Consider the following 53211-nt stretch of genomic DNA (forward strand, 5'->3'; position numbering starts at 1 on the left):
CGACCGGGCGCTGGCCCGGGTGCCCACGGCGACGCTGACCGTGGTCCCGTTGCACGATGGCGAGCTGGTCGAGGCGTTGCCCGTCGAGCCGCACGACCGCCCGGTCCGCGCGGTCGTCACCCCGGCCGAGGGCATGCGTACGCTTGACGCCGGCCCGGGTACGGCGCATGGTGTCGCGCCCCACACGTCCGCTGGACGAACCCGGGCCGAATGACGCACCATTGGCACTCGAATAGGTCGAGTGCCAACTGGCCGAGTCCAGATCCGGAGGAGAACGTGCCCACGTACCAGTACGCCTGCACCGCGTGCGGTAACCAGCTCGAGGCGGTGCAGTCCTTCTCTGACGAGCCGCTGACCGAGTGCCCGGCGTGTCAGGGGCGGCTGCGCAAGGTCTTCAACTCGGTCGGCATCGTCTTCAAGGGCTCCGGCTTCTACCGCACCGACTCGCGGGCGTCCGGCTCCGAGACGACGGCCGCCGGCACGGCGGGCAAGCCGGCTAAGTCCGAGTCGTCCTCGTCGTCCTCGGGTGGGGACTCCGGGTCATCCTCCAGTTCCTCGTCCGGTTCCTCCTCGTCGTCCGGGTCGTCCTCGTCGTCCAACTCCTCCTCGTCGTCGTCCGGCGGGTCGAGCAGCGGCAAAGCCCCGGCGGCCAGCACCACGTCCTGACCGCCACCCATTGAGCCGGGTCGGGTCTGATCCACCCGGGTCGATCGGGTGGTCCTCCCGCGCGCCATAGCAGGTCGGATCGGTCGGTAGGTGGTTGTCCACAGGCCGGCTGGTTGTCCACAGGCGCCGGGGGACGGCCGTCTGAGCGAGCCCCGACCGTCCTAACCTGCCGCCCACGGGTGTCGCTGCGGCACCCGGGACGGGAGGCGGCAGATGGCGACCGGCGATCCAGACTCCGCGCGGGCGTTGCGCCCGCTGCGCCGGCTCGCCCTGCCCGGCGGGCGCACCCTGCTCCGGGCCGGTCTGGTCGCCGCGCTGCTGGGCCTGGCCGCCGCCGTCCTGCACACCCCGACCGGCTGCCCGCCGACCACGGCCGCGCGGTCGCCTGGAGCAGCGGGCGCGGATGGCACGGTCGACAGCGCGGGAAAGGCCGACGGGAGTGGGCCGGCCGACCCGAATGGCCCGGTCGACGGGCTGGTGCCGACCGGGAGTAGCGCGGCGGCCGACGGGACGCAGGCGACGTCCAGGCCGCTACCGCTGCCCAGTGGCGCGGTCGGGGTGCCGGTCCGGCTGGCCGAGCCGGCCGCACTGGCGGTCGTCCGCCCCGGGGCGCGGGTCGATCTGCTGGCGGCGCCACCGGGCGGGACGGGCACCGAGGCGGCGCTGCTCGCTCCCCGAGCGCTGGTGCTGGACGTGCTGGGTGCCGGGGCGACAGACGGGTCCGCGGCGCTCTATCTGGCGCTCCGCCCCGACCAGGCGCAACGCGCGGTCGGGCTGCCCGAGGGAAGCCGGTTCGCCATCGTCGTCCGCGGTTGACCGCAGCCCGCCGCCGGGGTCAGTCCCAGTGCGGGGGGCGTTCGGCGAGCAGCCAGTCGTCGTTGCCGCCGGTCCGCTCGCCCCAGCCGCGGTCGGTGTCGTCGGTGGTCTGCTCGGGCAGCACCACGAAGTCATCGCTCAGGTCGACGGTGCGCTCATCGTCGCCACGCGCGCCCTGCGTGCCGGGGTCCTCGGTGCTCACGAACGGCAAGACTAACGCAGCCGACGGCAGCGGACCGATCGCGGACGGTGGCGCGCCGGCCAGAAGCGACCGGGCCGCCGGCCGCGTTGGTAGCGTCGGACGGCGTGACGACCCCCAGCGGTGGCAACACCCCGGACGACTACTGGCGACGGCCCGGGAGCGGTGGTGACGCGGCGGCGGACCAACCCGCACCCGCACCCGGAACCGCACCGGCGAGCGCGTACGCCGGACCGCCGCCGAGCGTGCCGCCACCAGCGGGCTGGCGTCCACCCGTACACCTGGAAGCGGCTCCGCCCCGGCGGCTGCCGCCGCAGGACATGGCCGGCCTGGACGCAGCCGAGCAGCGCTCGCAGCGGCTCACCTACGGCTTCGGCGCGGCGGCCGGCGTGGTGCTGGTGGTGCTGGTCTGTCTGCTCTGCTCGCGGATCATCTTCTGACTCGCGTCCCGGCCGACGGTCAGAGGGTGGTGCTCCAGACGGCCTGGGCGCCGGAGTGGCCGGTCAGGTAGACGTAGACCAGGGCGGCGATGGACAGCGCGACGACCGCCACCGCCAGCACCGGGGTCACCAATGCCGGCAGCCGCGGCACCCGGGGATGCCCGCTGGTCGCCACCAGCAACAGGATCGCCACGATCCCGAGCGGCAGCACGATCCGGAACAAAATGTCGCCGTAGCGGGAGTGCTCGAAGATCTGGTCGAGGATCGGGCCCTGAAAACCCTTGGCGACCAGCGCGTCGGTGAACGCCTCACCCGACTGGACGGCCACGAAGGTGGTCAGCGGCGCGGCCACGGCGAGGAGGCCCAGTGCCCAGTCCAGCCGGTGCCGCCAGCGCGGCAGCCCCACGTACGCGATGGCCAGCACGGCCAGCAGCGGCACGAACACGACCACCGCGTGGACCACCAGGACGTGTACCGGTAGACCCAGGATCTCCTCGAACATCGACACCCTCCAGGTGGATCACGGGTTCGCCAGCCTACGGGTCCGTAGGTTGTCCTCAAGCTCTCGACCGGACACACGCGCGGCGTCCCGATCGGGTTCATCGCGAGGCGATCCAGCCTCCGCCTTCCGGCTGTGTCCGTGACCACCCCGCCCGGACGTCGGTTGTCGGCGCTGGTCACACGTGCTGTCATTGGCGTATGTCCGCTGCCGAGGAGCTGCTGCGATCGAGAGGCCTGCGCGTCACCCGACCGCGCCTCGCGGTGCTGGACGTGCTGGCCGGCGGTGGTCACCTGGAGGTCGACGAGATCACCCGGCAGGTCCGCGAACGCCTCGACTCGGTCTCCACCCAGGCGGTCTACGACGTGCTGGGGGCGCTGTCCCGGGCCGGGCTGTCCCGCCGGATCGAGCCGGCCGGCAGCCCCGCCCGCTACGAGGCGCGTACCGGCGACAACCACCACCACGTGGTCTGCCGGGGCTGCGGCGAGATCGCCGACATCGACTGCACGGTGGGCAGCGCTCCCTGCCTGGAGGCGAACGTCGCGCACGGCTTCGAGGTGGACGAGGCGGAAGTGACCTTCTGGGGTCTCTGCCCGGGCTGCCAGGCCCGCCGCTCCGCCGACAGCTGACCCGGCCCGAGCCGCCGGGAGGTGACCGGCGAGGTCGGCCCGCCCGTGGCACTCTTGGGCGGTGGACTCCGATGACCTCGGTCTCTTCGGTCCGGGTTCGGTCACGTGGAAGGTGCACGAGGAGCCGATCCTGATCGTCGCCGGCCTGCGCTCGCTCTACCTCCAGGCGTTGCACCCGCTGGCGATGGCCGGGGTCGCGCAGAACAGCAACTACCGCACCGACGCCTGGGGCCGCCTGGTCCGCACCGCCACCTACGTGGCGACCACCGTCTACGGCACCACCGCCGAGGCGGAGGCAGCCGGAGCGCGGCTGCGCCGGCTGCACGGCCGGATGCGGGCCACCGACCCGCTCACCGGCGACGAGTTCCGGATCGACGATCCGGACCTGCTGCGCTGGGTGCACGTCACCGAGGTCGAGTCGTTCCTCAGCACGGCCCGCCGGGCCGGCCTGCCGCTCACCGACGATGAGGTCGACGGCTACTACACCGAGCAACGCCGCTCCGCCGCGCTGGTCGGCCTGGACCCGACCAGCGTCCCGGGCACCGCCGCCGAGGTGGCGGCGTACTACCGCGCCGTGCGGCCGGAGCTGCGGATGACCCGGGAGGCCGCGGAGACCGCGCTCTTCCTCACCGCCCCGCCGCTGCCGTGGAAGCTCAGCCTGCCGGCCCGGCTGGGGCTCACCCTCGGGCCACCACGCTGGGCGTACCTGGGGATCGCCGGGACCGCGCTCGCGCTGCTGCCGGCCTGGGCCCACCGGATGTACGGCGGGCTCGGACTGCCCACCACCGCCCTGACGGCGGACCTGACCGTGCGCGCCCTGCGGCTGGCGCTCGGCGCGGTGCCCCGCCGCTACATCGAGGGACCGTTGTTACAGGCCGCGAAGCAGCGGGCGGAACGGCTCACCGCCACCCCGCTGGCCGGCTGACCCAACCGACCCCCGCCGGCCGGGGGTCAGCCGTCGGCGGACCGGTCCATGGCCGCCCACGGCTCCTTGCCCGGCGTCTGCGCCCCCGTCGGGCAGTGACGCCGGAAGTCGCACCAGCCACAACGGGAGCCGGGCGCCACCGGGAACGCCTCATCCGGGTCGCCGCCGTCGGCGACCGTCCGCTCGGCCACCATGATGTCGCGCGCCGTCTCCTCGGCCCGCGTCAACTGCCGGGCCAGCGACTCGACGGTGTGGTCATGGGCGGCGACGGCGCCGGTCGGCAGGTGGTGCAACTCCACCCGACGGCACGGCCGGCGGAACACCCGCTCGGCCGCGTACGCGTAGAGCGCCAGCGCCTGCGAGCCCCGGGCGTCGTCCGTGTCGAGCCCGGTCCGGCCGGTCTTGTAGTCGACGATGACCAGCTCCTGGCCGTCCGGCCCGGGGCGGGAGTCGATGCGGTCGGCTCGACCGTTGAAGGCCAGCACCGCGGTCTTGACCGCCACCACCCGCTCCACGCCGAGCGGGTCGGCCTCCGGCTCCAGCGTCTCGACGTACGCCTCCAGCCAGCCCAACGCCCGCCGGTAGGCGGCCCGCTCCTGCTCGTCGTCGCGGTAGCCCTCGCGGACCCAGGTGCCCTTGAGCAGGGCGGCCAGCGCCTCGGGGCGGCGCCGGTCGGCGGGCAGCGCATACCAGTTTTTCAGGGCGGTGTGCACGCTGGCGCCGAGCGAGTTGTGCGCCCACGGCGGGCCCTTGGGCGGGGCCGGCCGGTCGACGTAGGAGTAGCGGTAGCGGCGCGGGCAGTCCGCGTACGCGCCGAGCTTGCTCGGAGTGCAGACGAAGAGCCGCTCCGGCATGCCCTCGAAGCCGAGCTGCTCGGCGCCGCCGGCGCGCTGCTGAGGGGCCCGGCCGCCAGCGGCGGGTCGTCCGGCTGAAGAGGCTCTTCGCACGCCTGCGATCCTGCCATCCACCCCCGACATCGCGAGTGTCCCGGGTCAGGTCATGTTCATGTACTGCGTGACGAAGGCGGCCACCGCGTCGGCGATGAGCTGCACGGCGATCGCGGCCAGCAACAGGCCGGCGATCCGGGTCAGCACTTCGATCCCGCCGGGGCGCAGGATCTTCACGATGCCACCGGAGAAGCGCAGCACGATCCACACCGCGACCATCACGGCGAGGATCGCCGCGGCGATGGCGGTGAAGTCGCCCAGCCCGTCGGCCTGCTGGACGAAGAGCATGGTCGCGACGATGGCGCCGGGGCCGGCCAGCAGCGGGGTGCCCAGCGGCACCAGCGCGATGTTCGAGGTGGCCTGCTGACTGGGGTCGTCGGTCTTGCCGGTCAACAGTTCCAGGGCGACCAGAATGAGCAGCAGCCCACCTGCCGCCTGCAGGGCAGGCAGGTCCACGTGCAGGTAGTCGAGCAGGGTCTGCCCGGCCACCGCGAAGACCACGATCACGCCGAGCGCCAGCGCGACCGCCTGCCAGGCTGCCCGGTTGCGGTCCCGGGCCGTCAGCGGGCCGGTCAGCGCAAGGAAGATCGGCATCATGCCCGGCGGGTCGGTGATCACCAGCAGGGTCACGAAAACCTCGCCGAACAGCTTCAGATCCACGTGATCAACCTAGCCGCGCCACTGTCGGCCCAAACCGGGATCAGCCCGAAGCGACCTCGGTCACCCCGGCGGCGACGATCCGCTCGTACGCCTCGACGCTGGTGGTGAACGCGCCGAGCTGGACGGTCTTGTGGGTGCCGTGGAAGTCCGAGGAGCCGGTGACCAGCAGGCCCAGCTCGGCGGCGAGCCCCCGTACGTGCGCCTGCTCGGCCGGGCTGTGGTCCTCGTGGTCGGCCTCCAGGCCGGCCAGCCCGGCGGCGGCCAGCTCGGCGATCAGCTCGTCGGGCACCACCCGGCCGCGTCGGGTGGCCCGCGGATGGGCGAAGACCGGCACGCCGCCGGCCTCCCGGACCAGCCGAATCGCCCGGAACACGTCGATGTCCTCCTTGGGCAGCCGGTACCGCTCGCCCAGCCAGTCCGGGCCGAACGCCTCGCGGGTGTTGCCGACCAGGCCGGCCCGGATCAGCGCCTGCGCGATGTGCGGCCGACCCACCGTGCCGCCGCCCGCGCCGGCCAGGATGTCCGCCCAGCTCACGTCGATGCCGTCGGCGCGCAGCAGCGTGACGATCCGTTCGCCCCGCTCCTCGCGGGCGACCCGCACCCGGGCCAGCTCGGCGACCAACTCCGGGTGGTCCGGGTCGAACAGGTACGCCAGCAGGTGCAACGGCACCGCCGGCTGCACGCCGGACCAGCGACAGGACAGCTCCGCACCCCGGATCAGGCGCAGCCCGGGTGGCAGCGCCCGCACGGCCGGAGCCCAGCCGGCGGTGGTGTCGTGGTCGGTGATCGCCAGCACGTCCAGCCCGGCGTGCGCGGCCGCACGGACCAGTTCGGCCGGGCTCAGCGTGCCATCGCTGGCCGTCGAGTGGGCGTGCAGGTCGATCCGCGGGGACGGGCCGGTACGCGAGGTCACCGCTCGACGCTATCGAGGACCGCCGAGCCGGGCGCGCCGAGGTCCACCCGAGCGCGACCGGTGGAGGTCAGGAGCCGGTCACCAGGACCGGCCGATCCCCCGGCTGCACGCCGGGCACCGGGGTCGGGTCGGCCAGCTTGCCGGACCGCACCCGGTCAACGTTGACCCGGACCACGTTGCCGGCGCCGTCGACGTAGGTGGCGTCCGAGGCGGTCGTCCAGGCGATCTCGCCGGTAACCGGCGGGCCTGCTGGTACGGCGGTCACGTCCGGCCCGAGCCGTTGCAGGTCGACCAGCAGGGACCCGCTGGCCTTGCCGACCGACCCGTTCACCAACAGCCATCGACCGTCGGCCGAGATTCCACCAGCTCCGTCCGGGCTCAGCTCCGGGCCACAGCCGGTGAGCACCGGCTTCAGGCCACGCTTCGGGTCGAGCATCGCCAGGCAGGTCCTGGCCGGGTCGCCCGTGGACACCTGACCGACCAGCCGTCCGTCGGGCAGCGCGCCGTAGACGTTCAGCGTGCTCCGGTCGGTGCCCGCGGTGAGCTGTCCGACGCCCGGCCGCCACAGGATGTGACCCGCATCGTCCGGGTTGAGCCGCACCAGCACGCTGTCGCCGACGAATCGGACCGGCTCCGCGTTGGTCGGCATGGGCGTGCGCACCGGCCCGATGAGCTGGGTGCCCACCACCCCCGCCACCAGCAGGCCGGTGCCGTCGCGCCAGGCGACCTGGCGACCGTCGGGTGCCACGACGATCGAGCCCGCGCCGGCCAGCAGCACCTGCACCAACCCGTCGCGCTGCGCCACCCAGAGGGAGCGGCCGGCGGTGGTCGGCGCGCCGACCACCAACCAACCACCGCCGCTGGGCAGCAGGTGGGCGCGCTCCGCCGGGCCGACGCCGGGCAGTTCCAGGCGCCCGCCGCTCACGCTGATCAGCGTCGCGCCGGCGAGCACGTCGACGGACGTCCCGGGTGCGGGCGCGGCGACGGAAGCCGTGGCCGAGGGAATCGGCCGGCCCGACGGGTTCGGGTCACCGATCACGACGATGGGTGTGCCTTGTCGGCCAGGGTCGTCGACGAGTTGCGCCATGCCGGTGCTGACCAGCACGGTGGCGACTGCCGCGAGGGCGAGGCCGGCACCGGTACGCCGGCGCCGGATCCGCTTCGCTCGGCGGATGGCCTGACCGGCCGGGTCGGCGCTCAGTGGGCGGGCGACGGCGACCTGGTGCGAGAGGGTCTCCCGCACCGCCCCTTCCAGCTCGTCACGTCGCACGTGGTAAGGACGCGGCGGGTGGCCCGTCAGGTTGTCGGACCGGCCCGGGATTGCGTTCACCGCTGCTCACCGGAGCCCGTGCCGACGGGCACGGCCGCCGGGGCTGCGGGCATCTCGACCGGCACTTCGGCTTGGCGGGGCACGGCCGGACGGGGCACGGCCGCGCGGGGCGTGGCCGGACGAGGCGCGGCTCGGCCGGACGCCGTCCGGGGCTGCCTGGCCGCGGCGGCTCCGGTGGCGGGGGCTGGCCCGGTCGGGGCGCCCGCGCCGCCGGCCCGGTCGGTGCCGGCGGCCGTCCGGCGCTCGGTGGCGGACCCGCCGACCAGGTCCGGCGCGTCGGCTCCCATTCGCCGGCGCAGCGTGGACAGCGCCCGGGAGGCCTGGCTCTTCACCGTGCCCGGGGAGATGTCCAGCATCGCGGCGGTCTGCGCCTCCGACATGTCCTCGTAGTAGCGCAGCACCAGCACCGCCCGCTGCCGGTTGGGCAGCTCTCTGAGGTGCCGCCAGAGAAGGTCACGATCCAGTTGCTGTTCGATCTCGTCGACGCCGGCCCGCTCGGGCAGCACCTCGGTGGGGCGCTCACCGTGCCAGCGCCGCCGCCACCAACTCGTCGATGTATTGACCATCACGCGGCGCGCGTACGGCTCGACGGCCTCGATCCCGCCGAGCCGCTTCCACGCCAGGTAGGTCTTGGTCAGTGCCGTCTGGAGCAGGTCTTCGGCCGTGGCCCAGTCGCCGGTGAGCAGATACGCGGTGCGCAGCAGGGCGGCAGAGCGAGCCGCGACGAAGTCGCGAAACTCCTCCTCCAACGGGTCCCTGCTCGCCACCATCGCACCTCCGCGCCCCAGCCGTCCTGGCAGAGTGCCACGTCAGAGGCGCTCCGGTCCATGACGAAAGGTGCGCACTTGCTCCGATGTTCGGACGAAAACCTTCACGCCCCGTCGTCGGCCTTGGCCTCGTCGGCCTCCTTGCCCAGCCGGGCCTCGACCGCCTGCGGCTCGTACATCTCCTCGACCACTCGCAGGTAGAGCTCGTTCGGGTTGGGCAGGTTCTTGATCTCGCGCAGCGCCTGCTCCTGGCCGGCGGACTCCAGCACGAAGGTGCCGTAGTTGAGTGCCCGGCCGCTCGGCGTCTGCTCGTACTTCATGTCGGTGACCCGGACCAGCGGCATCATGGCGACCCGGCGGGTGATGATGCCGTTGACCACCATGACCCGCTTGTTGGTCAGAATGAACCGGTCATACCACCAGTCGGCGACCTTCCAGGCCACCCAACCCATCACCGCGAACCAGAGCAGCACGGCGATGGTGGTCAGCGCGCCCACGTTCTGCCCGGCGAGGAAGCCGGAGAGGTAACCGAGCACGAAGGTCGCCGCGATGCCGATCAACAGCGGGGTGGTGAGGTGGATCCAGTGCCGCTTCCACTCACCCCGGTAGCGCTCGGTGGGGAAGAGGTAGCGGGCGACCAGGGAGCTGGGCTCGTCCTCCAGTGGCAGCACTCGCCGGGGAGTCGAGCCGGTCGCGTCGGCGCGCAACCCGGCCAGCTCGTCCTCGGAGATCTGCGGCGGCTGGTAGCCGGCCTCTGGATCACGGATCCAGGCGCGACCGGAACGACCCTCGCCGGCATAGCCGGGCCCATCGCCGTAGCCGACGTCGTCCGATAGGGACGGACCGTCGGACAGGCCGGGCCCGGCACCGTAGCCCGGGCCGTCATCTGGCCCGATCCGCGGAATCGGCTCGGTGTCGCGCTCCCGGCGGGCCCGATCGGGGTCGTCCGGGTCGAAGGGTGGACCGGAGGGGCTGCCCATCGACGGTTAGGCGACGAGGCTGGTGAAGAAGTCGCCGAACCCCTGGGCGATGTCGACGATCCCGCCGCCGAGCGACTTGAACACATCCGCCGCCGAGTTTGGCCGGTAGGCGACGAAGAAGATCAAGAATGCGATTCCGGCCCAGGTGAGGACCTTCTTGACCATGGCGGGCCATCCTCTCGCGCGGCGCCGGGTCCCATTACCGCAGCGGCACCCAGAGTATCAGTGTGGTGTCGTACAGTGAATATCTGCGACCGTTCTCCGTCAATCCGGAAGGATGTCAGGCCTCCCGGGCAGGTACGGGGACGGTGCGCCGTACACGAGTTCGGGCGGAGTCCACTCGGTCAGGTCGTGCAGCACGACATCTTCCGCGAGTAGGTGACCCGCACTCGCCGGCCAGGCTATCGCATGCAGCCACATTCCCCGAGCCTCGCCGGCGTACGCGCTTCGATCCGTCGGCGAATTCACCAGCCACAGTGGAGTTGGATGCCCGCCGACCCGGATCCGCGCCTGCCCGACGTGCTCGGGGTGACCTGGCCCGGGGTCGGCCAGCGCGTCGACCAACTCCGGCCCGGGGTCCGGACCGGCCAGGCCGGCCAGCCTGGTGCCCAGGCCCACGCCCGGCTCCTCGGCCACGAAAACCAGGTCCGCCGGGCCACCACCGAGCGGCGCCGGGCCGGCGCAGGCCACCGCAGTCGCCCGCACTCCCGTCCGGTCGTCCCCGGCGTACGCCACACCGGTCAGGGTCCAGCCGAGCGGTAGTGGCCACGGGCACCACAGCGGGGTACCGGGTGGACCCGCGGTCGCGGTGATCCGGTCCACCACGCTCGCCACGATCTCCGCTCCGATGTGCTCGGGCACGTGCAGCGGCGGCACCGGGCCGCAGCGCAGGCACCTCGATTCGGTGTGCATCAGATCCGGCGCCCGCACTGGGCCCCCGCATCTCGGACAACTCACCGCGACACTCACATCCCCACCGTCACCCCGGACCACCGGCACGTCAAGCCGGACCGTCCGATTCGGCACCGAGCGGGGGTCAGTCCGGCGGCGGGCCGGCGTGGGTACGGATCCAGGCGTGCATGGCGATGCCGCTGGCCACGCCCGCGTTGATCGACCGCGTGGAGCCGTACTGGGCGATGGAGTAAAGCTGGGCGCAGGCGGCGCGCGCCGGTTCGGAGAGACCGGGCCCCTCCTGGCCGAACAGCAGCACGCAGTCCCGCGGCAGGGTGCCGGTCTCCAGCGGGCGCGAGCCGGGCAGGTTGTCGATACCGAACACCGGCAGCCCTCGCTCGGCCGCCCAGCCGACGAACTCCTCGATCGTCTCGTGGTGCCGGACGTGCTGGTAGCGATCGGTCACCATGGCGCCGCGCCGGTTCCACCGACGCCGTCCGACGATGTGCACCTCGGCGGCGAGGAACGCGTTCGCGTTGCGGACCACCGTGCCGATGTTGAAATCGTGCTGCCAGTTCTCGATGGCGACGTGAAAGCCGTGCCGGTGCAGGTCGAGGTCCGCGACGATCGCCTCGTGCCGCCAGTAGCGGTAGCGGTCGACCACGTTGCGCCGGTCCCCCTCGGCCAGCAACTGCGGGTCGTAGCGCGGGTCGTCCGGCGGGTCCCCCGGCCAGGGGCCCACGCCCACCTCGAACTGGTCGTCGGTCACGGTCATCAGAGGGTACGGACACGGTCGGCGCGCGCCACGCCGGGCTGCCGGTTCAGCCCAGCCCCAGCGCGCCACCGAGCCGGTCCAGGAAGCGCCGGTCGGCCGGGCTGGCCGGCTGGCCCGCCGGATGCTCGCGGGGGCCGGGCACCACCCGGCAGACCCGGGCCGCGACCGACTGCACCCACTGGCGGTACGCGGCGGAGTCGGCGGGGTCGGCGCGCCGGTGCAGGACCCGGACCGCCGCCCGACAGGCCGCCAGCAGGTCCACGAGGTCGGTGAGCCGCTCGACAGGCGCCGGGGTGCCGTCGTGGCGGGCGTAGATGGCGGCGACCACCGCGCGGACCAGGTCGCTGTCGAACGCCCGGCCGGCGGCCACGGCATCCAGGCCGGCCAGGCCCGCCATGACCCCCCGTTCCGGACGGCCGGGACCGGGCGCGGCGGCGGCCACGAGGACCTGACCGGGCAGGCTGGTGAGCAGTTCCCACTCGGCGGCGGAGTAGACAGCGGTCGTCAAGGGTGCGGCTCGGCGGCCGGCAGAGGGCGGCTCTCCGGCGACGGAGTGGCTCATCGGAACCTCCGGCGTCAGCATATGCCCCGAAACGGGAAAAGGGCCCCTTCCCCGGCAGAACCTGATGCGGGGAAGGAGCCCGGGTCGGCGGAAGTCGATCCGCCGCGGTGCTCAGCGCGGTTCGGGGAAGCTGGGTCGCTCCGGGTCCACTCCGTCGGGGACGGCGCTGGCCGCGTACTCCCGCTTGGGGACCATGACCTTGCGGCGGAAGACGCAGACCATGGTGCCGTCCTGGTTGTAGCCGCGGGTCTCCACCGACACCACGCCCCGGTCGGGCTTGGAGCCGGACTCGCGCTTGTCCAGCACGGTGGTCTCGCCGTAGATGGTGTCGCCGTGGAAGGTGGGCGCCACGTGTCGCAGCGACTCGACCTCCAGGTTGGCGATCGCCTTGCCGCTGACATCCGGCACCGACATGCCGAGCAGCAGCGAGTAGATGTAGTTGCCGACCACGACGTTGCGCTTGAACTGGCTGGCCGTCTCGGCGTAGTGCGCGTCCATGTGCAGCGGGTGGTGGTTCATGGTGAGCAGGCAGAAGAGGTGGTCGTCGTACTCGGTGACGGTCTTGCCCGGCCAGTGCCGGTAGACCGCTCCGACCTCGAACTCCTCGTAGTAACGGCCGAACTGCATCCTGTTCCCCTTCGACGGGCGGCGATGGAGTTCGGCACAGCATGCCTTACCGGTGGTTAAGGCGACCCGTGGGGCGCGACCCCGGCGGAAATGTCACACCGGTCACTCGAACGGGGGGAGACGCAATGAGCGGCGGGGCCCTCCCCGGCACCCGCCGCCCACGCTCTGATGCGGAGAATTCTGCCCTACGGCACCGTAGGTTCGACAGAGACGGGAGTCACATTTACCCTTTTGTAACACTACTCTCCGTGGTCGAGGATGGGTTGATCAGCGATCTCTGCAGGCCGGATACCTCCTTGTCAAGGGGCAAGTTACCGATTCGTAGCGCTCGATCTAGTGGATCTCTTTGGAAACGCTCCCATCACGGCAGGTCACGCAAGTGCGTCGTGCACTTGCGTTCCGCACGTCGGGACGGACAGACGTCAGTCGATAACCCTCGGTGCCCCCAGGCAGCCCGGAGCACGTTTCGTGCCCGACCGCCCGGGAATTCGATACGGTCAGCCCTGGTTCTACGGGACGTAGATAAACCGCGGTGATCGGAGAGTGCAATGGCAACCGTTGAGCTGACCTCGACGAACTTCGACGAGGTGACCGGCAACGACGGCATCGTCCTGGTCGACTTCTGGGCCGACTGGTGTGGTCCGTGCAAGCGGTTCGCCCCGGTCTACGAGCGCTCCTCGGAGAAGCACCAGAACATCGTCTTCGGCAAGGTCGACACCGAGGCGCAGCAGGAGCTGGGCGCCAAGTTCGACATCCGCTCGATCCCGACGATCATGGCGATCCGCGACGGCGTCATCGTCTTCGCCCAGCCGGGAGCTCTCCCCGAGTCCGCGCTGGAGAACCTGATCGAGCAGGTCGAGGCGCTGGACATGGACGACGTCCGCAAGCAGCTGGCCGAGCACAAGCACTGAGCCGTCCCCGCGACGGCACGCGAGGCCGGGCCCCGTACGGGCCCGGCCTTCGTCGTACCCGGACGCGCGCCCGGCTGGTCGCCGACCCGGGCAGCGGGAACTGACCGACGGAGGGAATCAACGCGGCCGGTAGATCCCGTATCGTCACGACCTGATGGAGAACTTGACCACCCGCGGGCGCGTGACCCGGCTGGGCGCGACCGCACTCGGTGCCGTCCTGCTGCTCGTCGGCACCCTGTGGGGCAGCGATGACGACTTCCCGTTCGGCCCGTTCCGGATGTACTCCACCTCCAACCCGCCGAACGCACCCGCCCCGGACACCCGGGTGGAGGGGGTGAGCAGCACCGGCGCCGTGATCGACCTCGGCCAGGAGGCGACCGGCATCCGCCGAGCCGAGATCGAGGGTCAGCAGGACCGGTACGCCGCCGAGCCGGCGCTGCTCGCCGAGGTCGCCGACGCGTACGCCGAACGCCACCCGGACGCCGCCACCCTGGTCGAGGTCCGCATCGTCATCCGCTGGCACGGCATCCGCGCCGGCCGCCCGACCGGCAAGCACACCGACGAGACCATCGTCCGTTGGCAGGCGCCCCGATGACCCGCTGGCTGACCGAGGCGGTGCCGCGAGGCCGGGTGGCCGCCTTCCGCACCCTGATCTACCTCTTCGTCGCCGCCGACCTGGTGATCTTCACTCCCTGGGTGCGCACCCGGGTCAGCGTGCCCGGCGAGCTGTACCAGCCACTGCTGGTCGGCCGGATGCTCCCGCTGCCCACGCCGACCCCGGCACTGGTGGCGGTGATCTTCTGGGCGCTGCTGCTGCTCGCCCTGCTCGCCGCGACCGGACGGGCGCCCCGGCTGCTCGGCTGGTCGGTCTGCGCGCTGTATCTGGAGTGGATGATCATCGCGATGAGCTACGGAAAGGTCGACCACGACCGGTTCGGGCTGCTCGTCGCGCTGGCCGTGCTGCCCACCGCCGGCCGGGCCCGGCACGGCGACACCACCCGCACCGAGGCCGGCGGCTGGGCGCTGCGGGTCACCCAGATCGCGGTGATCTGCACGTACTTCCTGGCCGCCTGGGCCAAGCTGCGCTTCGGCGGGCTGGACTGGCTGACCGGCTCAGTGCTGGCCCGGGCCATCATTCGGCGCGGCACCGACCTGGCGGACCTGATCGCCCAGGTGCCGTACCTGCTGATCGTCGCCCAGTTCGGCATCGTGGCCTTCGAGCTGTTCAGCCCAGTGATCTTCCTGCTGTCGGCCCGCTGGCGAGTGGCCATGGTCGGCTTCTTCTACTCGTTCCATGCGGTCACCATCGCGACCATCACCATCTCGTTCGCCCCGCACCTGGCCGCGATGACCAGCTTCCTGCCCCTGGAACGGGTCCGCCCGCTGGTCTGGGCTCGCCGGCTCGCCGGCCGCCCCGCGCCGGCGAGCGGCGCGGTCGACGACCCACCGGAGCCCGGCGCGGAACCGGACCCGGTGGGCGCCGGCACGGAGTCGGTGCCGCTCGGCGGTCAGCCCCCGGTGGTCGGGCGACCAGCAGGGCCGTAGAGCCGCTCCCGCGCCTCCTGCGGCAGGGCGCAGGCCGCCGTGCCGCCGGGCAGCCGGTGCCGGTTGCGCGCCACCCAGCGGTACACCGGCCAGGCCACGGCACGCGCCGGTGGGAACCGCAGGCCGGCCCCGGCGACCCGCCACACCGGACCACTCGCGGCGAGCAGCTTTCCGATGGCGTCCGGGCCGGCGGCGCGTGAGCCGTCCGCGCCGACCCACTGCACGGCCTCCTCGCACTCGGCGGCGGTGAGACCGAGCGCGTCCAGGTCGGCGAACTGCCACGGCACCACCCGCGCGTCGGTGGGGATCCGGCGTTCGATGAACTCCGCGCACCGGGTGCAGAACGCGCAGTCCCCGTCGTAGGCGAAGGTCGACGTCTTCATGGTGTCCATCCTCCCCTCCTCGACCGCCCGACCGGGCATCGGTGTCTGGCGGGTCACTTGCGCTTCACTCGTACACGTGTTCGAATAGTGGCCATGCGCTGGGACAACCTCACCGCTCCCCCGGTTGAGGGAGACCCCGAGCGGGCAGCGCCAGCGACGCCACCCCTGCCGCTGGCGCTGCCCGGCGCCGTCGCCCGCACCTTCGACACCCCGGAGTTCGCCGGGATGACCTTCTACGAGGTGCGGGCCAAATCCATCATCAACCGGGTGCCCGGGCAGTCCCGCGTCCCGTTCGAGTGGACAATCAACCCGTACCGGGGCTGCTCCCATGCATGTGTGTACTGCTTCGCGAGAAATACGCACACCTACCTCGACCTGGACGCCGGAGCGGACTTCGACCGGAAGGTGATCGTCAAGGTCAACGCCGGTGAGCTGGTCCGGCGGGAGCTGGCCGCGCCGAAATGGCGGGGCGCGCACGTGGCGATGGGCACCAACGTGGACTGCTACCAGCGGGCCGAGGGGCGCTACCGGCTGATGCCGCAGATCATCGCGGCTCTGCGGGACTTCGCCAACCCGTTCTCGATCCTGACCAAGGGCACGCTGATCCTGCGGGACCTGCCCCTGCTGCGCGAGGCCGCCGAGGTGACCACGGTCGGCATCTCCTACTCGGTGGGCTTCGTCGACGAGCAACTCTGGCGCTCCGTCGAGCCGGGCACGCCGCACCCGCGTCGGCGGCTGGACGCGGTCCGGGCGCTCGCCGATGCCGGCTTCTCCGTCGGGGTGCTGATGGCCCCGATCCTGCCGGGGCTGAGCGACAGCGACGAGTCGATCGACGCCACCGTGTTGGCGATCGCCGCCGCCGGGGCGACCAGCGTGACCCCCCTGGCCCTGCACCTGCGTCCTGGCGCACGGGAGTGGTATGCGCACTGGCTGGCCCGGGAGTACCCACACCTCGTGCCCCGCTACCGCGAGCTCTACCGGGCCGGCTCCTACGCCCCGCAGGCGTACCAGCGGGAGCTGACCGCTCGGGTGCGGATCGCGGCCCGCCGGCACGGGCTGCACCGTGGTGAGCAGGGCGACAACCGCCACCTGCCCGAGCCACCCCCACCGCCGGCCGCCGCCGAGCAACTGACCCTGCTCTAGCCCGAGGACGGCGCTACAGTCGGCGGGTGCGTACCGCTCAGCAGATCCTCGCCGACTCCGCCGTGATCGCCGTCGTGGGCGCGTCCCGCGACCCGTTGAAGGCCGCGCACGGCGTGCCGTTGCAGATGCAGCAGTACGGGTGGCGGATCATCCCGGTCAACCCGACGGTCGACGAACTCTTCGGGGAGCGGGCGTACCCGACCCTCGCCGACATCCCGCACCCGGTCGACCTGGTGGACGTGTTCCGGCCAGCGGCCGACGCCGTGCAGGTGGTTCGGGACGCGGCGGCGATCGGCGCTCCGGCGGTCTGGTTGCAGCTGGGCATCGTCTCGGCCGAGGCGCGGCGGATCGCCGAGGAGGCCGGAATGGACTACGTCGAGGACCGCTGCCTCATCGTCGAACGCGCCGCCGCCGGTCTGACCCGCCTCCCCTGACGGCTCCCGGACGGCGGACGTACTCTGCGGCCATGTCTCTGCCGCGGTCGGGTCGCCTGCCATCGCTGCGGGACGGAGTCTGGCCACGCCGGCTGCTGGCCCTGACCGTCGCGGTGTTGGTGGCGGCGGTGGTCGCCGCCGGCCTGTTCCGGGTGCCCCCACTCTCCGGCGTGAGCTGGGTCGTCTGGCTGGCCTTCGGCGCCCGGCTGCTCGCGCAACGGTGGTGGCCACGGCGAAACGGCCAGTTGCACTGGCGGGAGCGGGTCACAGGCCTGGACACGGTCGAACCCGGCCTGGTGGCACACCGGTCGCTCGCCGGCTGGGTCGACCTGGCGTCGGAGACGGTCCTGCTGATCGTGATCGGGGCGGGCCTGCTCGCCACACTGCCCCAGCACGGCTGGTGGGTCGAGGTCGCCCGACCGGTGCTCGCCGTCGGGGTCGCGGGGTGGCTCGGTCGGACGGCCTACGAGCAGGTGTGGTTCACCGGTCGGCTGGCGCTGACCGCCAGCGCGATCCGGCACGGCCGCCAGGTCCTGGACTGGGCGAACATCGACCGGGTCACCCCGCACCGGCGCGACGGACGGCTGAACGGCGTACGGCTGCGGCTGACGGTCCGGCGATCACTGCAGCCCGCCCCGGTCGTTGGTGGCCGGGACACGGCGGTGCCGGAGGACCGGTTGATCGCCGCGATCGAGGAGTACCGGTTCCGGCCGCAGGAGTTGGCCAGGGAGCCGGCTGGCGCTAGGTGTTGCGGGGCACCGGGTTGACGACAGGCGCCTCGGGCGGAACTCGGTTGCGTAATGACCGGTGGGTCTGAGTAATGTTCGCGCCATGTCGAGCCCTGAGGCATCCAAGGTGGGGGCTTTCGGTCACGCCGTCAGCCCCCTGAACCACTGAGTTCATAGCTCGCTTCCCAGCAACCTTCGCTGCATGGGCTCTTTCGCGCACCCTTGGGCGCTGGCCGCGGTGACGAGACGTCTCCTCGTTCTCTCTCACCTCGGAGCTCTTGATGCCTCTACCGCTCTACCTGCTTGCCGTGGCGGTCTTCGCCATGGGCACCTCGGAGTTCATGCTCGCCGGCCTGGTGCCGGACATCGCCACAAGCCTCGACGTGTCGGTCGGGGCCGCCGGGCTTCTGACCTCGGCGTTCGCCGTCGGGATGATCGTCGGCGCACCCCTGATGGCGGCGCTCGCGCGCCGGTGGCCCGCCCGGGCCAGCCTGCTGGGCTTCGTGCTGGTCTTCGCCATGGCCCACGTCGTCGGCGCCCTCACGACGAGCTTTGCGGTTCTGCTTGTCACCCGGGTCGTCGCCGCCGGGGCCAACGCGGGCTTCCTGGCCGTGGCACTGAGCACGGCGGCCACGCTCGTCGCAGCTGATCAGAAAGGGCGCGCGCTGGCGGTGCTGCTCTCGGGTACGACGGTGGCCACCATCGCTGGAGTTCCCGGCGGTGCGGTGCTCGGCACGGTGCTTGGCTGGCGGGCAACCTTCTGGGCGATCGCATTGCTCTGCCTTCCCGCTGCCTTCGGCGTCGTGAAGGGCATCCCGGCGCGTGTCGGAAAGACCCCTCGGGACACTCCGGCCGACTCGTCTCTTCGGGACGAGATCGCCCAGCTCGCGATGCCCCGGCTGGTCCTGGTCATGCTGCTCGGTGCCCTAGCCAACGCTGCCACCTTCGCCACGTTCACCTTCCTGGCACCGATCGTGACCGACACCGCCGGCCTGGGCGAGCTGTGGGTCTCGGTCGTGCTGGTGCTCTTTGGTGCTGGGTCCTTCGTCGGCGTCACCCTCGCGGGACGGCTCTCCGATCAGCGTCCAGGCATCGTGATCGCAGTTGGCGGCCCCTTGCTGTTGCTCGGCTGGGTCGCGTTGGCGACGCTGGCTGCCCAACCGGTGGCGCTTCTGCTCCTCGTGTTCGTGCAGGGCACGCTTTCGTTCGCGTTGGGCAGCACCCTGATCGCCAGAGTGCTCTACGAGGCAGCGGGCGCTCCCACCATGGGAGGGTCGTATGCGACCGCGGCGCTTAACATCGGTGCTGCTAGCGGCCCCGCCGTTGCAGCAGCGACCCTCGGGACCAATGCCGGCGACCTCGGCCCGGTGTGGGTCAGCGGCCTCCTGGTTACGGTCGCACTGCTCGTCGCCCTGCCCCTCCGGCGATTCATCGCACCCCGCGTCGGCCAGGTGATTCGATGACCCACGCGGACGCCCCGTTGAGTGTCGAGGGACGGCGTCGACTCATCGAGCGCTGCCGAACTCGCCCAATCGCTCATGTTGCCGCCGAGCTGGGATCTCGCGGGCCCGTGCCAGCAAGTGGGTCAAGGCTGCCCCCCGAGCGAAGTCTGCGGGCGCCAAGGCGTCGCATCCGCGGCGGTCGCGGGCGACGGTGCGCCGAGCGTGATACCTCAGAGTCATATTGATACCTCAGAGTCATCACGCTCGAGACCGACAGGGCGGGCGCGGATCAGAGCTTGTACTCCTTGAGCAGGCCGCGGGAGATGATGGTCTTCTGGATCTCCGAGGTGCCCTCGCCGATGAGCAGGAACGGGGCCTCCCGCATCAGCCGCTCGATCTCGTACTCCTTGGAGTAGCCGTAGCCGCCGTGAATGCGGAACGCCTCCTGGACCACCTCGGCGCAGTACTCGGAGGCGAGCAGCTTGGCCATTCCGGCCTCGACGTCGTTGCGCTGGCCGGCGTCCTTGAGCCGGGCGGCGTTGACCATGAGGGCGTGCGCGGCCTCGATCTTCGTGCCCATTTCGGCGAGCTTGAAGGCGATGGCCTGGTGCTTGGCGAGCGGCTGGCCGAAGGTCTTGCGCTGCTGGGCGTAGCCGACTGCCAGCTCGAAGGCGCGGATGGAGATGCCGCAGGCGCGGGCGGCGACGTTGACGCGGCCCACCTCGATGCCGTCCATCATCTGGTAGAAGCCTCGGCCCACCTTGTCGGCGCCGCCGAGGATCGCCGAGTCGGGCACGGTCACGCCGTCGAGCACCATCTCGGTGGTCTCGACACCCTTGTAGCCCATCTTTTCGATCCTGCCGGGGATGGTCAGCCCGGGTGCCGTCTCGCCGAAGCCCGGCTCCTTCTCCAGCAGGAAGGTGCTCATGTTGCCGTACACCGACTCGGCACCGGTGTCGGTCTTGACCAGAGTGGCCACCACGGAGGAGTACGCGCCGTTGGTCAGCCACATCTTCTGTCCGTTGAGCACGTAGCGGTCGCCGTCGCGGACCGCGCGGGACTTGATCGCCGAGACGTCGGAACCGGTCTCCGGCTCGGACATCGAGAAGGCGCCGCGCACCTCGCCGGTGGCCATCTTCGGCAGCAGTCGGTCCTTCTGCTCGGCCGAGCCGTGCTGGGAGATCAGGTACGCCACGATGAAGTGGGTGTTGACGATGCCGGAGATTGACATCCAGCCCCGGGACAGCTGCTCCACCACCAGCGCGTAGGTGAGCAGCGACTCGCCCAGCCCGCCGTACTCCTCGTCGATGGTGAGGCCGAACAACCCCATCTCGCGCATCCCGTCGAGGATGTCGGTGGGGTACTCGTCGGCGTGCTCCAGCCGCTGGGCGTGCGGGATGATCTCCTTGTCGGCGAACTCCCGGACGGTCTCCAGGATCGACCGTTGCACATCGGTGAGGCCGGGCGTCTGGGCGAGTCGGGCCATCTCAGCCTCCGGGGATCAGCGCACTACTCATGGGTAACTGAACGCTGGGTCAGTATCGGCCTCCGGGGCCGGCGAGGCCAAGGTGACCAGTCCACACAACCGCTGTGAAAAGGTTCACCGCTGCGGGTAGCGTCCGGCAAGAGGGACTTTTCCGGCACCGGCAGGAGGAGGACAGCCGTGAGCTACCCGCCGCCGTCGGGACCGCCCGGGGACGAGCAGCCGCCGTCACCCTACGAGCCACCCCGGGACCAGTCGCCCTACGCGCCGCCGCCGGCAGGCCAGTCGCCGTACCCTCCGCCGCCGGACCAGTCGTCGTTCGGGCCGCCGGAGCGCTCACCGTACGGCCCACCCGCGGACGACCCGTCGCCGTACGGGCAGCAGGGGCCACACCAGCCGGCGCAGCCGCCGTACCCCCCGCAGGGCCCCTACGGTCAGTACGGCCCCCCGTCGTCCGGACCAGGTCGGGGCACCAACGTGCTGGCGATCCTGTCGCTGGTGTTCGCCTTCGTGTTCCCCCCGGCCGGCGCCGTCCTCGGCCATGTGGCCAAGCGGCAGATCCGGACCAGCGGCGAGGAGGGCGACCAGCTCGCCACCTGGGGGCTGATCCTCGGCTACGTCTTCACCGGGCTCACCCTGCTGGCCTGCTGTGGCTGGCTGGCCCTGGTCCTCATCGGCAACACCGGCGACAGCGGCGGCTACTGAACGGCGACGAACGCCGTCCGCGTGAACCGGACCGATCAGCGGAACCGGGCCTCGCGGACGCTGTTGCCGCCGTCCACCACCAGCATCTGGCCGGTGATGTACGAGGCGGCCGGCGAGCAGAGGAAGCTGATGGCGGCGGCGACCTCGTCCGGGGTGCCCGGTCGACCGACCGGCGTGCCCAGCCCCTGCTTGATCTCGGCCATCGTGGACGCCGCGGTGTAGATGGTGCCGGGCGCCACCGCGTTCACGGTCACCCCATCGGCGATCATCTCCATGGCCAGTGCCCGGGTCAGCCCGACCACCCCGGCCTTCGCCGCCGCGTACGCGGCCTCGGTGGGCAGGGCGTTGACCGGGCCGGCGGTGGCCGACAGGTTGACGATCCGCCCCCAGCCCCGCTCGGCCATCCCGCCGATGAAGGCGCGGCTGCACAGGAAGGCGGTGGTCAGGTTGCGGTCGATCTCGCCGCGCCACTCGTCGTAGCTGAGCTGCGCGACCGGTCGCAGCACCTCCGGACTGGCCCGGCTGGCGAGGCCGGCGTTGTTGACCAGCACCTCGACGTCGCCCAACTGCTCGGCGACCGCGTCGGCCAGCGCGCCGACCTCGGACTCGTCGGTCAGGTCCGCGACGAAACCGGTCACCCCCAGCTCGGTGGCCCGCTCGTGGATGCGCCGGGTGGTGGAGACGATGGCCACCCGGGCGCCCAGGTCCGCGAGTCGGCGGGCCGTGGCGTACCCGATGCCGTCCGGGCTGCCCGCCCCGGTCACCAGGGCAACCCGCCCGTCGAGCCGCATGGTCACCGGGTCGGTGAGCGGTACCGGCTCGTCGGGGCCGGGGGAGCCGGCCGGTGTAGCCGCGCGGCCACGCCGGGCCACACCCGGGCGGCTGACGTCCCGCCTCGGTCGACTGCCGGAACGATCCGCGGCTCGCGCGTCGATTGCCATGCCAGGATCCTGCCCGTTGCGACCGGCCCGGGCAACGCGGCACCCGGTAGCAGGGGCATCGGGTTTCGCCGCCGCTGGCTACCCTGACGGGCGCACCCGACCTGACGGAGAGTTCGCATGACCAATCCCCCACCGCCCGGCGGCTGGACCGATCCCACGTGGTCGGGTCCGCAGTCGAGCCCACCGGTCGACCCGACCCTCGTGGCCGGGCAGCCGGTGCCCACCCAAGCCGGCCCCGCGGACCCGTACGCGCCGGTCGACCCGTACGCCGGTGGGCAGCTGCCGCCGGGGCAGCCCATGCCCGGCTACGCCCAGCCCGGATACGCCCAGCCCGGATACGTCCAGCCCGGATACGCCCAGCCCGGCTATCCGCCGCAGTACCCCGGCTACGGCTACCCGCCTCCGCCGAAGACCAACGGGATGGCCCTCGCGGCGTTCGTGCTGGCCCTGCTGGGCTTCACGTCCTGCATCACCGCGCCGGTCGGCGCGATCCTCGGTCACGTGGCGCGCAAGCAGATCCAGGCCAGTGGCGAGGGCGGTGAAGGGATGGCGAAGGCAGCCATCATCATCGGCTGGATCCTCACCGGGCTGTTGGTGGTGGTGATCGCCTTCTACATCGCCGCGATCGTCTTTGCGGTCACGACGAGTGCCGGCAGCGACAGCAGCTACTGATCGATGGGCCGGCCGGCGTACCGGGGCCGGGACGACAGCCGCTGGCGGTCGTCCCGGCCCAGCGCACTCACTCCGCCGGCGGGGTGAACGACGAGGTCCGGCTCATGCCGGCGGCCCGGCCCTTGGCGGAGACCACCAGCGCCATCTTGCGGGACGCCTCGTCGATCATCTCGTCGCCGAGCATCACCGCGCCGAGCCGGCCACCGGCCTCCGAGGTGTAGTGCTCGTAGGCGTCCAGGATGAGCTCGGCGTGGTCGTAGTCGGACTGCGCTGGCTGGTAGACCTCGTTGGCGGCGTCGATCTGGCCCGGGTGCAGCACCCACTTGCCGTCGAAGCCCAGCGCCGCCGAGCGCTTGGCTACCTCGCGGAAGGCGTCCACGTCCCGGATCTGCAGGAACGGGCCGTCGATGGCCTGCTTGTCGTGCATCCGGGCGGCCATCAGGATCCGCATCAGGATGTAGTGGTACGGGTCGCCCGGGTAGTCCGGGATCAGCGCGCCGACCACCAGCGACTTCATGTTGATCGAGGCCATGAAGTCGGCCGGGCCGAAGATGATGGTCTCCACCCGGGGCGAGGCGGCGGCGATGGCGTCCACATTGACCAGACCGGCGGCGTTCTCGATCTGCGCCTCGATACCGATCCGGCCGACCTCCAGGCCGAGCGTCTTCTCGATCTGGGTGAGCGTCAGGTCCAGCCACTGCACCTGAGCGGCGGTCTGCACCTTCGGCAGCATGATGCAGTCCAGGTTCGCGCCGGCGCCCTCGACCACCTCGATGACGTCCCGGTAGGTCCACGGGGTGGTCAGGTCGTTGACCCGGACGACCCGGGTCTTGCCGGCCCAGTCACCCTCGTTGAGCGCGGCCACGATGTTCTTGCGCGCATCCGGCTTGGCCAGCGGGGCGACGGCGTCCTCCAGGTCGAGGAAGACCTGGTCGGCCGGGAGTCCCTGCGCCTTGCCGAGCATCTTGACGCTGGAACCCGGTACGGCGAGGCAGGACCGACGGGGACGACCGACTGCGGCCATGGATGGACTCCTTCCAGCGTCCGGCGGGCACGCCGACGCCACCTGATGACAGATCCGAGAAACTTAACGATCCCAAAGGGCGTGGTGACGCCACGGTAACCTCGCGCCATGACCGGGGTGAATGGACCTGTGGAAGATCTCACTGAGCGTCGACTGGTGGTGGTGACCGGGGCCAGCTCCGGCATTGGGCTGGCCGCCGCCGTCAACCTGGCGTGCCGTGGTGACCGGGTGGTGCTGGTCGGGCGGGACCCGGCCCGCTTGCAGGCCGCGGCGGAACGGGTACGGGAGAACTCGGGCGAGCGTCCGGAGCTGTTCCGGGCCGACTTCGCCGTGCTGGATGACGTGCGCCGCCTCGCCGAGCGGCTGCGGGAGGCGTACGACCGGATCGACGTGCTGGCCAACAACGCGGGTGCGATCGCACTCCAACCGCTCACCACCGTCGACGGCTTCGAGCTGTCGATCCAGGCCAATCACCTGGCCCCGTTCCTGCTGACCAACCTGCTCGCCGACCGGATCGGCCGGATGGTGGTCACCGCCTCCGGCGCGCACCGCAGCGGCGTGTTGGACCCGGACGACCTGAACAAGCCGCTGCGTCGCTACCGGCCGCTGGTCGCGTACGGCACCAGCAAGCAGGCGAACATCCTGTTCACCGCCGAGGCTGCCCGCCGTTGGCCGGACATCCCGGCACACAGCTTCCACCCGGGAGTGGTGCGGACCCGGTTCGCGAACGACAGTCGGGTGGTCGCCCTCGGCATGCGGATCCTGCCGTTCCGCAGCCCCGAGAAGGGCGCCGAGACCCTCGTCTGGCTCGCCAACCAGGCCCCGGCTCGACTGGTCGACGGTGGCTACTACGCCGACCGTCGGCTGCGCCAGCCGTACCGCAAAGCCGCCGATCCGCAGCTCGCGGCCCGACTCTGGGCGGCCAGCGCCAAGGCCGTCGGCATCGCCGAATAGGGTGCCGTCATGCTGAATCTGGTCGCGCTGGTCGAGTTCTCCGCCGGAGCCGAGGCTGCCGGGCAGCGTTACGAGGACATGGTGCTGGCCCTGCTCGGGCGGCACGGCGGCCGGCTGGAACGGCGGCTGCGCGGCACCGACGGGCGGACCGAGGTCCACCTGATCGGGTTCGACGCCCGAGCCGGGTACGAGGCGTTCCTCGCCGACCCGGAGCGGGCGGCGCTGCGCGCCGGCCTCGGCGAAGCCGCGCCGACCACCCGGGTAGTCGAGGTGCACGAGGGCTAGCCGTTGTCGGGATGCGGCTGCGGGGGTACGGCCTCGACGCGCCGGTGGAGCCGTCGACCACGCCAGCGCCGCAACAGCGACAGCACGGGCAGGGCGACCACGAGCGCCACGACGAACCCCACGGCGAGCAGCCAGAACGGCAACGGTCCGTAGTCGGGGCGGCCAGCCTCGCGTATCGCGCCGTCGACCGCGAGGTCGGCGGCGACCGTCAGGTCGGTGATGCCTTCCGGAGTGTGGAAGAGCACCTCCGGCGCGGGTGCGCCCCGGCGCAGCACCACGAGTTCCACCGAGCTCGTGCCGGGCTCGTGATAGGGACCCCAGGAGATGTCGTGGTCCTCCGGCCGGTCGACCGCCTCCGGGCCGGGCACGCCGACCAGCGCGACCGCTTCGTCCGCCGAACGCCAGCCGAGCAGTTGCACGAACGTACGGGAGCGCAGCGGCGGAAAGGCCTGGCCGGCCTGCGGTGTGTCGTCGACGATGGACCGCAGGGCCAGCGTCCAGGTACGCCGGTAGGACGGCACCGGACAGTCGGTGCAGGTGGACCGGCTCAGGACGGCCACCGACCGCCCGTCCGGCAGCCAGGACCCGGCCCCGGCGAGCCGGCCGCCGGCCAGCGGCAGCTTCCGGTATGGCTCGGCGGCACGGTCGGCGCCGGCGTCGGCGACCCGGGTGAGCCAGACCTCGTCGCGAACCTGGAGGGCCAGCTCGCCGCCGTCCGGGGAGAGCGCCGCCGTGCGTCCCGGCGGAATCCAGGCGGTACCCACCGGCACCCGCAGCACGTCCGTCCGAAGCTCCCGGTCGTAGACCCCGACGTACGGGGTGGTGTACGTGTTCGGCGGGGTGAACGTGGCCTCATCGTCGGCGTACACGAGCCGCTCACCATCCGGCGCGAAGGCGAGCGGGTACCCGTCCGTACGGTCCGGGGTGAACCGTCCGGACGTCAGGTCCAGCAGTGACGCGCCGATCCAGGCGTACCGGCCGTCCGGGGAGAGCAGCGCGTCGAAGCCCGGGACGAGCGGACCGGCGTCCAGCACCCGGTACCGGTCGGCGTCGGCGGCCACCACACCCATTCGGGTCTCGAACCAGTCGGTGCGCACGGCCGGACCGCCGAAGAGCATGGCCGCCGCCCCGGGTGCCGAGTCCCGCACCGTGGCGGTACGCAGCGGCGGGTCGACGAGTCGGGTCGGCAGGCCGGGTGCGTCTGAATACGGGCCAGCAGGCGCCGGCAGGGACACCGGGTGCAACGCGTACCCGGTGCCAAGAAGCAGGACCAGGACGGCGAACGCGCCGGCCACGGCCGCCCGCCGGCGGCGGTGCCGGGTGCGTGCCGCGTCGAAGAGCCCTTCCGGTACGGCGGCCGGCGGCACGTCGTCGGCGAGGTGGCGCAGCGCCTCGGAGAGCCGGGCGGTCATCGGGCCACCTCCTGCGGGCTACGGCCGACCAGCTCGGCCAACTCGGGGGCGAGGACACGCAGCCGCCCGAGGGCGTGGCGGGTCTGGCTCTTCACGGTGCCGACCCGACAGCCGAGCAGCACGGCGGTCTCGGTCTCGGTGCGATCCTCGTAGTAGCGCAGGACCAGGACCGCGCGCTGGCGTACGGTCAGCCGGTCCAGCGCCGCCCGCAGCACCAGCCGCAGGTCGGTGTCGTCGCCCGGACCCGTCCGCTCCGGTAGCGCGGCGCCCAGTCGCTCCGGCGGCCGGGCCCGCCGCCACCGCCACCAGCTGGCCGCCTGTGTGCAGAGCACCCGACGCAGGTATGCGGCCGGATCGTCGATCCGTTCCCACCGCACCGCCACCCGCGCCAGCGCCACCTGGACCAGATCCTCGGCGTGGTGCCGATCACCGGTCAGCAGGTACGCGAACCGGGTCAGCCCGGCGGTCTCCGCCCGGACGAAGTCGGCGAAGCCGTCCCGGGTGCGGTCCTCAGTCGTCAACGGATCGCCCTCCTCACCCGGACAGACGCTGGGCGGGCCCGCCGCGGAGGGAGCCGGTGCCCACATTTCTCGATCGTCCTGGATCCGCCAGGCGCCGGGCGGTCAGTCGCCCAGCGGAGCGGCGTCGGCGGGGAGCGGGGTTGGCGGCGGCGTGGCGCGGCGACCGGCCCGGGCGCCGCCGAGCACCACCACCGCGACACCGACCAGCAGCAGCGCCATCCCCAGCAGCGCGTACGGGCGGGGCAGCTGATCCAGCCAGACCCAGGCGAGCAGGGCGGCGCCGGGCACCTCCAGCAGGATCAGCACGCTGACCGTGGTCGCCGGGATCCGGTGCAGGGCGTAGTTGAACATCGAGTGGCCGAGCAGTTGGGCGCCGGCCACCAGCGCCAGGATGGCCAGCCAGGTGCGCCCGTCGAAGCCGGTCATCCGCACGCCGCCGAGCAGGCAGACCACCAGCAGGATCAGCGCGCAGATCCCGTAGCAGATGGTGGTGTACGTGGTGGTGCTGATGCTGGCCCGGGCCCGTTCGCCGAACGCCGTGTAGACGGCCGCGAAGATGCCGCCGGTCACGGCCAGCAGGTCACCGAGGACGGCCCGCCCGGAGATGCCGACGTCCGCGCCGGTGGCGATCACCGCGCCGCCCACCGCCACCGCGATGCCGATCCAGACCACCCGGGGCAGCCGGCGGCCCTGGGCGCGTGCGATCAGCCCCTGCCAGACCGGCTGGGTGGCGACCAGGGCGGTGGCCGTGGCGACCGAGGTGAGCTGCGCGCTCGGCATCCAGGTGGCGAAGTGCGCGGCCAGCGCGACCCCGGAGAGTACGCAGAACAGCCCCTCCCGCCGGCCCACACCCACGGTCAGCCTGCGGAACTCGGCGCGGCGTCGGGCCAGCGAGAAGGGGCTCAGCACGGCCACCGCGAGCAGGTTGCGCCAGAACGCGATGGCCAGCGCTGGAGCGGCGGCGTAGGCGATCAACGGCGCGGACGACGACACGGCGACCACGGCCAGGCCGACGGCGCCGGTGGTCAGCGGATCCAGGGGCGGGCGAGGCGAAGGAGAGGGCACGAGTAGGAATCCTCACACGACCGCGGACACCACGGAACGTCAGCACTCCGTTACGATCACGCAGGTCCGCGCCGGCGACCCCCCGACCGCCCGGAGGCGCTCCCCCATGCCCAGCTACCAGGCTGTGCTGTTCGATTTCTTCGGCACACTGACCCGTTCGGTGCAGCGCGGCGTCGCACATCTCGGCACCGCCGAGCTGCTCGGCTGCCCCACCGACACGCTGACCGAGGTGCTGAACCGCACGTACTACGAGCGGGCCACCGGCCGGCTCGGCAACGCGGAGGCGACCCTGCGTTGGGTGTGCGCCCAGGCCGGCGTACACCCCAGCGACCATGCGGTGCGCGCGGCGGTGGCGTCCCGGCACCGGGCGGTGCGGGCGGACACCCGGCTGCGGGCCGACGCGGTGCCCGTGTTGGCGGCGCTGCGCCAGCGCGGCCTGCACACCGGCGTGATCAGCGACTGTACGCACGAACTGCCGGCCTTCCTGCCGCAGCTCGCGGTCGCCCCGCTGCTCGACGTGCGGGTCTTCTCCGTGCAGGTCGGACAGTGCAAGCCGGACCCGGCGCTGTACCTGACGGCGTGCCAGCGGCTCAGGCTGGCGCCGCAGGACTGCCTGTACGTCGGCGACGGTGGCAGCCAGGAACTGACCGGCGCCGAGCGGGCCGGGATGACCGCGGTCCGGCTCGCCGCGCCCGACCTCGGCGAGCACATGGTGTTCAACGCCGACCGGGAGTGGCGTGGACCGACGCTCGGCACGCTGCGCGAGGTGCTCGACCTCGTCGACGCCCAGGTCGTCCGTGCCGGGGCCGGCTGAGGCGCTGGGTCAGCGGCGGCGGACCCGGTGCAGGCGGAACGGCTTGCGGGTGGCCCGTACCGCCGGGCTGTCCCGGGGCGGCTCGGCCTGCGCGTCGGCCGGCAGGTCGGCGCCGGCCAGCGGCTCGCCGGCAGGGGCGAGCCGGTTCACCGCACAGCCGTCCGCGGCCCACCGGGCCACCAGGTCGGCGGTAGGGCCCGACGCGTTGAGCCGCTTCCCCGCCACCAGCGGCGCGGTGGTGTCCCACGCCTCGGTGCCCGGCTGCACCCGGGTCACCCGGGCCGGCCAGGTGACGATCCGGCCGCCGTGGTCGCCGCGCAGCGTGACCTGCGCCTCGGTCGCGTCGGCCAGCCCGGGCGCGGCCTGCTCGCCCGGCCCGCTGACCACGAACAACGCGCCCTCCAGCGGCGCGCACCAGAGCGCGAGCGCCGGACCGCCGGGCACGCTGACCCAGGCCACGGCGGCCTTCTTCATCGCCTCGTCGACCAGCGGCGTGCCACCGGGGGCATCCTCGTTCGTCACACCCGCATTCTCCCGCATGGACACCTCCGCACCGGTCAGCCCACGAAGGGTGGCACGGCGATCTCGCCGCGCGCCACCGGCATCACCTGGCCGGCGACGGTCGCGCCGACCGCCACGCCGTTCGCCGCGGTGACCGTGCAGGACAACGCGGACGGACGGTTCATCTCCACACCCTGGCGCACCGCGTAGCGGGACAGCCCGTCGCCGGGCAGCAGGCCGCTGGCCACCAGCCAGACACCGAGACCGAGCGCCGCCGAGCCGGTCGCCGGGTCCTCCGGTACGCCGAGCCCCGGCACGAAGACCCGGGCGTGCGCGGTTTGCGCGGTGGGGTCCCAGGAGAAGACGCTGACATGCGCCACCCCGTACCGCTCCGCCGCCGCCGGGTTCACCCGCGCCCGGGCCACCGACTCCGGCCGCACCGGCAGGTACGGGAACTCCAGCCCGCAGCCGGCGACCCGTGGCGCGGGCCCGGCGTGGTCGTCCGCCACCAGCCCGGCGATCTCCAGCAGCGGCTCCGGGTCCAACTCGGGGCCGAGCGTGGCGCTGCCACCGGTCAGCGTCGCCCCGGACGCGGTCACCTCGATCGGCAGCACGCCGGCGCCGCACTCCTGGGTGACCTGCCCCACACCGAACATTCCGCGCCGGCTCGCGGTGACCGCCGCGCCGACGCTGGGGTGCCCGGCGAACGGCAACTCCTCGACCGGCGTGAAGATCCGTGCCCGGTAGGTGGCACCGAACTGGGTCGGGGGCAGCACGAACACGGTCTCGGAGAGATTGAACTCCAGCGCGAGCGCCTGCATCTGCTCGGTGGCCAACGCCTCCGCGCCAAACACCACGGCCAGCGGGTTGCCGGCGAAGGGGCGGTCGGTGAAGACGTCCACGATCTCGTAGGCCAAGGTCGACATGTTGATAAACACTAGGCGCTTAGGCTGGTGCCTGTGAGCACGCCGACCCGGGTCTACATCGCCCGTCTCGCCGGAGTCGCCGTCTTCGACCCGAACGGTGACCAGGTGGGCCGGGTCCGCGACGCCGTTGCCCGGCTGCGGGCGACCTCGCGTCCCCCGGAGGTCGTAGGCCTGGTCGCCGAGATGCCGATGCGTCGGCGGATCTTCCTGTCCATCAACCGGATCACGTCCATCGACGCGGACGCCGTCGTGCTCGGCTCCGGCACCCTCAACCTGCGGCGCTTCGAGAAGCGCCCGAACGAGCTGTTGGTGCTCCAGGAGCTGCTGGACCGGCGGGTGCAGCTCGAACCGGGCGGCCAGCCCGGCGCGGTGGTGGACGTCGCCATGGAATGTGCCCGGGGCGGCGAGTGGTCGCTCACCCGGGTCGCGGTCCGCGAGCAGACCGGCCGGCTCAGCCGCCGCGGCCACCTGCACCAGGTGGAGTGGGACCGGGTGCGCGGGTTGAGCGGCATCGCCGACAACCGGGGGACGGCGAACCTGCTCGCCGTACTGGAGGACATGCGCCCGGCAGACCTCGCCAACGCCTTGCAGGACCTGCCCGACGCGCGACGCAACGAGGTCGCGGCGGCCCTGGACGACGAGCGGCTCGCCGACGTGCTCAGCGAGCTGCCGGAGCACGACCAGGTGGAGATCCTCGCCGCGCTGGACCGGGAACGGGCCGCCGACGTGCTGGAGGAGATGGACCCGGACGACGCCGCGGACCTGCTCAACGAGCTGCCCCCACCGGAGCAGGACGTGCTGCTGGACCTGATGGAGCCGGACGAGGCCGACCCGGTGCGCCAACTGCTCAAGTACACCCCCGGCACGGCGGGCAGCGTGATGACCTCGGAGCCGGTCATCCTGCCGCCGGACGCCACCGTCGCCGAGGCACTCGCCCGGATCCGGGAGCCGCAGCTCTCCCCCGCCGTCGCCGCCCAGGTCTTCGTGACCCGGGCCCCGCAGAACACCCCGACCGGCCGCTACCTGGGCATGGTGCACTTCCAGGCCTTGCTGCGCGAACCGCCGGCCGACCTGCTGGGCAAGGTGGTGGTCAACGACATCGATCCGTTGCGCCCGACCACCCCGCTGCCGGAGATCACCCGCCGGATGGCCACCTACGACCTGGTCGCCATGCCGGTGATCGACCGGAACAACCGGCTGGTCGGCGCCGTGACGGTGGACGACGTACTGGACCACTCGCTGCCCCGTGACTGGCGGGACCGCGACGCCATTGCCGCAGCGGGCGCCACCGACCCGGTGCTGGACGGCACGGATGGCTGACCAGCGGCGGGCGGAACGGCTCGACCAGCCACGCGAGCCCCGGGGCATCAAGCTGCCCCGATTCGACGCGGAGGCGTTCGGCCGGTGGTCGGAGGGCATCGCCCGCGGCATGGGCACCGCGAACTTCATCGTCGTCATGACGGTGGTGATCGCGATCTGGTTCGGCTGGAACACGCTCGCCCCGGCCGACCTGCGCTTCGACCCGTACACGTTCACGTTCCTCACCCTGGTGCTGTCGTTGCAGGCCAGCTACGCCGCGCCATTGATCCTGCTGGCGCAGAACCGGCAGGCGGACCGGGACCGGGTGGCACTGGAGGAGGACCGGCGGCGGGCCACGGCGCAGAAGGCGGACACCGAGTACCTGGCCCGGGAGATCGCCGCGCTGCGGATCGCACTGGGTGAGGTGGCCACCCGCGACTTCCTCCGCTCCGAGCTGACCCGGCTGGCCGAGGAGTTGGACGAGGCGGGGCAGCGCCGACAGCGGTTGGAGCGCCGCCAGCAGCAGAAGGACAGCCGGCAGGAGAAGCGTGGCCAGCGGCCGACCGACGGCGCGGGGCTGGACGAGCCCCGCGACGACCTGGACGGCGACTTCACCTCCGAGGCCCGGCCGGACGGCACCGGGCCACGCCCGCAGGACGGCTGACCGGGGGGCCGAGGCCGGCCATCGATTGGCTCACACCGTTCCCGGCCAACGGCCGTAGCGGATGCCCCGCGACGTAGCATTGCGGGCATGTCAGCACCTGTCAGCACCGTCGAGGACGCGATCCAGGCCGCCCTGGCCACCGTCAACGACCCGGAGATCCGCCGGCCCATCACCGAGCTGGGCATGGTCCGCTCCGCGACGATCGGTGCCAGTGGCGTCGTACGGGTCGAGCTGCTGCTCACCGTCGCGGGCTGTCCGCTCAAGGACAAGCTGCGTACGGACATCACCGCCGCCGTCGCCGCCGTGCCCGGGGTGACCGGTGTGGAGATCGACTTCGGTGTGATGAGCCCGGAGCAGCGGCAGTCGTTGCAGTCGCAGCTACGCGGTGGGGGCGCCAGCGAGGAGCCGGTCATCCCGTTCGCCCAGCCCGGCTCGCGGACCCGCGTGTACGCGGTGGCCAGCGGCAAGGGCGGCGTCGGCAAGTCCAGCGTGACGGTCAACCTGGCTGCGGCGCTGGCCGCCCGCGGGCTCTCCGTGGGCGTGGTCGACGCGGACATCTACGGCCACTCGGTGCCCCGGATGCTCGGCGCGGACGGCCGGCCGACCCGTGTCGAGGACATGATCATGCCGCCGCAGTCGCACGGCGTGAAGGTGATCTCGATCGGCATGTTCACCTCCGGCAACGCCGCCGTGGTGTGGCGAGGCCCGATGCTGCACCGGGCGTTGCAGCAGTTCCTGGCCGACGTCTACTGGGGCGACCTGGACGTGCTCCTGCTCGACCTGCCCCCGGGCACCGGCGACGTGGCCATCTCGCTGGCCCAGTTGCTGCCCAACTCGGAGATCCTGGTGGTCACCACCCCGCAGGCCGCTGCCGCCGAGGTGGCGGAGCGGGCCGGTGCGATCGCTCTGCAGACCCACCAGCGGGTGGTCGGCGTCATCGAGAACATGTCCTGGCTGGAGCTGCCGGACGGCTCCCGGATGGAGATCTTCGGTGCCGGCGGCGGCGCGGCGGTCGCCGAGTCGCTGAGCCGGACCATCGGCGCGCAGGTGCCGCTGCTCGGGCAGATCCCGCTGGACACCCGCGTCCGGGAGGCCGGCGACGCCGGCAACCCGATCGTGCTGGCCGAGCCGGAGTCGCCGGCCGCACAGGCACTCGGCACGATCGCCGACCGGCTCGCGCTGCGCCGTGAGTCGCTGCTCGGCAAGCCGCTCGGCCTCAAGCCCGCCGGGCGCTGAGCGCCCGATCCACCGTTCGCCCGCCGGCCGCTCGGCCGGCGGGTCCGGTCAGGGGCCGGCCCCGGTCAGGGTGACGGGCCGTTTTACCGGGCGGTCAGGTGACGGGTCGATTGGCTCGATCGGTCAGGTGACGGCCCGTTTGCCCGGGTCGGTCAGGTGGCGTCGTCGTAGCTGGCCCGGGGGGCCGGCGTCGACGGGGTGCCGGTGGCCGTGCTGGACCGGGTCCCCTTCGACCGCGGGTCCGCCGCGTTGGCCACGTCCTTCAGCTCGTCGTGCACGCCGCCGACGTCCGCACGCAGGTTGTCGTAGACGCCCTGCAACGGCTTACGGATCGCCGCCTCGTCCTCCTCGCTGAGGAGGTGCTTGCGGATGAAAGCCTTCGGGTGCAGATCCTCGAGCTGGATGTCGGTGCCCAACTCGCGACTCAGGTCGCCGGTGGCGTTGCGGGCCATGTTGCGCAGGTTACGCACGAGCCGCAGGCCATCGGTGATGACTCCGGGCAGCCGGTCACCGAAGATCAACAGCGCCAGGAGCAGCAGCGCACCGATCTCCCACCAGTTCAGGTTGTCGAGCATTCCGCGGGCCTCCTCTCGGCGTCAGCAGCAAGACTACGCACGCCAGACCGCTTTCGGGCAGGGGGTGACCCGCTGTTCACTTCGCGTCCGCGGCGAGGGTGACCGACGCGTTCTGCCGGTCAGCGCCGCGCCGGAACTCGACGGTGACCACCGAGCCGGGCGCGAACTTGCGGACCAGGGCGATCAGGTCCGTCGGCTCGGTCATCGGCCGGCCGTTGAGCTTCGTGATCACATCGCCGACTTTCAGCCCGGCGCCGGCCGCCGGCCCGGAGGGCTCCACGGCGGCCAGCCGTACGCCGCCGCCGGCACCCGCGCCCGGGCCGCCGACCTGGGCGCCGATCACCGTACGCCGGGCCTTGCCGGTGCCGATGATGTCCTGGGTCACCCGCTTGGCCTGGTTGATCGGGATGGCGAAGGCGAGCCCGATGTTGCCGGCCTCCTGCCCCTCGGCGACCAGCGACTTGATGGTGGAGTTCACCCCGACCACCCGCCCGGCGCCGTCGACCAGTGGGCCACCCGAGTTGCCGTGGTTGACCGCCGCGTCGGTCTGGATCGCCGCGTAGTAACGCACCGGACCGCCCGGCTCCCCGGCCTGCATCGTCCGGTCCAGGGCGCTCACGATGCCGGCGGTGACGGTGTTGGCCAGCGAGAGCGGTGAGCCCATGGCGAGCACCGGGTCGCCGACGGCCAGCGCGTCGGAGTCGCCGAACTCCACGGGCCGCAGCCCGGTCCGGCTCACCTTGATCACCGCGATGTCCGACTCCGGGTCCTGCCCAACGACGGTCGCCGGCGCGGAGCTGCCGTCGTTGAAGATCACGGAGGCCTTGCCGTTGCTGCCGGCCACCACGTGGTCGTTGGTGATCACATGACCTTCCGCGCTGGCGATGAAGCCGGAGCCCTCACTCGTCCCGACGAGGCTGCTCACCCGCACGGTGACCACGCTGGGCAGGACCCGTTCGGCCACCCCGGCCAGCGACTCCGGCTTGCGCTGGGCCAGCGCGGGCGCCTGCGCCGGTTCGCCGCCGAGAACCGTCCCGCCGGCCGCGCCGCGTACGGCGAACGCGTAGCCCAGCGCGCCGCCGAGGGTGCCGGCCAGCAGCGCGGTGATCACCGGGATGAGCAGCAGATGGCGCAGTGTCGGACGGCCTGGTGCGTCCGGGTCGGTGACCGGCTCCGGCTCGGTGCCGGCCATCACCACCGCGGGCACCACCACCGCGGCCGGAGCCGCCGGGTCCCGCCACGGATCGGCCAGCGCGTCCGACCACCAGGGCGAGGTGCCGGGTGCGCTCGACGGAGTCGTCGGTGCCGGCCAGGTCGTGGGCGGCCCAGCGATCGGTGCGCCCGCCACGGGCGTTGATCCCACCGGCGGGCTCCCGGCCGCCGGTGGGCCACCAGGCGACACCGCGGGCGTGCTACCGGCCCCCGGCGCGGTCGGCGGCCCCGCCGGCGGGGTCCCTGCCCCGGGCGGGGTTGCCGGAGCCGGAGTCTCACCGCCCCGGCGCCAGTCCCAGCCGTCGGTCACGTAGGTGCCTCCCAGTCCGTCCCCGGATCCCGCGCCGCGTCGCCCGGCCACGGACCGGCGCGGTCGCAGCTGACGGGATACCGCCTCCAGGATTGCACGGATGCGCGCGGTGGAGTCAGCGGTTGCCCCCGGTGATCGCGAGGGACGGAGGCGCGGCTGCGCCCCGCAACGGTCGCCTCTACGCTCACAGTGCCAACCCGCCCCCGCACCACGCACCGTCCCGGAGGTGCCCCATCGCCACGGTCGCCGGTTCCGGCAGTTCGACGACCCAGGCTCAGCAGTTCGCCGAGTCGTACGTGACCGAGGATCTTGTCCTGCGTACCGCGCGCAGCCTGGCCCACGAGGTGGGCCTCGACGCGGTCACCCCCGGCGCGGGAGCGGCGCTGCGGCTGCTGGCTGCGGCCGGCAACGCCCGGGCGGTGGTGGAGATCGGCACCGGCACCGGGGTGAGCGGGGTCTGGCTGCTGCGCGGCATGCGCGCCGACGGCGTGCTCACCACCATCGACGTGGAGGTGGAGCATCAGCGGATCGCCCGCCGGATCTTCACCGAGGCGGGCTTCGCCGCCGGTCGCACCCGGATCATCACCGGTCGCGCCCTGGACGTGCTGCCGCGGCTCGCCGACGGGGCGTACGACCTGGTCTTCGTGGACGCCGAGGCGACCGGCTTCCACGCCTGCGTGGAAGCCGCGCTGCGGCTGCTGCGCCCCGGAGGCGTGCTGGCACTCAACGGCATGCTGGCCGGCGGCCGGATCGGTGACCCGGCCGCCCGGGACGCCGAGACGGTGACGGTCCGCGAGACGATCAAGGCGGTCCGGGAGTCGGAGCACTGGATACCCGCGCTCCTTCCGGTCGGTCACGGGGTGCTCGCGGCGGTGAAGTGCTGACTCCGGTCAGTTGACGTTGGCCAGCCAGCGCAGCAGCGAGCGGACGCCCCAGCCGGTCGCACCGCGGCTGAGCTCGGCGTGGTCGCCATCCGCCCAGGACGGGGCCGACATGTCCAGGTGCAGCCAGCGGTCCCGCAGCTCGCCGGTGAACTCGCGCAGGTAGAGCGCGGCCACCACCGACCCGGCGCCCTGGGTCGGTGCGCTGTACAGGTCGGCGACCTCGCTGCCCAGGTACTCGACGTAGTCGGTGTGCAGCGGCATCCGCCAGGCCGCCTCGCCAGCCGCCTCGACCGCGGCCAGCACGTCGGCTGCCAGCTGGTCGTTCTCGCTGTACAGGGCGGCGGTGCGCTTGCCCAACGCCACCGCGTTGGCCCCGGTGAGGGTGGCCAGGTCGAGCAGCAGGTCCGGCGCGAGCTGGTCCACCGCGTACGCCAGCGCGTCGGCGAGGACCAGCCGGCCCTCGGCGTCGGAGTTGGTCGTCTCGCTGGTCGTCCCGCCGTAGTGCCGGATGACGTCGCCGGGGCGGAACGCCGAACCGCTGACCATGTTCTCGGCCAGCGGGGCCAGCGTGGTGATCCGGACCGGCAGCCGCAGCGCCGCGGCACCGAGGGTGGCGGCGACGACCGCCGCCGCGCCGGCCATGTCCTTGCGCATCAGCTTCATCGCCGGCACCGGCTTGATCGAGATGCCGCCGGTGTCGAAGGTGATGCCCTTGCCGATCAGCACCACATGGGTACGCGCGTCGGCCGGGTGCCAGTCCAGTTCGACCAGACGCGGGCCGCTGGCGGAGCCGCCGCCCACGGCGAGGATCCCGCCGAAGCCCTCGGCGGCCAGCTCGGCCGGACCACGGACCCGCAGGCGCAGGTCGGGCAGGTCGGCCGCGGCGGAAGCCACCTGGTCGGCGAACCACTCCGGGTTCTTCACCGAGGAGGGTGCGTTGGTCAGATCGCGGGCGAGGCGGGTCATCGCGGCGGTGGTCCGGGCCGTGGCGACGGTGGCCTCGTGTGCGGCCGGGTCGGCAAGCAGCAGATCGGCGCCGCTGAGTGCGGGCGGATCGCCGGCCTCGGTCAAGCGGAACCGGTACGAGGCGAGCAGCAGCCCCTCGGTCAACCCGCGGACCGCGGCCGGAGTCACGTCGGCCGGCAGCGCGATAGTGATATGCGTCTCATCTACGGCGGAGCGGGCCAGAGCCGCACCAGCGGCCCGCCAGGCGGCCTCACCGCCGTCGCCGATGCCGATGAGCAACAGCCGGCCGGGGGAACGCCCGGCGCGTAGCTGGGTGTGGACCTCGCCGGCCCGACCGGTCAGTCGGGCGGCCGGCGCCAGCGCGGCGGCCTCCTCGGCGGTGCCGTCCGGGGGTGCCACGGCGGTGGGCACCGGTACGGCCGGGGCATCGCCATCAGCTGCCTGCTCGGCGGGACGGACGGGTAGAACGAGGACGTCGAGCCGGTCGGGCTCGGCGATCGGGCGGATGGCGAGCACGCGGAACCGTACCTCCAGGAAAGTGTCGCGGAGCGGGACCGGACCCGCCTGTCCGCAGCGATGAAGACCCTGAGCCACCGGCGATACCGGTGGCTCAGGGACCGAGGAACGGTCCGGGCGGCATACACCGCCCGGATCACTCCTCACTCAGCCGGCAGCTGCCTTCAACGCGTCACCGAGCGCGTTGGCCTCGTCGGGAGTCATCTCGACGACGAGCCGGCCACCGCCTTCCAGCGGGACCCGCATAACGATGCCCCGACCCTCCTTGGTGACTTCCAGCGGACCGTCGCCCGTCCGCGGCTTCATCGCCGCCATGTTGTCTCCCCTCAGACCTACACCAGGGTCGGTGGGTTGCCCCACAGCCACTTCTCACGACCACCCGCAACAGTCGCGGGGGTGTCGACCAACGATTTTCCCTGATGAACACCGCCGGACCCAAACCGGAGCAGCATTGATGTAACAGCATCTAGCTTATCTTGAGAAGGCCTGTCACAATGTGCGGTCATGCAGGCACGGTCGGCACTCTTCGACCTGTACGGCGACCACCTCCGACCGAGGGGTGGCCGGGCACCGGTCGCCGCCCTGGTCAAGCTGCTGGCGCCGTTGGGAATCGCGCCGCCGGCCGTTCGCACCGCCGTGTCCCGGATGGTGCGTCAGGGCTGGCTCGACCCGCTCCGGTTGGCGTCCGGACCGGGATATTCGATCACACCGAAAGCTGCCCGACGACTGGACGAAGCGGCAGCCCGGATCTACCGGACCGGCCGGGTCAGCTGGGACGGCCGGTTCGATCTGCTCGTGCTGGAGGCGCCGGGCTCCCGGCGGGACCGCCAGCGACTCGCCGCCAACCTCAGCTTCCTCGGCTACGGCACGCTGGACGAGCAGACCTGGGTGGCCACCCGGCCCGCCGAGGACGTCGACCTGCTGCTCGCTGAGGCCGGTGTCCGGTTCGAGAGGTTCACCGCCTCCCACTTCTCCGGCACCCCGGGCGCGATGGGCGTGGTCCGCCGGGCCTGGAACCTGACCGAGATCGGCCGCGCCTACGAGCGGTTCGTCGGCGACCAGCGCCCGCTGCTCGGCGCGGTCACCGTGCGCAGCACCGACGAGGAGGCGTACGCGGCCCGGTTCCGGCTCGTGCACGCGTGGCGTACGTTCCTGTTCCGGGACCCGCAGCTGCCCCCGGCGCTGCTGCCCGAGCGCTGGCCCGGCACCGCTGCGGCCAGCTTCTTCGACCGGCACGCGGCACGCCTGCGTCCGGCCGCAGACCGGTACGTCGAGCAGTGCCTCGACGCCGGTAACCGCATCGTCCGACAGAAGGGTCGTTAGACACGTGACCGAGCCGTTGCTGGTCGACCGGACCGATGCCGTCGTCACCCTCACGCTGAACCGGCCGCACGCCATGAACGCGCTCGACGTGGCGCTCAAGGAGGCATTGCGGGACGCCCTGGCCGAGCTGGAGACCGACCGGTCCTGCCGGGCGGTCGTGCTGGCCGGCGCGGGCGGGTCGTTCAGCGCCGGCCAGGACCTGCGCGAGCACGTGGCGACCCTGGAGGGCGGGGCGGGTAACCCGCTGGACACCGTGCGGGCGCACTACAATCCGATCGCCGCCCGGCTGGCCAATCTGCCCAAGCCGGTGGTGGCCGCCGTCCGTGGGATGGCCGCCGGGGCGGGCGCTTCGCTGGCCTTCCTCGCCGACATCCGGATCGGCGGCCCGGCCACGAGCTTCCTGATGGCCTTCGCCAAGGTCGGCCTCGCCGCTGACACCGGCGCTTCCTGGACGCTGCCCCGACTGGTCGGGCACGCCAAGGCGGTGGAGCTGCTGATGCTGGCCGAGCCGGTCCGCGCCAAGGAGGCCTGCCAGCTGGGGCTGCTCAACCGGCTGGTGGACGACGACGAGCAGGTGCTGCCGGCCGCGCAGGAACTGGCCGCCCGGCTCGCCGCCGGCCCGACCGTCGCGTACGGGGCGATCAAGCGGCAGCTCTCCATCGCCGACGCCGGCACCCTCGCCGACGCGCTGGCCGCCGAGGCGCAGGCGCAGGCGATCTGCGGCGCCACGACCGACCACCGGGCGGCCACCATCGCCTTCGTCGGTAAGCAGAAACCGGTCTTCGAGGGACGCTGACGGCTGGGCCTTCTAGTCGTCCTCTTCCGGGTCCTGGTTGGCCTCCTCGCCCAGCACGAACGCCTGCATGGCCAGCTCGTCCCCGGACGGCGAGACGAAGGCGGGCAGCTCACGCGGGCCCAGCTCCTGCACGTACGACCAGAACAGCCGGACCGCCTCGGCCGGCGTGCCGGCCTCGATCGGCAGGTCGAGGCTGACCAGCCAGGTGCGCCGCGCCGGGGGCGGGCCGAGCCGGTCGGCCAGCGCCCGGAAGGCCGCCGGGGCCAACGCGGTGACCGGCCCGTCGAGCGTCAGACGGTCGGCCGGCACCGGCTCGTCGAAGGCCCGCCGGGTGTACGCCACGACGAGCGTCCCGGGCTCGACCGGGGACTGGGGGTCGTCCGGGTCTTCCCGGTGCCGCTGGCCTGGGGCGGTGACCCGGCCGAGCGCCACCAGCCGGAGCGGCGCGTCGGCCAGCACCGCCACCCGGTCACCGGGGCTCGGCCGGCCGACGTCGGTCAACCCGGTCAGCTCCAGCGCGTCGTGGTGCACGAGCCGTTCGGCCTCGTACCGTTCGGCGGGCAGCAGCACGGCCCACGTGCCCGTCCCGTCGGTGTGGCCGGCCTCGCCGGCCCGGTGCGCGGTCTCGGTCGTCATGCCTGCCATCCCATCACGCCGCGAGTGGGAGCGTGACGTGGCAGCCGACGATGTGATCGTCGACCATCCCGGTCGCCTGCATGAGCGCGTACGCGGTGGTCGGGCCGACGAACCGGAAGCCGCGCTTCTTGAGCGCCTTGGCCATCGCGGTCGACTCGGGGGTGATCGCCGCGAGCTCGGCGAACGAGGCGGGACGGGCCGGCCGGGCCGGCGGGGCGAAGGACCAGAGCAGCGCGGAGAGCCCGTCGGGCAGCTCCAGCGCGGCGCGGGCGTTGACGATCGCCGCCTCGATCTTGGCCCGGTTACGGACGATGCCGGCGTCGGCGAGCAGCCGGGTCACGTCGGCGTCGTCGTAGCCGGCGACGGTCGGGATCCGGAACTCGTCGAAGGCCAGCCGGAACGCCGGGCGCTTGCGCAGGATGGTCAGCCAGGACAGACCGGACTGGAACGCCTCCAGGGTCATCCGCTCGTAGAGGGCGTCGTCGCCGCGCAGCGGCCGCCCCCACTCGGTGTCGTGGTAGACGGCGTAGTCGGGGGTGCTCGCCCCCCAGGCGCAGCGGGGCAGCCCGTCGGCGCCGATCACCAGGTCAGTCACCTCGTACACGCTAGGCCATCCGACTGACACGCCATTGCCGCCGGCCGCCGGGCGTGGGTCAGGGCAGTCGGCCCTGCTCGACCAGACGGGCGAACCTCTTCAGCGTCTGGGTGAGGCCGACCTTGGAACCGGGCCAGAGCACCGGCCACGCCAGCTGACCGGCCCGGCCACCCGGAAGGTGGAACCACTCGTGCCAGACCACCTGGGTGCGGTCCCGGTCCATCTGGGTGCAGCGCAGCACGCCCGGGCCACGCAGCAGTTGGCCACAGTGCACCACGCCGATCTCGTACGGCTCGTCGACCCGGACCACCCGCATCTCGTCGCGCAGCACCGCCGGGCCGACCGTGGTCACCGCCTCGATCCGGCTGCCCTCGCGGCCGTCGCCCTCGACCACCCGCACCCGCGTGAACGGGATCCAGTCGGACTGACGGTCCCAGGCGAGCAGCGCGGCGAAGACCCGCTCCGCCGGGGCTTTGACGATCACCGTGGCGGTCACCTCGCCAGCGCCCGGTTGGGCCGCCTCGCGAAGATCGTCGGCGCCCTCCGGGCCGGTCACGCGCTCTCCGACCGCACCACCGCGCCGTGCTGTCCGTTGCCGTCGGCCGGCTCGCCGACGATCGGCGCCACGCCGTCGGAATCTGCCGGAGAGGAGGTGGCATCGGGCAGCGAACCAGTGCCGGCCGACCCGGCCGCGGCCGTGGTCGGCTCGCCGTTGGCCGGCGCCACGCCGTCGGAGTCCGCGGGGGAAGAGGTGGCGTCGGGCAGCGAACCAGCGCCGGCCGCGCCCGGCCCGGCCACCGCGCCCTCGTCGGTCGCCGCGCCAGCGGACTGCTCACGGGCCTGGCGCAGCGCGTCCGCGTCGGTGGTGCGTCCCTCGCGCAACGCGATGACCTCCGCCTCCAGCACGCCGATCAGCTCGGCCTTGTAGCCGATGTCGTAGGCGGCGCGACGCATCGCCTGATCGACCTGGGCCATCCGGTACCCGCGCAGCGCGGTATCGAAACGGACCGAGCCCACATCGGATTCGCGCAATGGCCGGGTGCCCGGCAGGGGCACGGCCTGCGAATCCGGCTCGGCCGGCGCCAGGCCGGGATCACGGCCGCTGACCAGCACCGTCACGCCGAAAACCACCGCTGCGACGGTCAACGCCACGACCAGGAGGAGCAGAAGCTGACCCATGCACTGATCGTGGCACGGCGACCAGCCGGGAGCGACCCCACCACCCCGATCACGATCGGCGTCGACGCCCGACCGGCATGGCGGTCGGCTGACCGGCTAGCGTCGGACCGGCCGGCGCTAGCGGCGACGGTGCGGATTCTCAGGAGGCGGGCATGGCCGGGGCGCTTCGGCTGGGTGGGCGGACGTTCGCCCCCGGTGAGCTGGTGGTGATGGCGATCGTCAACCGCACGCCGGACTCGTTCTTCGACCGGGGCGCCACCTTCGCCGCCGACAGCGCGCTGCGGGCGGTCGAGCGGGCGGTCGAGGAGGGTGCGGAGATCATCGACATCGGCGGGGTGAAGGCCGGGCCGGGCGCCGAGGTGGACGCCACCGAGGAGATCCGCCGCACGGTCGACACCATCGCCGCCGTGCGGGCCGCCTTCCCGGACGTGGTGATCTCCATCGACACCTGGCGTGCCGAGGTGGCGGTGGAGGCCGTGGCAGCCGGTGCCGACCTGCTCAACGACACCTGGTCGGGTGCCGACCCGGCGCTGGCCCGGGTAGCCGCGCAGACCGGCGCCGGCCTGGTCTGCTCACACGCGGGCGGGCTGGTTCCGCGGACCCGACCGCACCGGGCCGCCTTCGACGATGTGGTCGCCGACGTGGTCGCGACGGTCACCGGGCTCGCCGAGCGCGCGGTGGCGGCGGGGGTACGCCCCGACGGGATCCTCGTCGACCCGGCACATGACTTCGGCAAGAACACGCGGCACTCCCTGGAGATCACCCGCCGGCTGGACGAGCTGTCCGGGACCGGCTGGCCGCTGCTGGTGGCGCTGTCCAACAAGGACTTCATCGGCGAGACGCTGGACCTGCCGGTGGCCGAGCGGCTGGAGGGGACGCTCGCCGCGACCGCCATCTCCGCCTGGCTGGGTGCCCAGGTGTTCCGCGCACACCAGGTCGGGCCCACCCGCCGGGTGCTGGACATGGTGGCCTCGATCCGGGGTGACCGACCGCCCGCGGTGACCCGCCGGGGCCTGGCCTGACCGGTCGTCGCGACAACGGGCCGCGAACGGCCGGGCGGACCGGCACGATCGCCGGAGGTCGCGGCGGTCAGGTCCAGCGCAGGATGTTCCTGCGCCAGGCATAGAGGATGCCGAGCGCGAGCACCGCCACGAACACCGCCATCTCCACCACCGTGACCAGGCCGAAGCCCGGCCGGTCGAAGACCACCGCCCAGGGGAAGAGGAACACCGCCTCGACCGCGAACAGGACGTACAGGTAGGCGTAGACGTAGTAGCGGATCTGCATCTGCGCCCAGTCCGCGCCGACCGGGTCGAGCCCGCACTCGTAGCTGGTCCGCTTACCGACCGGATTGGCCGGACGGGCGGGACGTAACACCCGGTTGGCAGAGAACGCAGTGACGAAGAACAGGACGCTGGCGAGCAGCAAGAGCCCGAGCGTCGCGTACGAGCCCAGGTAACCGGTCACGACGGGAGCCTACCGCTCGCCCCGAACGGCCGTCCCAAACACGTTACGGATTTGTTTCCAGATGGGACTAGTGCACTGGGGCAACTGTGACCGAATACTGGAACCCTCACCCATGTCACCGGAGGACAGATGGCCCGCCTGAACGTACCGCCCGGTGGCCGGGCGGCGGGTCGGCGTTCCACGCCCCTGCTGCCGACATCGCTCGCGCTCGGCCTGCTCGCGGCACTCGCCGTGGGGCCGACCTGGGCCGGCGCGGCGGTGCCGGAGGCCAACCCGATCGCGGTGGTGACCGACCCGGCGACGGAACCCGAGCCGGGCCCCGGGACAACCCCGACGGACGAGCCCACCCCGACCGAGGGACCGGGCGACGATCCCGTGCCGACCGACCCGGCCCCGGAGACCACCGCGCCGCCGCCGGAGACGACGCCACCGGCCCCGGAGACCACCGCGCCGGACGTGCCGCCGCCACCGACCACCACCGCACCCGCGCCGGGCAGCACCACCCGGCCTCCCACGCCCCGGCCGCCGGCGCCCACCGTGCCGCCGGTCCGCCCGTCGGCGCCCGGCCCGGACGCCCCGCCGCCGAACCCGCTCGGCGTGCAGGTCACCACCGAGGACGTCACCGTCACCGGCACGTACTGGAACGCGGCCAGCACGGTCACCACGCTCCGGGTCACGGTGACCAATACAGGCACCGCCGCCCAGCGGATCCGGCTCTCGTACACCCTGCCCGCCGGCCTGACCGATGCCGGGACGAGGGGATGCGCCACCACCGGCGGCGGCGCGTACCGGTGCGGGGCCTGGACGGCCATGGCGGGCGCCCGGTTCAGCAGCCTGCTCCGGCTGCGGGTGGCCGGCAACGCCTGGCGCCAGATGCCGCTCAGCGGGTCCGTGCAGGTCGCCGCGAACGCGCCGGGAGTGGCCGGCGAGGCGACCGACGACCAGGGCTTCGCGGTGCTCTTCCCGCCCGGCCCGCCGGTCTCCGGGATCTCGCTGGCCGCCGACGAGGTGGCCTTCGACATCAGCGGCGCCCCGAGCACCCTCGCGGTCCGGCTGGGCAACACCGGCAGGGCGGACGCCGCAGGCCGGGTCGAGGTGGTCCTGCCGGCAGGGGTGAGCGTGCCGACCCCGCCGGCTGGCTGCGTGGCGGTCGACCCGACCCGCACCCGCTGCGACGTCGGCTCGGTACCGGCGGGCAGGACCGTCGAGTTGCTGCTGCCGGTGGAGGCGACGCCGCAGGCCCAGCGGGAAGCGCCGCTGTCCGGTGCGGTGATCGGCCAGCTCGACCCGCGCAGTGGCCCGACCCGACAGGTGCAGATGAGCTTCCGGATCACCGCGGCGGCCGCGCTGGCCACCCCGGTGGTCTCACCCCCCGCGCCGACCGGCTCTCAGGGCGTACTCGGCGGCGGCGGGACCGCCGACGACGGCCCGATGACCTCGGTACGGCGCACTGCGGTCATCCTGATCGCGGTCTCCGCGCTGCTGGTGGTGCTGGCCCTGGCGCTGGCCACCATCTCGCTGCGTCGCCGGCTCACCGACCGGGCACCCAACCGGCCCACCACCGCCACCGACTGAGCAGCGACACCTGGGCTCGCCGGCCGATCGGGGTCGCCGGCGCGACGTCGACGGTGATCTGGATTACGGCGGGCCGGGCGAAACGTCGCAAAACCGGGTAATTCTCGGCCCGATCCGGTCCCAGTCGGCGGACCTCTGGGGAGGGTCGGGGGTCCGTTCGACGTAGGCTCTCAGGTGAGGAACGACAGCGGACCGGACCAGCCTGGGGCGGTGCGTTGCAGCGTTGCGTCAAGGAGGTTCCGTGGCCGGGCAAGGCGAGGTCACCATCATGTTCAGCCGCCCGCGCGACCGCGCGCAGCGAAGCGAGGTGCAGGCGTGACCAAGCAGATCCGTCAACTCGACCGGGTGGTCATCCGGTTCGCCGGTGACTCCGGCGATGGCATGCAGTTGACCGGCGACCGGTTCACCTCGGAGACGGCACAGCTCGGCAACGACATCTCCACGCTGCCCAACTTCCCCGCCGAGATCCGGGCTCCCGCCGGCACCCTGCCCGGCGTGTCGAGCTTCCAGGTGCACTTCGCCGACTACGACATCCTCACCCCGGGCGACGCGCCCAACGTGCTGGTGGCGATGAACCCCGCGGCGCTCAAGGCCAACCTGGCCGACCTGCCGCGCGGCGCGGACATCATCGTCAACACCGACGAGTTCACCAGGCGCAACCTGGCCAAGGTCGGCTACCAGACCAGCCCGCTCGACGACGAGTCGCTGGCCGGCTACGTCGTGCACCCGGTGGCGCTGACCTCGATGACGGTCGGCGCGCTCGCCGCCCACGAGGTGTCCAAGAAGGACGCCGAGCGGTCGAAGAACATGTTCGCCCTCGGCCTGCTCTCCTGGATGTACTCCCGGCCGTACGAGTCGACGCTGCGCTTCCTGGAGCGTAAGTTCGCGGCCCGCCCGGAGTTGGTCGCGGCGAACGTGGCCGCGTTCAAGGCCGGCTGGAACTTCGGCGAGACCACCGAGGACTTCGCGGTCCGCTACGAGGTCAAGCCGGCGAAGATGAAGCCGGGCACCTACCGCAACATCACCGGCAACGCCGCACTCTCGCTGGGTCTGGTCGCTGCCGGAGTCCGCTCCGGGCTGCCGGTCTTCCTCGGCGCGTACCCGATCACGCCGGCCTCGGACATCCTGCACGAGCTGAGCAAGCACAAGCGCTTCGGCGTGCTCACCATGCAGGCGGAGGACGAGATCGCCGCGGTCGGCGCCGCACTGGGCGCGTCGTACGGCGGGTCGCTCGGGGTGACCACCACCAGCGGCCCCGGCGTGGCGCTCAAGAGCGAGACGATCTCGCTCGCGGTGGCGCTGGAGCTGCCGCTGGTGATCGTGGACGTGCAGCGCGCCGGCCCGTCGACCGGCATGCCGACCAAGACCGAGCAGGCCGACCTCAACATCGCGCTCTACGGCCGGCACGGCGAGGCGCCGATCGCGGTGATCGCGCCCAGATCGCCGTCGGACTGCTTCTTCGCCGCGCTGGAGGCCGCCCGGATCGCGCTGACCTACCGCACCCCGGTGATCCTCCTGTCGGACAACTACGTCGCCAACGGCTCGGAGCCGTGGCTGCTGCCCGACGTCGAGTCGCTCCCCGACCTGCGGGTGGAGTTCGCCACCAAGCCCAACGGCGAGGACGGCACCACCTTCCTGCCGTACCTGCGCGACCCGGAGACCCTGGCCCGGCCGTGGGCGATCCCGGGCACCGCAGGGCTGGAGCACCGGATCGGCGGGCTGGAGAAGGCCGACAAGACCGGGGACATCTCCTACGATCCGGCCAACCACGACTTCATGGTGCGTACGAGGGCAGCCCGGATCGAGACCATCCCGGTGCCGGACATCGAGGTGGAGGACCCGGACGGCGACGCCCGGGTGCTGGTGCTCGGCTGGGGCTCGACGTACGGGCCGATCGGCGCGGCCTGCCGTGGGCTGCGCCAGCGGGGCCTGTCCGTCGCCCAGGCGCACCTGCGGCACCTGGCGCCGATGCCGGCCAACCTCGGCGAGGTGCTGCGCTCCTACGACCGCGTGGTCATTCCGGAGATGAACCTGGGCCAGCTGGCGCACGTCATCCGGGCCCGCTACCTGGTCGACGCGATCAGCTACAACCAGGTCCGCGGCCTGCCGTTCACGTCCGCCGAGCTGGAGACGACGCTGGAAGAGGTGCTGAAGAATGTCTGAGTCCGTCGCGCTCAAGCTCACCGCCAAGGACTTCAAGTCCGACCAGGAAGTGCGCTGGTGCCCCGGCTGCGGCGACTACGCCATCCTGGCGGCGATCCAGCAGTTCATGCCGGAGCTGAACATCCCCCGGGAGCGGACCGTCTTCGTCTCCGGGATCGGCTGCTCGTCCCGCTTCCCGTACTACATGAACACGTATGGGATGCACTCGATCCACGGCCGCGCCCCGGCGATCGCCACCGGCCTGTCGGTGTCCCGGCCGGACCTCTCGGTCTGGGTGGTCACCGGTGACGGTGACGCGCTCTCCATCGGCGGCAACCACCTGATCCACGCGCTGCGGCGGAACGTCAACCTCAAGATCCTGCTGTTCAACAACCGGATCTACGGGCTGACCAAGGGGCAGTATTCGCCGACCTCCGAGGTCGGGAAGATCACCAAGTCCACTCCGTCCGGCTCGGCGGACGCCCCGTTCAACCCGCTCTCCCTCGCCCTCGGCGCGGAGGCCAGCTTCGTCGGCCGGACCATCGACTCCGACCGCAAGCACCTGCAGTCGGTGCTGCGGGCCGCCGCCGAGCACGAGGGCTCGGCGTTCGTGGAGATCTACCAGAACTGCAACATCTTCAACGATGGGGCGTTCGACCAGCTCAAGGACCCGTCCACCCGGGACGACTACCTGATTCGCCTGGAGCACGGGCAGCCGATCACCTTCGGCGCCGACGGGCGGTTCTGCGTCGTACACCCGCCGGGCGGGTTCGGCCTGGAGGTCCGGGACACCAGCTCGGTCCGCCCGGAGGAAATCGTCGTGCACGACGCGACGGTGGCCGACCCGGCGTACGCCTTCGCGCTGTCCCGGCTGCCCGGCCTGGACCTGCGCAACACCCCGATCGGGGTGTTCCGCAACGTGGACCGGCCGTCCTACGACAGCGTGGTGCAGAGCCAGCTCGCCGCCGCCAAGGCGGAGGTCACCGAGACCCCCGAGCAGCAACTCGCCGGCCTGCTGGGCAGCGGCGACACCTGGACGATCCTCTGACCCGTACGACCTGACGAGAGAGCGGCCGTCCCCTGGTGGGGGCGGCCGCTCTCGTCGTATCGGCTCTGCTCAGCGCTGGGTGGAGGCCGGCAGCCAGAGGTTGTCGATCTCCTTCTCGGTCGCCGCGAGGCTCGCCTCGTGCAGCGGGATGAGTTCGGCCATCGCCGGGACCGCGGGGGCGAGGGTCAGTTCGGTGGCGATGAAGCGCGGCTCCAGGCCGGTCTGCGACAGGCCGTGCGGGAGCCACGGCTCGGCGTGGTCCCAGCCGTTGCGGGGCGTGCCCTCGCCGTAGCCACCACCACGGGTGGCGAGCACGACGAACTCCCGCCCGCCGAGCAGGCCCTTCTGGGTCACCGGGTCATAGGCCAACCCGGGCAGGATCAGGTGGTCGACCCAGGCCTTCACGCTGCTGGGCGCGCCGTAGTTGTAGAGCGGCAGCCCGAGCAGCACCACGTCGGCCTGCTGCACCTCACGGACCACGCGCTCGCTGAGCTCCCAGGAGTCACGCTGCGCCGGGGTGTGCTGGTCCAGTGGCGTCATCCGGGCCAGGCCACCCGCCGCGTCCAGGTGCGGCAGCGGCTCGGCGCCCAGATCTCGATAGGTCACAGTGCCGTCCGGGTGGGCGGCACGCCAGGTGGCGACGGCGCGGGCGGTGAGCCGCCGGCTGACCGACCAATCGCCTCGGATGCTCGAATCGATATGCAACAGATGCATTATTCCTCCTCCAAGGATCGTCTGTGTAGCACCAACTATTTATAGCAGGCAGATGTTTCATCAGCTCGGTAGACTGGGTCACATGTCCGCCATGCAGCTCGACCCCCCGGAGCACCGCTCGGGCGCGCTGCTGGATCACCTGGCCCGCCGTATGCGGCTGCGGTCCGAGTCGGTGCTGGCGCCGCTGGGTCTACGGCCGCGGCATCTGGTCGCGCTCACCGTGCTGCGGGACGGCGGCGGAATCAGCCAACAGGCGCTCGCCAGCACCCTGGAGATGGACAGCACCAACATCGTCGGGCTGCTGAACGATCTGGAGGCGATGCAGCTGATCGAGCGTCGCCGCTCACCCGAGGACCGTCGCCGGCACGTCGTCGAGCTCACGGACGACGGGGCGAAACGCCTCAACCAGGCCGAATGCGCCCTCGTGGGCGCCGAGGACGAGGTGTTGGGGGCGCTGGAGCCCGCCGATCGGGAGAGGCTCTACCTGCTGCTCCGGCAGGCGACCAGCGGGACGGCGATCACCTGCGCAGCGATCTACCCGGACGAGTCGGCCGCCGACAACTGCTGACCCCGCCGGGGGTGGCTCAGACCGTCGAGGCGGACTGAGGGCGGTCGTCGCGGACGTGCACCAGCATGTCGCCGGTCTCGATCACCGCGCCTGCCCGGTCGGCCAGGGTGACCACCTTGCCCCGGCGGACCAGGGCGATCACCAACGACTCCAGCTCGCGCGGTGAGCGACCCACCTCGTCCCGCTCCGCCGAGCGCATCGCCAGCGCCATTCCCTGACCCGGGGTGAGCAGGTCCTCCACCACGTCGATCAGCGGTGGCGCCGAGGTGGACAGGCCGAGCAGCCGACCGGCGGTGGCCGAGGAAACGATCACGTGGTGCGCGCCGCTCTGCTTGAGCAGCGGAGCGTTCTCCGCCTCTCGGGCCGCCGCGATGATCCGTACCTGCCCGGCGGTGACCTGGCGGACGGTCAGTGCCACCAACACCGAGGCATCGTCACTGTCGGTCGCGATGATCACGGCCTTCGCCGTCCGGACGTGCGCCTCCTCCAGCACGGACGACCGGGTCGCCGAGCCCTCGATGGCGACCAGCCCGGCGGAGGTGGCCTGCCGCAGGGCGGGGCCGCTGCGCTCCACCACCACGATCCTCGACCGGTCCAGACCGTTCTCCACCAGGGCGGAGACCGCGCTGCGGCCCTTGGTGCCGTAGCCGCAGATGATGACGTGGTCCTTCACGGTTCTCCTCCACCGCGACAGGCGACGGCCGGTCCGGTACTGCTCGGTCAGGACTTCCAGGGTGGTGCCGACCAGGATGATCAGGAAAAGCACCCGGGCCGGGGTGACGAAGAGGACGTTGACCAGCCGGGCCGACGGCGCGGCAGGAGTGATGTCACCGTAGCCCGTGGTGGAGAGCGAGACGACCGCGTAATAGAAGCAGTCGAGCAGGGTGAGGCCATCCTCGTTGACGTCGCGGTAGCCGTCCCGGTCCAGGTAGACCGCGGCGACCACTGAGAAGACCAGACCCAGGGCGGCGGCCAGTCGGAGGCTCAGCGCACTCAGCGGGCCCCGGCGCTGCGCGGGAAAATGGATCACCGTCGAACCTGCTCCACCACCGTCGCCTGCACGCCCACAACATAGCGGTTACGGCGCGGTCCGCACCCCCGGGTCTCCGACCGGGCAACCGATCACGGCGTCGGACCCGACTACCAGCCGACAGCGACGAACCGGTCGAGGCCGGCAGACGGAGGGGGCACGACCCTCGTGACGAGAAGCGGCGAACGCGGCGGCGGGGCCGACGACGAGTACACCGAGTACGTCCGGGCCCGGATGGTCCAGTGGCGACGGACCGCGTACCTGATGAGCGGGGACTGGGACCGGGGCGACGACATCCTGCAACGGGTCCTCACCGACCTGTATCGCACCTGGGCGCGAGCCCGCCGCGCCGACCACCTGGACGCCCTGGTGCGCACCATGCTGCTACGGCGACTGATCGACGAGCGACGCCTGCGCTGGTCCCGGGTACGGCTCGGGACCGCGTTGCCCGAACGGCCGACCGCCGCCGCCGACCCCACGGACCGGATCACCCTTGTCGGGGCGCTGCGCCGGGTCCCGCCCCGGCAGCGCGCCGTGCTGGTGCTGCGGTACTTCCAGGACCTCAGCGTCGAGGAGACCGCGCAGGCCATGGGCTGTTCGGCCGGCACCGTGAAGAGCCAGGCCGCCAAGGGTCTGGCCACCCTGCGCGCCCTGCTCACCCCCAGCCTCACCGGAAACTGAGAGGAGCGACGAGATGCTGGACGAACGCCAGATGGCCGACCTGATGCTCGCCGAGGTCGAATCGGCGGAAACACCCTCCCGGGTGCTCGACGTGGAAGGGGCGATGAGCACCGCGCGCCGTCAGCGTCGCGCGGCCCGCGGCACCGGCGCGGTGCTGCTCGCGGCGGCGCTGACCGTGGGCGCGCTGACCGTGCCCAACCTGCTGACCCCGGACCGTTCGCCGGCCACGATGTCGCCCGGCGACGCGGGGAAGGAGACAGCGACCGGCCTGCCGGCCGCGTTGACCACGGTCGACCCCGGGCGGGTGTACGTGCGGTTCGGCTGGCTGCCGGACGGGATCCGCGACCTCCAGTACCAGGCCGGGCTGCTGCTCGCCGGCCCCGGCGTGTACCTCGGCGCGACCAGCAGCCAAACCGGCGATCCGTGGCAGGGCGTCTCCGTCACGCTCTACCCGGCGGGGGTGGAGCCGCCGGCGCCGCAGCGGGACAGCGGGGAGCCGGCCACCGCGATCGGCACCAGCGACGGACCCGAGTTGAACGGCGCGGCCAGCAGCTTCGTCGCGTACAGCGGCGCGGAGCGGCCGGAGGCAATCCTGCGCTGGCGGTACGCCCCGGACGGCTGGGCACAGGCCCGGGTGGTCGGGGCCGGACCGGACGCGCGGGGCGCCGCGGCGCGGGTGGCTGAGTCGCTGCGGTTCGGCAACGACCCGGTCCCGATGCCGGCGACGGTGGCGGGCGTACCGGCCAACCTGCGGGTGATCACTGTCGAGGTGTTCGAGTCGCTGGAAGAACCTGCGTCCTGGTACGCCTCGACCACCTGGTCTCCGGAGCCGGCCACCGCCGAGCCCAGCTGGCAGCGGGCTCGCACGTTGACTGTGAGCGCCTCCCGATACCGCCACGTCACCGATCCCGCTGACAAGGCGTTCGTAGACCCGAACACCACGTTCGACGGGCATCCGGCGCGGTTCGGCGGGCAGGACGGCGACGAGTCGCTGACGGTCTACGACGTGAACGGGGCGACCGTGACGGTCGACGACCGCGCGCTGCTGCCCAGCGGCGGCACCCGGGCTCTGTTCCGCGCGGTCGCGCTGGTGCCGGAGCCGGCGGACTGGCACACCCACCTGCGCCGATGAGGCCCCGGGCCCGCGCCAAAGTGGCGGCGCGGGCCCGCGCGGGTCGGCCCGGACGGCCGGGAACGGGCATGATGGGGGTGTTCCCCGCACGACGACCGCGAAAGCGAGGCCCGCATGTCATTGCTGCGACGAGTGATCGGCGGGGTGC

The 53211-nt window shown here is 72.4% G+C and carries 65 protein-coding genes and 2 pseudogenes (2 of these 67 running past the window's edge); 33 read left to right on the forward strand and 34 right to left on the reverse strand.

The window, feature by feature from the left end:
• Together ACFY29_RS11680 and ACFY29_RS11685 are read left to right on the forward strand one after the other, a co-directional pair.
• Positions 1-214 carry the final stretch of a 5-formyltetrahydrofolate cyclo-ligase gene (locus ACFY29_RS11680; RefSeq protein ID WP_386985310.1) on the forward strand. 464 nt of this gene lie to the left of the window's left edge, so only the last 214 of its 678 coding nucleotides appear in the window; its start codon lies off the left edge, out of view; the stop codon is at positions 212-214.
• A pseudogene (locus tag ACFY29_RS11685) lies at positions 211-417 on the forward strand (FmdB family zinc ribbon protein); the annotation flags it as partial. The gene ACFY29_RS11680 and the pseudogene ACFY29_RS11685, both read left to right, overlap by 4 nt.
• Before the next feature lie 14 nt (positions 418-431).
• Here the strand turns inward: ACFY29_RS11685 and ACFY29_RS11690 are convergent.
• The gene (locus ACFY29_RS11690) at positions 432-701 is read right to left on the reverse strand and encodes a hypothetical protein (RefSeq protein WP_328426883.1); all 270 of its coding nucleotides are present in this window, start codon (positions 699-701) and stop codon (positions 432-434) included.
• A gap of 178 nt (positions 702-879) precedes the next feature.
• Between ACFY29_RS11690 and ACFY29_RS11695 the strand changes: the two genes are divergently transcribed.
• Positions 880-1482: a flagellar biosynthesis protein FlgA gene (locus ACFY29_RS11695; RefSeq protein ID WP_386985312.1), complete on the forward strand. Its 603-nt coding sequence runs from the start codon at positions 880-882 to the stop codon at positions 1480-1482.
• Positions 1483-1501: 19 nt separating this feature from the next.
• On the opposite strand, the gene ACFY29_RS11700 is transcribed toward ACFY29_RS11695, so the two are convergent.
• The gene (locus tag ACFY29_RS11700; protein WP_328423254.1) at positions 1502-1684 is read right to left on the reverse strand and encodes a hypothetical protein; all 183 of its coding nucleotides are present in this window, start codon (positions 1682-1684) and stop codon (positions 1502-1504) included.
• Between the two features lie 104 nt (positions 1685-1788).
• Here ACFY29_RS11700 and ACFY29_RS11705 point away from each other — a divergent pair, with 104 nt between their 5' ends.
• Positions 1789-2121: a hypothetical protein gene (locus ACFY29_RS11705; protein ID WP_386985314.1), complete on the forward strand. Its 333-nt coding sequence runs from the start codon at positions 1789-1791 to the stop codon at positions 2119-2121.
• Between the two features lie 19 nt (positions 2122-2140).
• On the opposite strand, the gene ACFY29_RS11710 is transcribed toward ACFY29_RS11705, so the two are convergent.
• A complete protein-coding gene (locus ACFY29_RS11710; RefSeq protein ID WP_386985316.1) occupies positions 2141-2623 on the reverse strand; it encodes a DUF2231 domain-containing protein in 483 nt (160 codons plus the stop codon).
• A gap of 197 nt (positions 2624-2820) precedes the next feature.
• On the opposite strand from ACFY29_RS11710, the gene ACFY29_RS11715 reads away from it, so the two are divergent.
• Both ACFY29_RS11715 and ACFY29_RS11720 read left to right on the forward strand, forming a co-directional pair.
• Entirely contained in the window at positions 2821-3249 is a 429-nt protein-coding gene (locus ACFY29_RS11715) for a Fur family transcriptional regulator (RefSeq protein ID WP_328423248.1), read from the forward strand.
• Positions 3250-3310: 61 nt separating this feature from the next.
• Complete coding sequence (locus ACFY29_RS11720) at positions 3311-4174, forward strand: oxygenase MpaB family protein (RefSeq protein WP_386985319.1); 864 nt, start codon at positions 3311-3313, stop codon at positions 4172-4174.
• 26 nt (positions 4175-4200) lie between these two features.
• Here ACFY29_RS11720 and ACFY29_RS11725 read toward each other — a convergent pair whose 3' ends face one another.
• From ACFY29_RS11725 to ACFY29_RS11775, 11 genes are all read right to left on the reverse strand, one after another.
• Positions 4201-5028 carry a RecB family exonuclease gene (locus tag ACFY29_RS11725; RefSeq protein WP_386986674.1) on the reverse strand — a complete coding sequence of 276 codons (828 nt, stop codon included), beginning with the start codon at positions 5026-5028 and terminating at the stop codon, positions 4201-4203.
• Between the two features lie 138 nt (positions 5029-5166).
• Positions 5167-5781 (reverse strand): MarC family protein, encoded by a 615-nt coding sequence (locus ACFY29_RS11730; protein ID WP_328423242.1) that lies wholly within the window; start codon positions 5779-5781, stop codon positions 5167-5169.
• Between the two features lie 40 nt (positions 5782-5821).
• Positions 5822-6694, reverse strand: coding sequence for a PHP domain-containing protein (locus ACFY29_RS11735; protein ID WP_386985321.1), 873 nt, complete (start codon positions 6692-6694; stop codon positions 5822-5824).
• A gap of 67 nt (positions 6695-6761) precedes the next feature.
• Positions 6762-7964 (reverse strand): hypothetical protein, encoded by a 1203-nt coding sequence (locus tag ACFY29_RS11740; protein ID WP_386985323.1) that lies wholly within the window; start codon positions 7962-7964, stop codon positions 6762-6764.
• A gap of 56 nt (positions 7965-8020) precedes the next feature.
• A complete protein-coding gene (locus tag ACFY29_RS11745) occupies positions 8021-8791 on the reverse strand; it encodes a SigE family RNA polymerase sigma factor (RefSeq protein ID WP_355602588.1) in 771 nt (256 codons plus the stop codon).
• A gap of 104 nt (positions 8792-8895) precedes the next feature.
• Positions 8896-9771, reverse strand: coding sequence for a PH domain-containing protein (locus tag ACFY29_RS11750; protein WP_328423235.1), 876 nt, complete (start codon positions 9769-9771; stop codon positions 8896-8898).
• Positions 9772-9777: 6 nt separating this feature from the next.
• Positions 9778-9936 (reverse strand): hypothetical protein, encoded by a 159-nt coding sequence (locus ACFY29_RS11755; protein ID WP_165942702.1) that lies wholly within the window; start codon positions 9934-9936, stop codon positions 9778-9780.
• A gap of 99 nt (positions 9937-10035) precedes the next feature.
• Positions 10036-10797 carry a DUF6758 family protein gene (locus tag ACFY29_RS11760; RefSeq protein WP_386985326.1) on the reverse strand — a complete coding sequence of 254 codons (762 nt, stop codon included), beginning with the start codon at positions 10795-10797 and terminating at the stop codon, positions 10036-10038.
• A gap of 10 nt (positions 10798-10807) precedes the next feature.
• A complete protein-coding gene (locus ACFY29_RS11765) occupies positions 10808-11431 on the reverse strand; it encodes an RNA methyltransferase (protein ID WP_328426273.1) in 624 nt (207 codons plus the stop codon).
• 52 nt (positions 11432-11483) lie between these two features.
• A complete protein-coding gene (locus tag ACFY29_RS11770) occupies positions 11484-11999 on the reverse strand; it encodes a hypothetical protein (protein WP_328423230.1) in 516 nt (171 codons plus the stop codon).
• A 111-nt stretch (positions 12000-12110) separates the two neighbouring features.
• Entirely contained in the window at positions 12111-12626 is a 516-nt protein-coding gene (locus ACFY29_RS11775) for a MaoC family dehydratase (RefSeq protein WP_145786186.1), read from the reverse strand.
• Between the two features lie 548 nt (positions 12627-13174).
• Between ACFY29_RS11775 and trxA the strand changes: the two genes are divergently transcribed.
• The 3 genes from trxA to ACFY29_RS11790 all read left to right on the forward strand — a co-directional run bounded on the left by trxA (position 13175) and on the right by ACFY29_RS11790 (position 15082).
• A complete protein-coding gene (gene trxA / locus ACFY29_RS11780; protein ID WP_124771302.1) occupies positions 13175-13537 on the forward strand; it encodes a thioredoxin in 363 nt (120 codons plus the stop codon).
• A 154-nt stretch (positions 13538-13691) separates the two neighbouring features.
• Complete coding sequence (locus tag ACFY29_RS11785) at positions 13692-14132, forward strand: hypothetical protein (RefSeq protein WP_355602271.1); 441 nt, start codon at positions 13692-13694, stop codon at positions 14130-14132.
• A complete protein-coding gene (locus ACFY29_RS11790; protein ID WP_355602269.1) occupies positions 14129-15082 on the forward strand; it encodes an HTTM domain-containing protein in 954 nt (317 codons plus the stop codon). The genes ACFY29_RS11785 and ACFY29_RS11790 overlap by 4 nt, the downstream gene beginning before the upstream one ends.
• Here ACFY29_RS11790 and ACFY29_RS11795 read toward each other — a convergent pair.
• Positions 15046-15465 (reverse strand): thiol-disulfide oxidoreductase DCC family protein, encoded by a 420-nt coding sequence (locus ACFY29_RS11795; protein WP_386986676.1) that lies wholly within the window; start codon positions 15463-15465, stop codon positions 15046-15048. The two genes, ACFY29_RS11790 and ACFY29_RS11795, sit on opposite strands and share 37 nt — an antisense overlap.
• Before the next feature lie 93 nt (positions 15466-15558).
• Between ACFY29_RS11795 and ACFY29_RS11800 the strand changes: the two genes are divergently transcribed.
• The 5 genes and pseudogenes from ACFY29_RS11800 to ACFY29_RS11820 all read left to right on the forward strand — a co-directional run.
• Positions 15559-16608 (forward strand): Rv2578c family radical SAM protein, encoded by a 1050-nt coding sequence (locus ACFY29_RS11800; RefSeq protein ID WP_386985330.1) that lies wholly within the window; start codon positions 15559-15561, stop codon positions 16606-16608.
• 26 nt (positions 16609-16634) lie between these two features.
• Complete coding sequence (locus tag ACFY29_RS11805; RefSeq protein ID WP_328423217.1) at positions 16635-17042, forward strand: CoA-binding protein; 408 nt, start codon at positions 16635-16637, stop codon at positions 17040-17042.
• A gap of 32 nt (positions 17043-17074) precedes the next feature.
• Positions 17075-17809 (forward strand): hypothetical protein, encoded by a 735-nt coding sequence (locus ACFY29_RS11810; protein ID WP_386985332.1) that lies wholly within the window; start codon positions 17075-17077, stop codon positions 17807-17809.
• A gap of 242 nt (positions 17810-18051) precedes the next feature.
• Positions 18052-19233, forward strand: coding sequence for a Cmx/CmrA family chloramphenicol efflux MFS transporter (locus tag ACFY29_RS11815; RefSeq protein WP_386985334.1), 1182 nt, complete (start codon positions 18052-18054; stop codon positions 19231-19233).
• Positions 19230-19357: pseudogene (locus ACFY29_RS11820) on the forward strand (IS481 family transposase); the annotation flags it as partial. The gene ACFY29_RS11815 and the pseudogene ACFY29_RS11820, both read left to right, overlap by 4 nt.
• A gap of 144 nt (positions 19358-19501) precedes the next feature.
• Here the strand turns inward: ACFY29_RS11820 and ACFY29_RS11825 are convergent.
• The gene (locus ACFY29_RS11825) at positions 19502-20698 is read right to left on the reverse strand and encodes an acyl-CoA dehydrogenase family protein (RefSeq protein ID WP_386985336.1); all 1197 of its coding nucleotides are present in this window, start codon (positions 20696-20698) and stop codon (positions 19502-19504) included.
• A 177-nt stretch (positions 20699-20875) separates the two neighbouring features.
• On the opposite strand from ACFY29_RS11825, the gene ACFY29_RS11830 reads away from it, so the two are divergent.
• The gene (locus tag ACFY29_RS11830; RefSeq protein WP_355602261.1) at positions 20876-21400 is read left to right on the forward strand and encodes a DUF4190 domain-containing protein; all 525 of its coding nucleotides are present in this window, start codon (positions 20876-20878) and stop codon (positions 21398-21400) included.
• A 35-nt stretch (positions 21401-21435) separates the two neighbouring features.
• Here ACFY29_RS11830 and ACFY29_RS11835 read toward each other — a convergent pair whose 3' ends face one another.
• The gene (locus ACFY29_RS11835; protein WP_328426269.1) at positions 21436-22272 is read right to left on the reverse strand and encodes an SDR family NAD(P)-dependent oxidoreductase; all 837 of its coding nucleotides are present in this window, start codon (positions 22270-22272) and stop codon (positions 21436-21438) included.
• Positions 22273-22458: 186 nt separating this feature from the next.
• Between ACFY29_RS11835 and ACFY29_RS11840 the strand changes: the two genes are divergently transcribed.
• Positions 22459-23013, forward strand: a complete 555-nt coding sequence (locus ACFY29_RS11840) for a DUF4190 domain-containing protein (protein ID WP_386985339.1) — start codon at positions 22459-22461, stop codon at positions 23011-23013.
• A 67-nt stretch (positions 23014-23080) separates the two neighbouring features.
• Here ACFY29_RS11840 and ACFY29_RS11845 read toward each other — a convergent pair whose 3' ends face one another.
• A complete protein-coding gene (locus tag ACFY29_RS11845; RefSeq protein WP_355602257.1) occupies positions 23081-24037 on the reverse strand; it encodes a CoA ester lyase in 957 nt (318 codons plus the stop codon).
• A gap of 129 nt (positions 24038-24166) precedes the next feature.
• On the opposite strand from ACFY29_RS11845, the gene ACFY29_RS11850 reads away from it, so the two are divergent.
• Together ACFY29_RS11850 and ACFY29_RS11855 are read left to right on the forward strand one after the other, a co-directional pair.
• Positions 24167-24991 carry an SDR family NAD(P)-dependent oxidoreductase gene (locus tag ACFY29_RS11850; RefSeq protein ID WP_386986680.1) on the forward strand — a complete coding sequence of 275 codons (825 nt, stop codon included), beginning with the start codon at positions 24167-24169 and terminating at the stop codon, positions 24989-24991.
• A gap of 9 nt (positions 24992-25000) precedes the next feature.
• Complete coding sequence (locus tag ACFY29_RS11855; RefSeq protein WP_386985341.1) at positions 25001-25276, forward strand: hypothetical protein; 276 nt, start codon at positions 25001-25003, stop codon at positions 25274-25276.
• Here the strand turns inward: ACFY29_RS11855 and ACFY29_RS11860 are convergent.
• From ACFY29_RS11860 to ACFY29_RS11870, 3 genes are all read right to left on the reverse strand, one after another.
• Positions 25273-26688, reverse strand: coding sequence for a hypothetical protein (locus ACFY29_RS11860; protein WP_386985343.1), 1416 nt, complete (start codon positions 26686-26688; stop codon positions 25273-25275). The genes ACFY29_RS11855 and ACFY29_RS11860 overlap by 4 nt on opposite strands.
• Positions 26685-27209 (reverse strand): SigE family RNA polymerase sigma factor, encoded by a 525-nt coding sequence (locus ACFY29_RS11865; RefSeq protein ID WP_355602251.1) that lies wholly within the window; start codon positions 27207-27209, stop codon positions 26685-26687. Before ACFY29_RS11865 ends, ACFY29_RS11860 begins: the two co-directional genes overlap by 4 nt.
• A 102-nt stretch (positions 27210-27311) precedes the next feature.
• On the reverse strand, positions 27312-28274 hold the full coding sequence (locus ACFY29_RS11870; RefSeq protein WP_328423197.1) for a DMT family transporter: 963 nt from the start codon (positions 28272-28274) through the stop codon (positions 27312-27314).
• A 106-nt stretch (positions 28275-28380) separates the two neighbouring features.
• On the opposite strand from ACFY29_RS11870, the gene ACFY29_RS11875 reads away from it, so the two are divergent.
• On the forward strand, positions 28381-29088 hold the full coding sequence (locus ACFY29_RS11875; RefSeq protein ID WP_386985346.1) for an HAD family hydrolase: 708 nt from the start codon (positions 28381-28383) through the stop codon (positions 29086-29088).
• 9 nt (positions 29089-29097) lie between these two features.
• On the opposite strand, the gene ACFY29_RS11880 is transcribed toward ACFY29_RS11875, so the two are convergent.
• Together ACFY29_RS11880 and ACFY29_RS11885 are read right to left on the reverse strand one after the other, a co-directional pair.
• Positions 29098-29628 carry a hypothetical protein gene (locus ACFY29_RS11880; protein WP_386985348.1) on the reverse strand — a complete coding sequence of 177 codons (531 nt, stop codon included), beginning with the start codon at positions 29626-29628 and terminating at the stop codon, positions 29098-29100.
• 17 nt (positions 29629-29645) lie between these two features.
• Complete coding sequence (locus tag ACFY29_RS11885; protein ID WP_328423191.1) at positions 29646-30515, reverse strand: PhzF family phenazine biosynthesis protein; 870 nt, start codon at positions 30513-30515, stop codon at positions 29646-29648.
• Between the two features lie 33 nt (positions 30516-30548).
• Between ACFY29_RS11885 and ACFY29_RS11890 the strand changes: the two genes are divergently transcribed.
• The 3 genes from ACFY29_RS11890 (at position 30549) to ACFY29_RS11900 (ending at position 33714) form a co-directional block, all read left to right on the forward strand.
• Complete coding sequence (locus ACFY29_RS11890) at positions 30549-31835, forward strand: magnesium transporter MgtE N-terminal domain-containing protein (protein ID WP_386985350.1); 1287 nt, start codon at positions 30549-30551, stop codon at positions 31833-31835.
• Positions 31828-32478, forward strand: a complete 651-nt coding sequence (locus ACFY29_RS11895; RefSeq protein ID WP_386985352.1) for a DUF1003 domain-containing protein — start codon at positions 31828-31830, stop codon at positions 32476-32478. The genes ACFY29_RS11890 and ACFY29_RS11895 overlap by 8 nt, the downstream gene beginning before the upstream one ends.
• Positions 32479-32565: 87 nt before the next feature.
• Positions 32566-33714, forward strand: coding sequence for an Mrp/NBP35 family ATP-binding protein (locus ACFY29_RS11900; protein ID WP_109819779.1), 1149 nt, complete (start codon positions 32566-32568; stop codon positions 33712-33714).
• A gap of 152 nt (positions 33715-33866) precedes the next feature.
• Here the strand turns inward: ACFY29_RS11900 and ACFY29_RS11905 are convergent, their stop codons facing one another.
• Together ACFY29_RS11905 and ACFY29_RS11910 are read right to left on the reverse strand one after the other, a co-directional pair.
• Complete coding sequence (locus tag ACFY29_RS11905) at positions 33867-34289, reverse strand: preprotein translocase subunit TatB (RefSeq protein WP_355602237.1); 423 nt, start codon at positions 34287-34289, stop codon at positions 33867-33869.
• Positions 34290-34365: 76 nt separating this feature from the next.
• Positions 34366-35826 carry a S1C family serine protease gene (locus ACFY29_RS11910; protein WP_386986682.1) on the reverse strand — a complete coding sequence of 487 codons (1461 nt, stop codon included), beginning with the start codon at positions 35824-35826 and terminating at the stop codon, positions 34366-34368.
• Between the two features lie 281 nt (positions 35827-36107).
• Between ACFY29_RS11910 and ACFY29_RS11915 the strand changes: the two genes are divergently transcribed.
• A complete protein-coding gene (locus ACFY29_RS11915; RefSeq protein WP_328423181.1) occupies positions 36108-36695 on the forward strand; it encodes an O-methyltransferase in 588 nt (195 codons plus the stop codon).
• A 6-nt stretch (positions 36696-36701) separates the two neighbouring features.
• On the opposite strand, the gene ACFY29_RS11920 is transcribed toward ACFY29_RS11915, so the two are convergent.
• Both ACFY29_RS11920 and ACFY29_RS11925 read right to left on the reverse strand, forming a co-directional pair.
• Positions 36702-38177: a leucyl aminopeptidase family protein gene (locus ACFY29_RS11920; RefSeq protein ID WP_386985354.1), complete on the reverse strand. Its 1476-nt coding sequence runs from the start codon at positions 38175-38177 to the stop codon at positions 36702-36704.
• Positions 38178-38324: 147 nt separating this feature from the next.
• Positions 38325-38492 carry a DUF3117 domain-containing protein gene (locus tag ACFY29_RS11925; RefSeq protein WP_007455245.1) on the reverse strand — a complete coding sequence of 56 codons (168 nt, stop codon included), beginning with the start codon at positions 38490-38492 and terminating at the stop codon, positions 38325-38327.
• A gap of 189 nt (positions 38493-38681) precedes the next feature.
• Here ACFY29_RS11925 and ACFY29_RS11930 point away from each other — a divergent pair, with 189 nt between their 5' ends.
• Together ACFY29_RS11930 and ACFY29_RS11935 are read left to right on the forward strand one after the other, a co-directional pair.
• On the forward strand, positions 38682-39500 hold the full coding sequence (locus ACFY29_RS11930) for a PaaX family transcriptional regulator C-terminal domain-containing protein (protein WP_328423177.1): 819 nt from the start codon (positions 38682-38684) through the stop codon (positions 39498-39500).
• 4 nt (positions 39501-39504) lie between these two features.
• Entirely contained in the window at positions 39505-40296 is a 792-nt protein-coding gene (locus ACFY29_RS11935; RefSeq protein WP_328423175.1) for an enoyl-CoA hydratase-related protein, read from the forward strand.
• Positions 40297-40308: 12 nt separating this feature from the next.
• Here ACFY29_RS11935 and ACFY29_RS11940 read toward each other — a convergent pair whose 3' ends face one another.
• The 4 genes from ACFY29_RS11940 to ACFY29_RS11955 are packed head-to-tail and all read right to left on the reverse strand — an operon-like array spanning position 40309 to position 42706.
• Positions 40309-40932, reverse strand: coding sequence for a hypothetical protein (locus ACFY29_RS11940; RefSeq protein WP_386985357.1), 624 nt, complete (start codon positions 40930-40932; stop codon positions 40309-40311).
• Between the two features lie 13 nt (positions 40933-40945).
• Positions 40946-41527, reverse strand: a complete 582-nt coding sequence (locus tag ACFY29_RS11945; RefSeq protein WP_386985359.1) for a DNA-3-methyladenine glycosylase I — start codon at positions 41525-41527, stop codon at positions 40946-40948.
• A gap of 58 nt (positions 41528-41585) precedes the next feature.
• The gene (locus tag ACFY29_RS11950; RefSeq protein ID WP_328423169.1) at positions 41586-42083 is read right to left on the reverse strand and encodes an SRPBCC family protein; all 498 of its coding nucleotides are present in this window, start codon (positions 42081-42083) and stop codon (positions 41586-41588) included.
• Entirely contained in the window at positions 42080-42706 is a 627-nt protein-coding gene (locus tag ACFY29_RS11955) for a DivIVA domain-containing protein (protein WP_386985362.1), read from the reverse strand. Before ACFY29_RS11955 ends, ACFY29_RS11950 begins: the two co-directional genes overlap by 4 nt.
• A gap of 152 nt (positions 42707-42858) precedes the next feature.
• On the opposite strand from ACFY29_RS11955, the gene folP reads away from it, so the two are divergent.
• Positions 42859-43728, forward strand: coding sequence for a dihydropteroate synthase (folP, locus tag ACFY29_RS11960; protein ID WP_355602225.1), 870 nt, complete (start codon positions 42859-42861; stop codon positions 43726-43728).
• A 67-nt stretch (positions 43729-43795) separates the two neighbouring features.
• On the opposite strand, the gene ndhC is transcribed toward folP, so the two are convergent.
• Complete coding sequence (gene ndhC, locus ACFY29_RS11965) at positions 43796-44173, reverse strand: NADH-quinone oxidoreductase subunit A (RefSeq protein WP_328423163.1); 378 nt, start codon at positions 44171-44173, stop codon at positions 43796-43798.
• 129 nt (positions 44174-44302) lie between these two features.
• Between ndhC and ACFY29_RS11970 the strand changes: the two genes are divergently transcribed.
• The 3 genes from ACFY29_RS11970 (at position 44303) to ACFY29_RS11980 (ending at position 48938) form a co-directional block, all read left to right on the forward strand.
• Positions 44303-45748 (forward strand): hypothetical protein, encoded by a 1446-nt coding sequence (locus ACFY29_RS11970; RefSeq protein WP_386985364.1) that lies wholly within the window; start codon positions 44303-44305, stop codon positions 45746-45748.
• A gap of 315 nt (positions 45749-46063) precedes the next feature.
• Positions 46064-47911, forward strand: a complete 1848-nt coding sequence (locus ACFY29_RS11975; RefSeq protein ID WP_328423159.1) for a 2-oxoacid:acceptor oxidoreductase subunit alpha — start codon at positions 46064-46066, stop codon at positions 47909-47911.
• A complete protein-coding gene (locus ACFY29_RS11980) occupies positions 47904-48938 on the forward strand; it encodes a 2-oxoacid:ferredoxin oxidoreductase subunit beta (RefSeq protein WP_328423157.1) in 1035 nt (344 codons plus the stop codon). Before ACFY29_RS11975 ends, ACFY29_RS11980 begins: the two co-directional genes overlap by 8 nt.
• A 69-nt stretch (positions 48939-49007) precedes the next feature.
• Here the strand turns inward: ACFY29_RS11980 and ACFY29_RS11985 are convergent, their stop codons facing one another.
• Complete coding sequence (locus ACFY29_RS11985; protein WP_386985366.1) at positions 49008-49652, reverse strand: FMN-dependent NADH-azoreductase; 645 nt, start codon at positions 49650-49652, stop codon at positions 49008-49010.
• Positions 49653-49734: 82 nt separating this feature from the next.
• Between ACFY29_RS11985 and ACFY29_RS11990 the strand changes: the two genes are divergently transcribed.
• On the forward strand, positions 49735-50220 hold the full coding sequence (locus tag ACFY29_RS11990; RefSeq protein ID WP_328423153.1) for a MarR family winged helix-turn-helix transcriptional regulator: 486 nt from the start codon (positions 49735-49737) through the stop codon (positions 50218-50220).
• 16 nt (positions 50221-50236) lie between these two features.
• Here the strand turns inward: ACFY29_RS11990 and ACFY29_RS11995 are convergent, their stop codons facing one another.
• Complete coding sequence (locus ACFY29_RS11995; RefSeq protein ID WP_328423151.1) at positions 50237-51250, reverse strand: potassium channel family protein; 1014 nt, start codon at positions 51248-51250, stop codon at positions 50237-50239.
• Between the two features lie 168 nt (positions 51251-51418).
• On the opposite strand from ACFY29_RS11995, the gene ACFY29_RS12000 reads away from it, so the two are divergent.
• The 3 genes from ACFY29_RS12000 to ACFY29_RS12010 form a co-directional block, all read left to right on the forward strand.
• Positions 51419-51931 carry a SigE family RNA polymerase sigma factor gene (locus ACFY29_RS12000; RefSeq protein ID WP_386985369.1) on the forward strand — a complete coding sequence of 171 codons (513 nt, stop codon included), beginning with the start codon at positions 51419-51421 and terminating at the stop codon, positions 51929-51931.
• A gap of 13 nt (positions 51932-51944) precedes the next feature.
• A complete protein-coding gene (locus ACFY29_RS12005) occupies positions 51945-53063 on the forward strand; it encodes a hypothetical protein (RefSeq protein WP_386985371.1) in 1119 nt (372 codons plus the stop codon).
• A gap of 114 nt (positions 53064-53177) precedes the next feature.
• Positions 53178-53211 carry the 5' portion of a helix-turn-helix domain-containing protein gene (locus ACFY29_RS12010; RefSeq protein WP_328423147.1) on the forward strand. The gene runs 464 nt beyond the window's last position, so only the first 34 of its 498 coding nucleotides appear in the window; its start codon is at positions 53178-53180; its stop codon lies beyond the right edge, outside the window.

The sequence above is a fragment of the Micromonospora sp. NPDC000668 genome (assembly GCF_042897975.1).
Taxonomy (GTDB): Bacteria; Actinomycetota; Actinomycetes; order Mycobacteriales; family Micromonosporaceae; genus Micromonospora.

Coding starts and splice junctions, on each gene's coding strand:
- ACFY29_RS11840 (WP_386985339.1), top strand. CDS start 22,459: ATGACCAATCCCCCACCGCCCGGCGGCTGGACCGATCCCACGTGGTCG.
- ACFY29_RS11770 (WP_328423230.1), bottom strand. CDS start 11,999: ATGAGCCACTCCGTCGCCGGAGAGCCGCCCTCTGCCGGCCGCCGAGCC.
- ACFY29_RS11795 (WP_386986676.1), bottom strand. CDS start 15,465: ATGAAGACGTCGACCTTCGCCTACGACGGGGACTGCGCGTTCTGCACC.
- ACFY29_RS11855 (WP_386985341.1), top strand. CDS start 25,001: ATGCTGAATCTGGTCGCGCTGGTCGAGTTCTCCGCCGGAGCCGAGGCT.
- ACFY29_RS11845 (WP_355602257.1), bottom strand. CDS start 24,037: ATGGCCGCAGTCGGTCGTCCCCGTCGGTCCTGCCTCGCCGTACCGGGT.
- ACFY29_RS11980 (WP_328423157.1), top strand. CDS start 47,904: ATGTCTGAGTCCGTCGCGCTCAAGCTCACCGCCAAGGACTTCAAGTCC.
- ACFY29_RS11710 (WP_386985316.1), bottom strand. CDS start 2,623: ATGTTCGAGGAGATCCTGGGTCTACCGGTACACGTCCTGGTGGTCCAC.
- ACFY29_RS11880 (WP_386985348.1), bottom strand. CDS start 29,628: ATGCGGGAGAATGCGGGTGTGACGAACGAGGATGCCCCCGGTGGCACG.
- ACFY29_RS11715 (WP_328423248.1), top strand. CDS start 2,821: ATGTCCGCTGCCGAGGAGCTGCTGCGATCGAGAGGCCTGCGCGTCACC.
- ACFY29_RS11970 (WP_386985364.1), top strand. CDS start 44,303: ATGGCCCGCCTGAACGTACCGCCCGGTGGCCGGGCGGCGGGTCGGCGT.
- ACFY29_RS11905 (WP_355602237.1), bottom strand. CDS start 34,289: ATGCTCGACAACCTGAACTGGTGGGAGATCGGTGCGCTGCTGCTCCTG.
- ACFY29_RS11885 (WP_328423191.1), bottom strand. CDS start 30,515: ATGTCGACCTTGGCCTACGAGATCGTGGACGTCTTCACCGACCGCCCC.
- folP (WP_355602225.1), top strand. CDS start 42,859: ATGGCCGGGGCGCTTCGGCTGGGTGGGCGGACGTTCGCCCCCGGTGAG.
- ACFY29_RS11790 (WP_355602269.1), top strand. CDS start 14,129: ATGACCCGCTGGCTGACCGAGGCGGTGCCGCGAGGCCGGGTGGCCGCC.
- ACFY29_RS11930 (WP_328423177.1), top strand. CDS start 38,682: ATGCAGGCACGGTCGGCACTCTTCGACCTGTACGGCGACCACCTCCGA.
- ACFY29_RS11825 (WP_386985336.1), bottom strand. CDS start 20,698: ATGGCCCGACTCGCCCAGACGCCCGGCCTCACCGATGTGCAACGGTCG.
- ACFY29_RS12005 (WP_386985371.1), top strand. CDS start 51,945: ATGCTGGACGAACGCCAGATGGCCGACCTGATGCTCGCCGAGGTCGAA.
- ACFY29_RS11860 (WP_386985343.1), bottom strand. CDS start 26,688: ATGACCGCCCGGCTCTCCGAGGCGCTGCGCCACCTCGCCGACGACGTG.
- ACFY29_RS11800 (WP_386985330.1), top strand. CDS start 15,559: ATGCGCTGGGACAACCTCACCGCTCCCCCGGTTGAGGGAGACCCCGAG.
- ACFY29_RS11925 (WP_007455245.1), bottom strand. CDS start 38,492: ATGGCGGCGATGAAGCCGCGGACGGGCGACGGTCCGCTGGAAGTCACC.
- trxA (WP_124771302.1), top strand. CDS start 13,175: ATGGCAACCGTTGAGCTGACCTCGACGAACTTCGACGAGGTGACCGGC.
- ACFY29_RS11815 (WP_386985334.1), top strand. CDS start 18,052: ATGCCTCTACCGCTCTACCTGCTTGCCGTGGCGGTCTTCGCCATGGGC.
- ACFY29_RS11985 (WP_386985366.1), bottom strand. CDS start 49,652: ATGCATCTGTTGCATATCGATTCGAGCATCCGAGGCGATTGGTCGGTC.
- ACFY29_RS11895 (WP_386985352.1), top strand. CDS start 31,828: ATGGCTGACCAGCGGCGGGCGGAACGGCTCGACCAGCCACGCGAGCCC.
- ACFY29_RS11900 (WP_109819779.1), top strand. CDS start 32,566: ATGTCAGCACCTGTCAGCACCGTCGAGGACGCGATCCAGGCCGCCCTG.
- ACFY29_RS11750 (WP_328423235.1), bottom strand. CDS start 9,771: ATGGGCAGCCCCTCCGGTCCACCCTTCGACCCGGACGACCCCGATCGG.
- ACFY29_RS11990 (WP_328423153.1), top strand. CDS start 49,735: ATGTCCGCCATGCAGCTCGACCCCCCGGAGCACCGCTCGGGCGCGCTG.
- ACFY29_RS11875 (WP_386985346.1), top strand. CDS start 28,381: ATGCCCAGCTACCAGGCTGTGCTGTTCGATTTCTTCGGCACACTGACC.
- ACFY29_RS11725 (WP_386986674.1), bottom strand. CDS start 5,028: ATGCCGGAGCGGCTCTTCGTCTGCACTCCGAGCAAGCTCGGCGCGTAC.
- ACFY29_RS11940 (WP_386985357.1), bottom strand. CDS start 40,932: ATGACGACCGAGACCGCGCACCGGGCCGGCGAGGCCGGCCACACCGAC.
- ACFY29_RS11755 (WP_165942702.1), bottom strand. CDS start 9,936: ATGGTCAAGAAGGTCCTCACCTGGGCCGGAATCGCATTCTTGATCTTC.
- ACFY29_RS11695 (WP_386985312.1), top strand. CDS start 880: ATGGCGACCGGCGATCCAGACTCCGCGCGGGCGTTGCGCCCGCTGCGC.
- ACFY29_RS11810 (WP_386985332.1), top strand. CDS start 17,075: ATGTCTCTGCCGCGGTCGGGTCGCCTGCCATCGCTGCGGGACGGAGTC.
- ACFY29_RS11775 (WP_145786186.1), bottom strand. CDS start 12,626: ATGCAGTTCGGCCGTTACTACGAGGAGTTCGAGGTCGGAGCGGTCTAC.
- ACFY29_RS11955 (WP_386985362.1), bottom strand. CDS start 42,706: ATGGGTCAGCTTCTGCTCCTCCTGGTCGTGGCGTTGACCGTCGCAGCG.
- ACFY29_RS11785 (WP_355602271.1), top strand. CDS start 13,692: ATGGAGAACTTGACCACCCGCGGGCGCGTGACCCGGCTGGGCGCGACC.